General features: G+C 62.4%; 48 protein-coding genes and 1 other RNA gene (2 of these 49 only partly in view). 12 read left to right on the top strand and 37 right to left on the bottom strand.

Going from position 1 to position 57,671, the window contains the following annotated elements:
• The 15 genes from HX830_RS06980 to rsmI form a co-directional block, all read right to left on the bottom strand.
• On the bottom strand, positions 1 to 826 hold the 5' portion of the coding sequence (locus HX830_RS06980; RefSeq protein ID WP_152741171.1) for a cell division protein FtsQ/DivIB. 44 nt of this gene lie to the left of the window's left edge; the window shows 826 of its 870 coding nt (coding positions 1–826); its start codon is at positions 824 to 826; the stop codon falls past the left edge of the window.
• Positions 827 to 830: 4 nt separating this feature from the next.
• Positions 831 to 1,787: a D-alanine--D-alanine ligase gene (locus HX830_RS06975; RefSeq protein ID WP_177099480.1), complete on the bottom strand. Its 957-nt coding sequence runs from the start codon at positions 1,785 to 1,787 to the stop codon at positions 831 to 833.
• Complete coding sequence (murC, locus tag HX830_RS06970) at positions 1,784 to 3,238, bottom strand: UDP-N-acetylmuramate--L-alanine ligase (RefSeq protein WP_103494531.1); 1,455 nt, start codon at positions 3,236 to 3,238, stop codon at positions 1,784 to 1,786. Before murC ends, HX830_RS06975 begins: the two co-directional genes overlap by 4 nt.
• Positions 3,231 to 4,301, bottom strand: a complete 1,071-nt coding sequence (gene murG / locus HX830_RS06965; protein ID WP_100941303.1) for an undecaprenyldiphospho-muramoylpentapeptide beta-N-acetylglucosaminyltransferase — start codon at positions 4,299 to 4,301, stop codon at positions 3,231 to 3,233. The genes murC and murG overlap by 8 nt, the downstream gene beginning before the upstream one ends.
• Entirely contained in the window at positions 4,291 to 5,505 is a 1,215-nt protein-coding gene (gene ftsW / locus HX830_RS06960; RefSeq protein ID WP_177099478.1) for a putative lipid II flippase FtsW, read from the bottom strand. Before ftsW ends, murG begins: the two co-directional genes overlap by 11 nt.
• A complete protein-coding gene (murD, locus tag HX830_RS06955; RefSeq protein WP_177099476.1) occupies positions 5,502 to 6,848 on the bottom strand; it encodes a UDP-N-acetylmuramoyl-L-alanine--D-glutamate ligase in 1,347 nt (448 codons plus the stop codon). Before murD ends, ftsW begins: the two co-directional genes overlap by 4 nt.
• Positions 6,849 to 6,853: 5 nt before the next feature.
• The gene (gene mraY, locus HX830_RS06950) at positions 6,854 to 7,936 is read right to left on the bottom strand and encodes a phospho-N-acetylmuramoyl-pentapeptide-transferase (protein WP_152741173.1); all 1,083 of its coding nucleotides are present in this window, start codon (positions 7,934 to 7,936) and stop codon (positions 6,854 to 6,856) included.
• Positions 7,936 to 9,318, bottom strand: coding sequence for a UDP-N-acetylmuramoyl-tripeptide--D-alanyl-D-alanine ligase (locus HX830_RS06945; protein WP_177099474.1), 1,383 nt, complete (start codon positions 9,316 to 9,318; stop codon positions 7,936 to 7,938). Before HX830_RS06945 ends, mraY begins: the two co-directional genes overlap by 1 nt.
• Positions 9,311 to 10,774 carry a UDP-N-acetylmuramoyl-L-alanyl-D-glutamate--2,6-diaminopimelate ligase gene (locus tag HX830_RS06940; RefSeq protein WP_177099472.1) on the bottom strand — a complete coding sequence of 488 codons (1,464 nt, stop codon included), beginning with the start codon at positions 10,772 to 10,774 and terminating at the stop codon, positions 9,311 to 9,313. The genes HX830_RS06945 and HX830_RS06940 overlap by 8 nt, the downstream gene beginning before the upstream one ends.
• Positions 10,774 to 12,510 carry a peptidoglycan D,D-transpeptidase FtsI family protein gene (locus HX830_RS06935; RefSeq protein WP_177099622.1) on the bottom strand — a complete coding sequence of 579 codons (1,737 nt, stop codon included), beginning with the start codon at positions 12,508 to 12,510 and terminating at the stop codon, positions 10,774 to 10,776. Before HX830_RS06935 ends, HX830_RS06940 begins: the two co-directional genes overlap by 1 nt.
• Positions 12,510 to 12,803 carry a cell division protein FtsL gene (gene ftsL, locus HX830_RS06930; RefSeq protein ID WP_100941296.1) on the bottom strand — a complete coding sequence of 98 codons (294 nt, stop codon included), beginning with the start codon at positions 12,801 to 12,803 and terminating at the stop codon, positions 12,510 to 12,512. Before ftsL ends, HX830_RS06935 begins: the two co-directional genes overlap by 1 nt.
• On the bottom strand, positions 12,800 to 13,747 hold the full coding sequence (gene rsmH, locus HX830_RS06925; protein ID WP_370868312.1) for a 16S rRNA (cytosine(1402)-N(4))-methyltransferase RsmH: 948 nt from the start codon (positions 13,745 to 13,747) through the stop codon (positions 12,800 to 12,802). The genes ftsL and rsmH overlap by 4 nt, the downstream gene beginning before the upstream one ends.
• Positions 13,744 to 14,199 (bottom strand): division/cell wall cluster transcriptional repressor MraZ, encoded by a 456-nt coding sequence (gene mraZ / locus HX830_RS06920; RefSeq protein ID WP_100941295.1) that lies wholly within the window; start codon positions 14,197 to 14,199, stop codon positions 13,744 to 13,746. Before mraZ ends, rsmH begins: the two co-directional genes overlap by 4 nt.
• 310 nt (positions 14,200 to 14,509) lie before the next feature.
• Positions 14,510 to 14,863, bottom strand: an RNA gene (gene rnpB / locus HX830_RS06915) — RNase P RNA component class A.
• A gap of 132 nt (positions 14,864 to 14,995) precedes the next feature.
• On the bottom strand, positions 14,996 to 15,850 hold the full coding sequence (gene rsmI, locus HX830_RS06910; protein WP_177099470.1) for a 16S rRNA (cytidine(1402)-2'-O)-methyltransferase: 855 nt from the start codon (positions 15,848 to 15,850) through the stop codon (positions 14,996 to 14,998).
• Positions 15,851 to 16,086: 236 nt separating this feature from the next.
• Here rsmI and HX830_RS06905 point away from each other — a divergent pair, with 236 nt between their 5' ends.
• The 4 genes from HX830_RS06905 (at position 16,087) to HX830_RS06890 (ending at position 19,575) form a co-directional block, all read left to right on the top strand.
• Entirely contained in the window at positions 16,087 to 17,898 is a 1,812-nt protein-coding gene (locus HX830_RS06905) for a penicillin-binding protein activator (RefSeq protein ID WP_103494523.1), read from the top strand.
• On the top strand, positions 17,898 to 18,269 hold the full coding sequence (locus tag HX830_RS06900; protein ID WP_177099468.1) for a YraN family protein: 372 nt from the start codon (positions 17,898 to 17,900) through the stop codon (positions 18,267 to 18,269). Before HX830_RS06905 ends, HX830_RS06900 begins: the two co-directional genes overlap by 1 nt.
• A gap of 137 nt (positions 18,270 to 18,406) precedes the next feature.
• Positions 18,407 to 19,000 carry a phosphoheptose isomerase gene (locus HX830_RS06895; RefSeq protein WP_103494521.1) on the top strand — a complete coding sequence of 198 codons (594 nt, stop codon included), beginning with the start codon at positions 18,407 to 18,409 and terminating at the stop codon, positions 18,998 to 19,000.
• A complete protein-coding gene (locus tag HX830_RS06890; RefSeq protein WP_152741179.1) occupies positions 18,997 to 19,575 on the top strand; it encodes a BON domain-containing protein in 579 nt (192 codons plus the stop codon). Before HX830_RS06895 ends, HX830_RS06890 begins: the two co-directional genes overlap by 4 nt.
• Before the next feature lie 55 nt (positions 19,576 to 19,630).
• On the opposite strand, the gene HX830_RS06885 is transcribed toward HX830_RS06890, so the two are convergent.
• The 7 genes from HX830_RS06885 to rplM all read right to left on the bottom strand — a co-directional run bounded on the left by HX830_RS06885 (position 19,631) and on the right by rplM (position 24,556).
• Positions 19,631 to 20,044 (bottom strand): ClpXP protease specificity-enhancing factor, encoded by a 414-nt coding sequence (locus tag HX830_RS06885; protein WP_103494519.1) that lies wholly within the window; start codon positions 20,042 to 20,044, stop codon positions 19,631 to 19,633.
• An 11-nt stretch (positions 20,045 to 20,055) separates the two neighbouring features.
• Entirely contained in the window at positions 20,056 to 20,673 is a 618-nt protein-coding gene (locus tag HX830_RS06880; RefSeq protein WP_177099466.1) for a glutathione S-transferase N-terminal domain-containing protein, read from the bottom strand.
• Positions 20,674 to 20,858: 185 nt separating this feature from the next.
• Positions 20,859 to 21,638, bottom strand: coding sequence for a cytochrome c1 (locus HX830_RS06875; RefSeq protein ID WP_152741180.1), 780 nt, complete (start codon positions 21,636 to 21,638; stop codon positions 20,859 to 20,861).
• Positions 21,638 to 22,849, bottom strand: coding sequence for a cytochrome b (locus HX830_RS06870; protein WP_100941287.1), 1,212 nt, complete (start codon positions 22,847 to 22,849; stop codon positions 21,638 to 21,640). Before HX830_RS06870 ends, HX830_RS06875 begins: the two co-directional genes overlap by 1 nt.
• Positions 22,849 to 23,445 (bottom strand): ubiquinol-cytochrome c reductase iron-sulfur subunit, encoded by a 597-nt coding sequence (gene petA, locus HX830_RS06865; protein ID WP_152741181.1) that lies wholly within the window; start codon positions 23,443 to 23,445, stop codon positions 22,849 to 22,851. The genes HX830_RS06870 and petA overlap by 1 nt, the downstream gene beginning before the upstream one ends.
• A 275-nt stretch (positions 23,446 to 23,720) precedes the next feature.
• Positions 23,721 to 24,113 carry a 30S ribosomal protein S9 gene (gene rpsI, locus HX830_RS06860; RefSeq protein WP_103494515.1) on the bottom strand — a complete coding sequence of 131 codons (393 nt, stop codon included), beginning with the start codon at positions 24,111 to 24,113 and terminating at the stop codon, positions 23,721 to 23,723.
• Positions 24,114 to 24,127: 14 nt separating this feature from the next.
• Positions 24,128 to 24,556, bottom strand: coding sequence for a 50S ribosomal protein L13 (gene rplM / locus HX830_RS06855; RefSeq protein WP_060783310.1), 429 nt, complete (start codon positions 24,554 to 24,556; stop codon positions 24,128 to 24,130).
• A 245-nt stretch (positions 24,557 to 24,801) separates the two neighbouring features.
• On the opposite strand from rplM, the gene HX830_RS06850 reads away from it, so the two are divergent.
• Positions 24,802 to 25,842 carry an NADP(H)-dependent aldo-keto reductase gene (locus HX830_RS06850; protein WP_103494514.1) on the top strand — a complete coding sequence of 347 codons (1,041 nt, stop codon included), beginning with the start codon at positions 24,802 to 24,804 and terminating at the stop codon, positions 25,840 to 25,842.
• A gap of 129 nt (positions 25,843 to 25,971) precedes the next feature.
• Here HX830_RS06850 and HX830_RS06845 read toward each other — a convergent pair whose 3' ends face one another.
• The gene (locus HX830_RS06845; RefSeq protein ID WP_177099620.1) at positions 25,972 to 27,117 is read right to left on the bottom strand and encodes an acyl-CoA dehydrogenase family protein; all 1,146 of its coding nucleotides are present in this window, start codon (positions 27,115 to 27,117) and stop codon (positions 25,972 to 25,974) included.
• Between the two features lie 253 nt (positions 27,118 to 27,370).
• On the opposite strand from HX830_RS06845, the gene HX830_RS06840 reads away from it, so the two are divergent.
• The 5 genes from HX830_RS06840 (at position 27,371) to HX830_RS06820 (ending at position 33,619) form a co-directional block, all read left to right on the top strand.
• Positions 27,371 to 28,267 carry a GlxA family transcriptional regulator gene (locus HX830_RS06840; RefSeq protein ID WP_177099618.1) on the top strand — a complete coding sequence of 299 codons (897 nt, stop codon included), beginning with the start codon at positions 27,371 to 27,373 and terminating at the stop codon, positions 28,265 to 28,267.
• Positions 28,268 to 28,404: 137 nt separating this feature from the next.
• On the top strand, positions 28,405 to 30,384 hold the full coding sequence (locus HX830_RS06835) for a flavin monoamine oxidase family protein (RefSeq protein WP_177099464.1): 1,980 nt from the start codon (positions 28,405 to 28,407) through the stop codon (positions 30,382 to 30,384).
• 112 nt (positions 30,385 to 30,496) lie between these two features.
• On the top strand, positions 30,497 to 31,393 hold the full coding sequence (locus HX830_RS06830; protein ID WP_103494510.1) for a nitrilase family protein: 897 nt from the start codon (positions 30,497 to 30,499) through the stop codon (positions 31,391 to 31,393).
• 11 nt (positions 31,394 to 31,404) lie between these two features.
• Positions 31,405 to 32,550: a hypothetical protein gene (locus HX830_RS06825; RefSeq protein ID WP_177099462.1), complete on the top strand. Its 1,146-nt coding sequence runs from the start codon at positions 31,405 to 31,407 to the stop codon at positions 32,548 to 32,550.
• Between the two features lie 85 nt (positions 32,551 to 32,635).
• Positions 32,636 to 33,619, top strand: coding sequence for an asparaginase (locus HX830_RS06820; protein WP_177099460.1), 984 nt, complete (start codon positions 32,636 to 32,638; stop codon positions 33,617 to 33,619).
• A 131-nt stretch (positions 33,620 to 33,750) separates the two neighbouring features.
• Here HX830_RS06820 and HX830_RS06815 read toward each other — a convergent pair whose 3' ends face one another.
• Positions 33,751 to 34,737: a GlxA family transcriptional regulator gene (locus HX830_RS06815; RefSeq protein WP_256350416.1), complete on the bottom strand. Its 987-nt coding sequence runs from the start codon at positions 34,735 to 34,737 to the stop codon at positions 33,751 to 33,753.
• Positions 34,738 to 34,808: 71 nt separating this feature from the next.
• Here HX830_RS06815 and HX830_RS06810 point away from each other — a divergent pair, with 71 nt between their 5' ends.
• Positions 34,809 to 35,594, top strand: coding sequence for an MBL fold metallo-hydrolase (locus tag HX830_RS06810; RefSeq protein ID WP_177099458.1), 786 nt, complete (start codon positions 34,809 to 34,811; stop codon positions 35,592 to 35,594).
• Positions 35,595 to 35,637: 43 nt separating this feature from the next.
• Here HX830_RS06810 and zapE read toward each other — a convergent pair whose 3' ends face one another.
• The 3 genes from zapE to HX830_RS06795 all read right to left on the bottom strand — a co-directional run bounded on the left by zapE (position 35,638) and on the right by HX830_RS06795 (position 38,822).
• The gene (gene zapE, locus HX830_RS06805) at positions 35,638 to 36,732 is read right to left on the bottom strand and encodes a cell division protein ZapE (protein ID WP_103494505.1); all 1,095 of its coding nucleotides are present in this window, start codon (positions 36,730 to 36,732) and stop codon (positions 35,638 to 35,640) included.
• Positions 36,733 to 36,822: 90 nt separating this feature from the next.
• Positions 36,823 to 38,178, bottom strand: coding sequence for a tryptophan--tRNA ligase (locus tag HX830_RS06800; RefSeq protein ID WP_103494504.1), 1,356 nt, complete (start codon positions 38,176 to 38,178; stop codon positions 36,823 to 36,825).
• A gap of 14 nt (positions 38,179 to 38,192) precedes the next feature.
• Positions 38,193 to 38,822, bottom strand: a complete 630-nt coding sequence (locus HX830_RS06795; protein ID WP_103494604.1) for an alpha/beta hydrolase — start codon at positions 38,820 to 38,822, stop codon at positions 38,193 to 38,195.
• Positions 38,823 to 38,971: 149 nt separating this feature from the next.
• Between HX830_RS06795 and HX830_RS06790 the strand changes: the two genes are divergently transcribed.
• A complete protein-coding gene (locus HX830_RS06790) occupies positions 38,972 to 39,406 on the top strand; it encodes a YhcB family protein (protein WP_103494503.1) in 435 nt (144 codons plus the stop codon).
• 80 nt (positions 39,407 to 39,486) lie between these two features.
• On the opposite strand, the gene HX830_RS06785 is transcribed toward HX830_RS06790, so the two are convergent.
• From HX830_RS06785 to HX830_RS06740, 10 genes are all read right to left on the bottom strand, one after another.
• Complete coding sequence (locus HX830_RS06785; RefSeq protein WP_152741188.1) at positions 39,487 to 40,338, bottom strand: OmpA family protein; 852 nt, start codon at positions 40,336 to 40,338, stop codon at positions 39,487 to 39,489.
• A gap of 97 nt (positions 40,339 to 40,435) precedes the next feature.
• Complete coding sequence (locus HX830_RS06780; protein WP_177099456.1) at positions 40,436 to 41,080, bottom strand: MBL fold metallo-hydrolase; 645 nt, start codon at positions 41,078 to 41,080, stop codon at positions 40,436 to 40,438.
• Between the two features lie 44 nt (positions 41,081 to 41,124).
• Complete coding sequence (locus tag HX830_RS06775) at positions 41,125 to 42,414, bottom strand: MFS transporter (RefSeq protein WP_103494500.1); 1,290 nt, start codon at positions 42,412 to 42,414, stop codon at positions 41,125 to 41,127.
• Between the two features lie 42 nt (positions 42,415 to 42,456).
• On the bottom strand, positions 42,457 to 46,743 hold the full coding sequence (locus tag HX830_RS06770; RefSeq protein ID WP_256350428.1) for a hybrid sensor histidine kinase/response regulator: 4,287 nt from the start codon (positions 46,741 to 46,743) through the stop codon (positions 42,457 to 42,459).
• A 117-nt stretch (positions 46,744 to 46,860) separates the two neighbouring features.
• A complete protein-coding gene (locus HX830_RS06765; protein ID WP_103494499.1) occupies positions 46,861 to 48,555 on the bottom strand; it encodes a two-component system response regulator in 1,695 nt (564 codons plus the stop codon).
• A 202-nt stretch (positions 48,556 to 48,757) separates the two neighbouring features.
• Complete coding sequence (locus HX830_RS06760) at positions 48,758 to 51,505, bottom strand: LuxR C-terminal-related transcriptional regulator (protein ID WP_177099454.1); 2,748 nt, start codon at positions 51,503 to 51,505, stop codon at positions 48,758 to 48,760.
• Between the two features lie 337 nt (positions 51,506 to 51,842).
• Complete coding sequence (locus tag HX830_RS06755; protein WP_152741192.1) at positions 51,843 to 53,207, bottom strand: DUF1329 domain-containing protein; 1,365 nt, start codon at positions 53,205 to 53,207, stop codon at positions 51,843 to 51,845.
• A 30-nt stretch (positions 53,208 to 53,237) separates the two neighbouring features.
• Positions 53,238 to 55,097: a DUF1302 domain-containing protein gene (locus HX830_RS06750; RefSeq protein ID WP_177099452.1), complete on the bottom strand. Its 1,860-nt coding sequence runs from the start codon at positions 55,095 to 55,097 to the stop codon at positions 53,238 to 53,240.
• Positions 55,098 to 55,428: 331 nt separating this feature from the next.
• Complete coding sequence (locus HX830_RS06745) at positions 55,429 to 57,111, bottom strand: fatty acid--CoA ligase (RefSeq protein WP_103494495.1); 1,683 nt, start codon at positions 57,109 to 57,111, stop codon at positions 55,429 to 55,431.
• Between the two features lie 148 nt (positions 57,112 to 57,259).
• Positions 57,260 to 57,671, bottom strand: partial view of an MFS transporter gene (locus HX830_RS06740; RefSeq protein WP_177099450.1) — the 3' portion only. 773 nt of this gene lie beyond the right edge of the window; the window shows 412 of its 1,185 coding nt (coding positions 774–1,185); the start codon falls outside the window, past its right edge; its stop codon occupies positions 57,260 to 57,262.

The following is a 57,671-nucleotide window of genomic DNA, read 5'->3' as shown; positions in this document are numbered from 1 at the left end:
GTTCCCGCCATCCGACGGCCAGGCCGTTGGAATAACGCAGATCGATGCTGGCAATGTTCGTAATCTGTTCTTTCAGCGTTTTTTCATAAATGGCAATAAAACGGCGCATCTTCTCGACCAGATGATCGCGACCCAACAACAACTCGATCCCCGGCCCCGCGCTGCCCGCGCCGGTGGTCAGGAACCAGCTGCCGCGTTCACGCAGTTCCAGCCGGACAATCGAGAAACCCAGCGGGCGCAGCATCTGACTCAACACCTGATACTGCTGCATCACCTGTTGCTGGGCCCGTTGGGGACCGAACAACTGCGGCAGATGCTCGTAGTTCGCCAGTTCCCGTGGCGCGAACGCCTGGCCCTGGTTGTTCAACAACGCCCCGTCGCCCCAGCGGGCCACCGGCAATTGCTCTTCCAGGCGGATCACCACCTGGTCCGGCCACACACGCCGGACCTCGGCATGGGCGATCCACGGCATGGTTTCCAGCTCGGTGCGCATGCTCGCCAAGTCGATGGTGAAGAAGCTCGACGCGACGTACGGCGCGATCCGCTGCTGCACCGCCTGCTGGCTGATGTAGCTCAGGTCGCCCTGCACGTTGATCTTGCTGATCGGCCGATCGGCATAGGGCAACAGGCGCTGGGCACCTTCGTAGGTACCGAAACCCAGGGCCACCAGCAGCACCGGCCACATCAGGCGCTTGAAAATGCTGAAGTTGGCTTTCGGCAGGCGCACCGACATCGGCTCTTTAGCCACCATCCGGCTGGCACCCCGCGGCACCGGCTTGTTACGGCCGGGGGCGGGTGACTGATGACGAATCGATGCGCCGTGCATGGTCTTAACCTCGTACCTCGATGCTTGCCGCCAGGATCGCCAGCACCAACTGCTGGAAATCCAGGCCGGCGGCCCGCGCGGCCATGGGGACCAGACTGTGGTCGGTCATGCCCGGCGCGGTGTTGACTTCCAGGAACCAGAACTGCCCGTCGGCGTCCTGCATCACGTCGGCCCGGCCCCAACCGGCGATACCGAGCGCCTCGCAGGCCTTGGCCGTGAGGTCCATCAGTTCCTTTTCCTTGGTGCTATCGAGGCCGCAGGGAATCCGATACTGGGTATCGGAAGCCAGGTACTTGGCGTCGTAGTCGTAGAACGAATGCGGGGTGCCGAGGGCAATCGGCGGCAGGATCTGGTCGCGCAGGGTGGCGATGGTGAACTCCGGACCTTGAATCCACTGTTCAACCAATACTTGCGAATCGTAGGCGGCGGCGGCTTTCCAGGCGGCGATCAGATCGTCGGCGCAGGTCACTTTGGCCATCCCAATACTGGAGCCTTCATGAGCAGGTTTGACGATCAAAGGGAACCCCAGTTCCGCGCCGGCTGAAATACAGTCGGCCGCGGAACTCAACACGGCGTGACGCGGTGTCGGAATCCCCAGGCTGTGCCAGACCTGCTTGGTCCGCAGCTTGTCCATGGCCAGCGCCGAGGCGAGGATGCCGCTGCCGGTGTAGGGAATCCCCAGGCATTCGAGCAGGCCTTGCATGCTGCCGTCTTCACCGCCGCGACCGTGCAGAATGATAAAGGCGCGGTCGATCTTTTCATTGAGCAGGCGTTGCAGGAAATCGTCGCCCACATCGATACCGAAGGCGTCGACACCGGCGCTTTGCAGCGCTTCGAGCACCGCGTTGCCGGACTTCAGCGAGACCTCGCGCTCGGCGCTCTTGCCGCCGAACAGCACGGCGACGCGGCCGAAGGCTTTCGGCGGGACGGTCGAGAACAGGTTGGCGTAGGCAGCGGTCATTTCGACTTCTCCTGGCTGGCTACGGCAGTGGCGAACAGCGGGCTCTTGAGCAATTGCGGGGCGAGGCCACCGATATCGCCGGCGCCCTGGCAAAGCAGGATGTCACCGGGCAGCAACAGCGGCTTGACCAGCGGAGCCAGCTCGACACCACGCTCGATATAGATCGGGTCGAGCTGGCCGCGCTGGCGAATGCTGCGGCACAGCTGGCGGCTGTCCGCGCCCGGAATCGCTTCCTCCCCGGCCGGATAGACTTCCATCAACAGCAGGACATTGGCGTCGGCCAGCACCTGGACGAAATCGTCGTACAGGTCGCGGGTGCGGGTGTAGCGGTGCGGCTGATAGACCATCACCAGGCGGCGCTCCGGCCAGCCACCGCGGACAGCCTTGATCACCGCCGCGACTTCGGTCGGGTGGTGACCGTAGTCGTCCACCAGCATCACGCTGCCGCCGTCCACCGGCAGTTCGCCGTAGACCTGGAAGCGTCGACCGACGCCCTGGAAGCCCGACAGCCCCTGGACGATGGCTTCATCGCTGATGCCCTCGTCGCTGGCGATGGCGATGGTGGCCAGGGAGTTGAGCACGTTGTGGTTGCCCGGCATGTTCACCGACACGTTCAGCGGCTCGCGGTCGCGACGCAGCACGGTGAAGTGGGTCTGCATGCCGGCCTGGCGAATATTGATCGCACGCACGTCGGCGTCTTCGTGGACACCGTAGGTCACGGTCGGACGGGCGATCTGCGGAAGGATCTCGCGCACCACCGGATCGTCCAGGCAGACCACGGCCAGACCGTAGAACGGCAGGTTGTGGAGGAACTCGACGAAGGTCTTCTTCAGTTTGTTGAAGTCGCCTTCATAGGTGTCCATATGGTCGGCGTCGATGTTGGTGACCACGGCGACCAGCGGCTGCAGGTGCAGGAAGCTGGCGTCGCTTTCATCGGCTTCGGCGATCAGGTAGCGGCTGGTGCCGAGCTGGGCATTGGTGCCCGCGGCATTCAGTCGGCCACCGATGACAAAGGTCGGATCGAGGCCACCGGCGGCGAACACCGAGGCGATCAGGCTGGTGGTGGTGGTCTTGCCGTGGGTACCGGCGACGGCGATGCCGTGGCGATAGCGCATCAGCTCGGCCAGCATCTCGGCGCGCGGCACCACCGGAATGCGCCGCTCCAGGGCGGTGGCCACTTCCGGGTTGGACTTGTTCACGGCACTCGACACCACCAGCACATCGGCGTCGGCGGCGTTCTCGGCGCGGTGGCCGATAAAGATGTGGGCGCCGAAGGACTCCAGGCGCTCGGTCACCGGCGAGGTCTTCAGGTCGGAACCGGACACTTCATAGCCCAGGTTCAACAACACTTCGGCAATCCCGCACATGCCCACGCCGCCGATCCCGACGAAGTGGATACGACGGATACGGCGCATTTCCGGTTGCGGCATGGCTTTCTGATTCTCAACCATGGGCCACCTCCAGGCAGATCTCGACCACGGTGCGGGTGGCATCTGGCTTGGCCAGGCGGCGGGCAGTGCGCGCCATGCTGTTCAGTCGTTCCGGTTGCATCAAAACCTCTGTCAGGCGAGCCGCCAGGTCGGCGGCGCCAGTCGTTCTTTGCGGCAGCAGGAAGGCAGCGCCCTCCCCGGCCAGATATTCGGCATTGCGGGTCTGGTGATCGTCGATCGCATGGGGCAAGGGCACCAGCAACGAGGGCAGACCGGCGGCGGCCAGTTCACTGACGGTCAAGGCGCCGGCACGGCAGACCACCAGGTCGGCCCAGCCATAGGCTTGGGCCATGTCTTTGATAAACGGCGCCACTTGCGCCTCGACGCCGACCGCCTGGTAGCGTTCGGCGGTGATTTCGTCGTGATTGCGCCCGGCCTGGTGAAACACTTCCGGGCGGTACTCGGCCGGCACTTGCGCCAAAGCTTCGGGCAACAGCTTGTTCAACGGTTCGGCACCCAGGCTGCCGCCCAGGATCAGCAGGCGCGCGCGGCGTCCGGCGAGGTCCTGGCGCGGGGTTTCCAGGAACAGTTCGGTGCGCACCGGGTTACCGGTGGTCCGACGTTTGCCCGAGGCGCCGAAGGTATTCGGGAAAGCTTCGCAGACCCGGGTCGCCAAGGGCACCAGCAGCCGATTGGCGGTACCCGCCACGGCGTTCTGTTCATGAACGATCACCGGAATACCGGCCATCCGCGCGGCAACACCGCCGGGGCCGGTCACATAACCGCCAAAGCCCAGCACACAGACCGGCTTCAGTTCCCGCATGACCTTGCGTGCCTGCCACACCGCCTTGAGCAGGACGAACGGCGCCTTGAGCAGCGACAGTTTGCCCTTGCCCCGCAGGCCCGTGACCTGGATCAGGTGCAGCGGCAACCCGGCGCCCGGCACCAGTTCGTTCTCGATACCCCGCGGCGTGCCCAACCAGTGCACCTCGTAGCCGCGCGCCTGGAACTCCCGCGCGCAGGCCAGCGCCGGGAACACGTGTCCGCCGGTGCCACCGGCCATGATCAGCACTTTATCGGCCATGGGGTGACTCCTCGGCGAAGTCACTTTCATCGAACTCCATCTCTTCACTGCCCAGATGGGTTCGACTCTCCCACTCGATACGCAGCAACAAGCCGAGCTGGGCACAGCAAATCACCAACGAACTACCGCCGTAACTGAGGAACGGCAGGGTCAGGCCCTTGGTCGGCAGCAGGCCGACGTTCACGCCGATATTGATCAGGAATTGACCGATCCACAGAAAGGCCAGGCCGTAGGCCATATAGGCGGCAAAGAACTGCTTGGCCTTTTCCGCCCATAGGCCGATGTACATGGCCCGCACACTGACGAAAACAAACAGCGCGACCGTGAGCAGCGAACCCACCGCACCCAGCTCTTCAGCCAGTACGGAGAACACGAAGTCGGTGTGCGCTTCAGGCAGGTAGAACTGTTTCTGCACGCTGTTGCCCAGGCCCACGCCCAGCCATTCGCCACGACCGAAGGCGATCAGTGCCTGGGTCAGCTGGTAGCCGGAACCGAACTGGTCGGCCCAGGGGTCGGTAAAGGTGGTCAAACGCGCCATCCGGTAGGGTTGCGCCTTGATCAGCACCACCACCGCCACCACCGCGAGCATGACCATCAAGCCGAAGCGCAACAGCCCGACCCCGCCGAGGAACAGCATCGCCGCCGCCGCGCCCATCATCACCACGGTGGCACCGAAGTCCGGTTCCATCAGCAGCAGGCCGGCCATCGGCAGCAAGACGATGAAGGGCTTGAAGAAGCCCATCCAGCTTTCGCGGACTTCCTTCTGTCGCCGCACCAGGTAACCGGCGAGGTAGATCACCACGAAGACCTTGGCGATTTCCGAGGGCTGCACGTTAAAGAAGCTGAAGCCGATCCAGCGCATCGAACCGTTCACCTCGCGGCCGATGCCCGGTAGCAGCACCATGACCAGCAAGCCGAAAGCACCCACCAGCATCATGAAGCCCATCCGCTGCCAGGTGGCGATCGGCACCATCATGGTGGCAATGCAGGCACCCAAGCCGATGACCATGTAGATCAGATGGCGAATCATGTGGTACAGCGCGTTGCCCGACTGCACGGCGGCGACTTCCGAGGACGCCGAGGTGATCATGACCAGACCCAGCCCCAGCAGCCCCAGGGCGCCGGCCAGCATCGGGAAATCGACGTCGACGCCGTGTCCGCTGATAATCGGCGACGGATAGGGCTTGATGATATTGAAATTCATACCAACCCCTCCACGGCCTGGGCGAACAGGCGCCCGCGTTCTTCGTAGTTCTTGAACATGTCGAAACTGGCGCAGGCCGGCGACAGCAACACCGCATCACCCGGCTCGGCCAGCTCGGCACAGCGCTGTACGGCCTCGTTCAAGCTCTGCACGCGAATCAGCGGTACGGCGTCGCCCAGGGCCTGGGCCAGGAGTTCAGCATCGCGGCCGAGCAGGACCACCGCACGGCAGTGGCTCGCAACCGGGCCGCGCAGGCCGCTGAAGTCCGCGCCCTTGCCGTCGCCACCGGCAATCAGTACCAGCTTGCCGGCAATATCGGCCCCCAGGCCTTCGATGGCGGCCAGGGCCGCACCGACGTTGGTGGCCTTGGAGTCGTTGTAGTAGTTCACGCCGTTCAACTCACGGACCCACTGGCAGCGATGTTCGAGACCGGCGAAGGTCCGCAGGCTCGAGAGCATGGCGTCGAACGGCAGCCCGACCGCATGGCCCAGGGCCAGGGCCGCGAGGGCATTGGCCTGGTTGTGGGCGCCGCGAATCCGTAGTTCGCTTACTGGCATCAGGTTCTGGAATTCGAAGGCCAGGTACTTCTCGCCATTCTCTTCGCGCAGGCCGAAAGCCTTGAAGTCCGGTTTGCCGAGGCCAAAGGTCCAGCACGGCAGGCCTTCGCTCATCAGCGGCCGGGACAAGGCGTCCTGACGGTTGACCACCACCTGCCTGGCGCCACGGAAGATCCGGTGCTTGGCCAGGTGATAGGCCGGCAGGCCGCTGTAGCGGTCCATATGGTCTTCGCTGACATTCAGCACGGTGGCCACTTCGGCACCGAGGTGGTCGGTGGTTTCCAGCTGGAAGCTCGACAGTTCCATCACGTACAGCTCGACGTCGTCGCTGAGCAGGTCCAGCGCCGGGGTGCCGAGGTTGCCGCCGACAGCGACACGCTTGCCGGCCGCAGCAGCCATTTCGCCGACCAGGGTGGTGACGGTGCTTTTCGCATTGGAACCGCTGATGGCGACGATCGGCGCCTTCGCGTGACGCGCGAACAGCTCGATATCGCCGGACAATTTCACGCCACGGGCGGCCGCCGCTTGCAGGGCCGGAGTCGCCAGGGCCAGGCCGGGGCTCACGTAGAGCTCGTCGGCACGGCAGAGGAATTCGACGTCCAGCTCGCCACAACGCACTTCCACCTGCGGATAGTCACGGCGCAGCGTGGCCAGCTCCGGTGGATTTTCCCGCGTATCGGCCACGGCAAAGGCAATGCCCCGGTTCGCCAGGAAGCGAACCAGGGACATGCCGCTCTTGCCGAGGCCGACAACGATGCGGAAGTGGTCAGAAGCGATCAGTGACACGTGTTCTACCTCAGCTTCAGGGTGGCAAGGCCGACCAGCACCAGGATCACGGTGATAATCCAGAAACGGACGATCACCCGTGGTTCGGGCCAACCCTTGAGTTCAAAGTGGTGGTGAATCGGCGCCATGCGGAACACACGGCGGCCAGTCAATTTGAAGGAAGCGACCTGGATCACCACCGACAGGGTTTCCATCACGAACACACCGCCCATGATGAACAGGACGATTTCCTGGCGGACGATCACCGCAATGGTGCCCAGGGCCGCGCCCAGCGCCAGTGCGCCAACGTCGCCCATGAAAACCTGGGCCGGGTAGGTGTTGAACCAGAGGAAACCCAGGCCGGCACCGATCAGCGCGCCGCAGAACACAATCAGCTCGCCCGCGCCCGGGACATAGGGAATCAGCAGGTATTCGGCGAACTTCACGTTACCCGACAGGTAGCAGAAGATCCCCAGCGCGCCACCGACCATCACCGTCGGCATGATCGCCAGGCCGTCGAGGCCGTCGGTCAGGTTGACCGCGTTGCTCGAACCGACGATGACCAGGTAGGTCAGCACCATGAAGCCTGCACCCAGGGGAATGCTGACATCCTTGAGCATCGGTATCAGCAAGGTGGTCTCGACCGGGCTTTGCGCGGTCATGAACAGGAAGATCGCTGCACCCAGGCCGAACACCGATTGCCAGAAATATTTCCAGCGACTCGGAAGACCACGGGAGTTCTTCTCGATCACCTTGCGGTAATCGTCGACCCAGCCGATAGCACCGAACAGCAGGGTCACCAGAAGGACTACCCAGACATAGCGGTTATGCAGGTCAGCCCACAGCAGGGTGCTGATACCAATGGAGGACAAGATCAACACCCCGCCCATGGTCGGCGTACCCGACTTGGAGAGTTGAGTTTTTGGACCGTCATCGCGAATCGGCTGACCGATCTGCCGATTTTGAAGGGTCCGAATCATCCATGGGCCGAGAAACAGCGACAGAGACAGCGCAGTCAGTACCCCGAGAATCCCGCGCAGGGTCAGGTACTGAAAGACCGCAAAGCCTTTGTAGAACTGTTGCAGGTACTCCGCTAGCAGCAGCAGCATTAATGCTTCTCTCCCTTGTGTTCGTCAGAAGCGGGCCCACACAAAGCCGCCACGATGTTTTCCATCGCAGCGCTGCGCGAACCCTTGATCAAAATGGTGGTGTCCGTGTCTTGCTCGGCGCCCAGCGCCGCGATCAGATCGGCCTGGGTGGCGAAATGACGGGCGTGCGGGCCAAAGGCGTTGACGGCATGAACCATCATCGGTCCCACCGCATACAGCGCTGAAACCTTGTCGGCGGCATAAGCGCCTACTTCACGATGTCCTTGCTCCGCCCACTCGCCCAACTCGCCGATATCTCCGAGCACCAGAACGGTGCGGCCGGAAAAGCCGGCGAGTATATCAACGGCGGCCGCGATTGAGGCAGGGTTGGCGTTGTAGGTGTCGTCAATGACGCGAATGCCATTGATTGCTAATTGCGCCACCGCGCGCCCCTTGACCGGTTGTACCGCTTCCAGCCCGGCAACGATGCCCGGCAGGGAAACGCCGAGGGCATGGGCGGCGGCGGCGGCGGCCAGGGCATTGGCCACGTTGTGGGTGCCCAGCAGGTTCAGTTGCACCCGGGCACTGCCCAGGGGACTGTGCAAATCGAAACCCGGGCAGCCCCGTGGATCACGGGAAATCTGTGCGCCATGGAAATCGGCGGCGGTGTTTTCCAGGGCAAAGCTCAGGACTTTTCGACCGGCGGCACGGGCTTGCCAGATAGCGAAAGCCTTGTCGTCCAGGTTGAGGACGGCCACGCCATCGGCTTGCAGCCCTTCAATGATCTCGCCCTTGGCCTCGACGATTTTCTCGGGACCACCGAACTCGCCGACATGGGCGGTTCCGGCATTGTTCAAGATGGCCACATGGGGCTTGGTCATGGCGACGGTATAGGCAATTTCGCCTAGGCGCGAAGCCCCCAGCTCGATGACCGCCGCACTGTGTTCCGGGGCCAGCTCGAGCAGGGTCAGTGGCACGCCCAGTTCGTTGTTCAGGTTGCCGCGAGTGGCCAGGACCAGGCCACGGGTGCGCAGGATACTCGCGAGCAGCTCCTTGACCGTGGTCTTGCCGCTGGAGCCGGTAATGGCCGCCACCGGCCGGGTAAAGGCGGCGCGGTTCAGCGCGCCCAGTTGACCCAGGGCCAGACGGCAGTCGGCGACCAGCAACTGCGGCAGCTTGCTGCCGACCACTTCACGCTCGACCAGCGCCGCGACGGCGCCTTTGGCGGCGACATCCTCGAGATAATCATGACCGTCGAAACGCGGTCCGGTCAGCGCGACAAACAACTGGCCCGGCTGAATCGCCCGGCTGTCGATGCTCACGCCATTGAAGCTGGCATCGGCCGTCAACAGGCGTGCCGACAAGGCCTTCGCCACTTCGCTGAGTTTCATCGCCTCAAGCATGGCCGACCTCCCAGGCATCCAGGGCCTTGGTGGCTTCGACCAGGTCGGAGAAGGCATGGCGCTGGCCGTTGATTTCCTGATAGTCCTCATGACCTTTACCGGCCAGGACAATCACATCGTCGGCCGAGGCGCCGGCAATCAGTTCGGCGATGGCCAGACCGCGACCGGCGACAAAACGGACCTTGTCCGTGGCCACGAAGCCGGCACGGATATCGTCGAAGATCCGCGAAGGGTCTTCAGTACGTGGGTTGTCATCGGTGACCAGCGCCACATCGGCCAGACGCTCGACCACTTCGGCCATCAGCGGGCGCTTGCCGCGATCACGGTCGCCGCCGCAGCCGAACAGGCAGAGCAATTGACCCTTGGCGTGAGGGCGCAGGGCCAGCAGGACTTTTTCCAGGGCATCCGGGGTGTGGGCGTAGTCGACCACCACCAGTGGCCGGGCACCACCGCCCAGGCGCTGCATACGACCGGCCGGACCTTCGAGCTGCGGCAGTACGCGCAGGATCTCGTCCAGCGGGTAATCCAGGCCCAGCAAGGCACCGACCGCCGCCAGCAGATTGCTCAGGTTGAAGCGTCCGAGCAGCGCACCGCGCAAGTGATGCTCGCCTTGCGGCGTCACCAACGTGGCGCGCACGCCTTCGTCGCTGAATTGCGCATCGCGACAATAGAGGTAGGCGCTCGGGTCTTCCTGGCTATAGGTCAGCAGACGCGACTCATGCTTTTCCGCCGCCAGCTGGCGACCGAACTCATCGTCGATATTGATGACCCGGCAGCTCAGGTCGGCCCAGCCGAACAACTTGGCCTTGGCCGCACCATAGGCTTGCATGGTGCCGTGATAATCCAGGTGATCGCGGGACAGGTTGGTCAGCACGGCCACATCGAATGCCAGCGCGGTCACCCGGCCCTGATGCAAGCCGTGGGAAGACACTTCCATGGCCACGGCCCTGGCCCCGGCTTTCTTCAAGTCGGCCAGGCTCGCCTGCACGGCAATCGGGTCCGGCGTCGTCAGCATGCCGCTCTGCAGCGCGCCGTAAAAGCCCGTACCCAGGGTGCCAAGAATGCCGCAATGCTGGCCCAGCAAATCGAGGGCCTGGGCAATCAACTGGCTGACACTGGTCTTGCCATTGGTTCCGGTCACGCCCACCAGGTTCAGGTGGCGACTCGGATCACCGTAGAAACGCCCGGCGATATCGGACAGTTGCGCCGCCAGGCCCTTGACCGGGATCAGCGGCACATCGGTGATCGGCAGCACGGTGGCGCCTTCGACTTCATAGGCCACCGCCGCCGCGCCACGCTGCAAGGCGTCGGCAATATGGTTGCGACCGTCGACCTTGCCGCCCGGTATCGCCAGGAACAGGTCGCCGGCGCGGACTTTACGGCTGTCGAGGGCCAATTCGCGAATCAGCAGATCGCGACCGGCGTGGGCAAAAATCTTGTTCAAGCTCAGGGACATTAACCACGCCCTCCTTTTACCGGGGCAGGCGCGACAACGGCCTGCTGTTGGGGCGTTGTCGGCAAGTCGTCGGGGATGACGTTCATCAGGCGCAGGGTGCCGGACATGACTTTGCTGAAGACCGGTGCCGAGACCAGGCCACCGAAGTAACCGGCCTTGCTCGGTTCGTCGATCACCACCACGATGGCGTAGCGCGGATCGCTCATCGGGCCGAAACCGGCGAACAGCGAGCGGTAGGCGTTTTCTTCATAACCCTTGGTGCCGACCGAGGTCTTGCGCGCCGTACCGGACTTGCCGGCCACGTGATAGGCCGGCACTTTCGCGCGCCAGACACCCCGCGGCGCCTCGATCACTTGTTGCAACATACCTTGCATGGTCTTGGCGACATTTTCCGGGATAACCTGGGTACCCTCGGGAGCCTTGTCGGTCTTGATCAAGGTCAGCGGCACGATCTTGCCGTTGTTGGCCAGGGCCGAGAAGGCGTGCACCAGCTGGATCGCGGTCACCGACAGGCCGTAGCCGTAGGACAGGGTCGCGGTCTCGGCCTTGCGCCACTCGCGGTAGTTCGGCAGGTTGCCGACCCGCTCGCCGGGGAAGCCGAGGCCGGTGTCCTGGCCCAGGCCGACTTTCTGCATCACGCGGAAAATCGCTTCGCCGCCGATATCGAAGGCGACCTTGCTCATGCCGACGTTACTGGAGTTGATCAGGATGCCGGTCAGGTCGAGTACCGGGCCTTCGGTCTTGGACACGTCACGAATGGTGTACTTGCCCAACTGCAGGGTACCGGGGTAGACCTCGACCGTATCGCTGGGCTTCCAGCGGCCGGTTTCCAGGGCCGCGCTCATGGAGATCGGCTTCATGGTCGAACCCGGCTCGAACACGTCGATCATCGCGCGGTTGCGCATCATCGCCGGTTGCAGGTTGCGCCGGTTGTTGGGGTTGTAGGTCGGCTGGTTGACCATGGCGAGGATCTCGCCGGTCTTCACATCCATGATCACCAGGCTGCCGGCCTTGGCGCCGTTTTCCACCAGGGCGTTGCGCAACTCGCGGTTGGCCAGGTATTGCAGGCGCAGGTCAATGGACAACGCCAAGGGCTTGCCGGCCTTGGCGTTTTTGGTGACTTGGACATCCTTGATCAGCCGGCCGCGCCGGTCCTTGATCACCTGTCGCTTGCCGGGTACCCCGGCCAGCCACTCGTCGTAGGCCAGCTCCACCCCTTCGCGACCGTGGTCGTCGATGTCGGTAAAGCCGACCATATGGGCCGCCACTTCACCGGCCGGGTAGAACCGCCGGAACTCCTCGATGCCGTAGACGCCGGGAACCTTGAGGTCGAGCACGGACTGGCCCTGCTCCGGGGTCAGGCCACGGACCAGGTAGATGAATTCTTTATTGGCCTGCTGTTCCAGGCGTTCGGTCAGCAGCTTCGGGTCCTGCCCGAGCGCCATCGCCAACGCCGGCCAGCGATCCTTGGCCAGTTGCATTTCCTTGGCGTTGGCCCACAGCGTGGTCACCGGGGTACTGACGGCCAGGGGCTCGCCATTGCGATCGGTGATCAGGCCACGGTGCGCCGGAATCGGGATATGCCGCATGCTGCGCGCATCGCCCTGGCCGATCAGGAACGCCCGGTCGATGACCTGCAGGTCGACGATCTTCCAGCTGATATAGCCGACCATGATCGCCAGTGCGCCGAGGACCACGCGGAAGCGCCAGGGATAGAGCGCGCCTTCGAGTTTCATCATGGCGCCACCATCCTGACTTCGGATGGGCTGGGGATGCGCATCTTCAGTTGTTCGGTGGCCAGGGTTTCGATCCGGCTGTGGGCGGTCCAGGTGCTCTGCTCGAGAATCAGGCGACCCCATTCGGCCTGGGCCTTGTCACGCACGCTCAGCTCGTTGTACAGCGAGTTGAGCAGTTGACGGTTCCAGTGCGCGCTGTAGGCCACGCCGATGGCGGAAACCAGCACGGCGACAAACAGCAGGAACATGAAAAAGCTTCCGCCGGGAAGTGGCTTGGCGTAGAGCTTGCTCACCGCAGCTTCTCCGCGACACGCATGACGGCGCTGCGCGCACGTGGGTTGGCCTTGAGCTCGGCTTCCGAGGCGAACCGGGCCTTGCCATGCACTTTGATCCGCGGCTCGAAAGCCTGGTGGCGGACCGGCAGGTTACGCGGCAGGTTGTCGCTTTCGCCCTTGACCAGGCGGCGCATGAACAGTTTGACGATACGGTCTTCCAGCGAGTGGAAGCTGATGACCACCAGGCGGCCACCGACTTCCAGGGCGTCGAGCGCCGCTTCGAGGCCGGTTTCCAGGTCGCCCAGTTCGTTGTTGACGTGGATGCGCAGGCCCTGGAACGCGCGGGTCGCCGGATTCTTGCCCTTTTCCCAGGCCGGGTTGGCCACCTTCAGCACTTCGGCCAGGTCGGCGGTGCGCTCGAAGGGCTTGATCACACGACGCTCGACCACGGCCCGGGCCATACGACCGGAGAAACGTTCTTCGCCGTATTCCTTGAACACCCGGGCAATTTCTTCAGCCGGTGCGGTGGCGATGAACTCAGCCGCACTGATGCCACGGGACGGGTCCATGCGCATATCCAGCGGACCGTCGTTCATGAAACTGAAGCCCCGCTCCGGGTCGTCAAGCTGCGGCGAAGACACGCCAAGGTCCAGCAGGATGCCGTTGACCTTGCCGGCCATGTCACGCTCGACGATTTCCGAACCGAGCTCGGCAAAGCTGCGCTGCACAACGACAAAGCGGCCGTCTTCGGCCGCTAGCGCTTGCCCGGTGGCAATCGCCTGAGGATCCTTGTCGAATCCGAGGAGTCGGCCACCCGGCCCGAGCTTGCTGAGGATCAGCCGACTATGCCCGCCACGGCCGAAGGTGCCATCCAGATAGCAGCCATCAGGGCGTACGGCGAGAGCCTCGACGGCTTCGTCAAGCAGTACGGTGATGTGGTTAAAGCCGCTATCAATAGTCACAGGATCAGATCACGCAGTTCATCAGGCATCGCGCCCGGTTGTTGAATGGCCGCCAGGTCCGCTGCCGATACAGCGTTCCAGGCGTCCTCGTCCCACAGTTGAAACTTGTTCAGTTGGCCTACCAGCATCGCGTGCTTGTCCAGCTTCGCGTACTCACGCAGGCGCGGCGGCACCAGAAAACGGCCGCTGCCGTCGAGCTCGAGGTCGACGGCATTACCAATCAGCAAACGCTGCAGCCGGCGGTTCTCTTCCCGCAACGACGGCAACGCACGCAGCTTGGTTTCAATCAGTTCCCACTCGTCGAGCGGGTACACACACAAACAGGGGTCCACGGCATCAATGGTCACGATCAGTTGGCCGGAACTACGCGAAACGAGCTCGTCACGGTACCGGCTCGGCATAGCGAGACGGCCCTTTGCATCGAGACTGATAGCGTTGGCTCCGCGAAACACAGCTGCGTTTCTCCAAATATTAGCGTTTTACGTCAAAAAAACCCACTTCATGCCACTTTCCTCCACTTGCGCACACTATAGGAATGCGCCCACCACACCGTCAAGGCGCGGTCTTAAGGAAAAGCCTTACAGATCGGAGATTTAGGAGCATAAAAGGAGGTAATTCGACAATCGGGAGAGTGTTTCCGGAGACGAACTTCAACGCGCTGAGAAATTTGAGCGCGGAAGTTAAAGTGATTTGTGAAGAGTAAGATTTTTTCGGTATTACAAATGCGCTTCTGCCAGCGATTGCGTGCAGGGAGGGAAAGAGGTGGAGAGTCGATCTGTAAGCCGGGTTCTGTCGAGGACAGTCATTCCTCTACGATGGCCATCACTGGACATCTTTAGCAACCTACCCGGTTCCAGCGCGGGCCACGCCTTGGAACCCTATTTGGTCTTGCTCCGAGTGGGGTTTACCTAGCCACGAACTGTTGCCAGCCGTGCGGTGCGCTCTTACCGCACCTTTTCACCCTTACCGGCGCCGAAGCGCTTAGGCGGTTATTTTCTGTGGCACTTTCCGTAGGCTCACGCCTCCCAGGCATTACCTGGCACTCCGCCCTATGGAGCCCGGACTTTCCTCCCCCCCCTAATTTTCATAGGGGGCAGCGACTGTCCAATCGACTCTCCGCCGCGAAGGTTACCGGCACATGCCCTGAAGGACAAGCATTAAAGGCGTTTCGCCACAGGGTGCTGTCCCGGCAAACACCGCCAGGCCGGATCCCACACCCGGATCGGATCCAACCCACAGCAAAATCAGTCAGGCATTTTTCTGCCGATCCAGCGCCACCTGATACAGCAGGTTCTTGCGCACCCCGGTGATTTCCGCCGCCAGGGCCGCGGCGCGCTTGAGCGGCATTTCCTCGAGCAACAGGTCAAGAACACGCATGGCCTCACTGCCGACCGCGTCATCGTTTTCCGGTGCCGTCCAGCCGGCGACCAGCACCACGCACTCGCCACGCTGCTGATTGGCGTCCGCTTCGACAAAGCCGCGCAGCTCGCTCAGCGGCAAGCCCTTGAGGGTTTCGAAGGTCTTGGTCAGTTCACGGGCCAGCAGTGCCGGGCGCTCGGCGCCGAAAACCGTCTCCATGTCCTGCAGGCATTCAAGGATCCGATGCGGTGCCTCATAGAATATCAGCGTGCGCGGCTCTTCCTTGAGCAGCTCCAGGCGAGCCCGACGCCCCACCGCCTTGGCCGGCAGGAAACCTTCGAAAATGAACCGATCGGACGGCAGCCCCGCCGCCGAGAGCGCGGCGATCAATGCGCAAGCGCCGGGAACCGGCACTACACTGATACCTGCCGCCCGCGCCTGACGCACCAGGTGATAACCGGGATCGGAGATCAACGGCGTGCCCGCATCGGAGATCAGCGCCACGTCCTCGCCCGCCAGCAACTTGGCGATGAAACGGCTGCCTTCGTCACGTTCGTTGTGCTCGTGACAGGCCGCAAGCGGTGTCGTAATTCCGAAGTGCTGCAACAATCTGAGGGAGTGGCGGGTGTCTTCCGCGGCAATCAGCGACACGTCGCGCAACACCTTCATGGCCCGCGCACTGATGTCATCCAGGTTGCCAATGGGCGTCGCCACCACATAAAGCGAGCCGACAGCGGAATTCAAAGCACCTGGAGCAGTCAAAGCGCATACCTCGAGAAGAACGAAAACGCCATTGTAGCGCGTAGCCGCCCTGCCGATATGCTTCACAACGGCGAGCGCGGGCCCAAAAGGCGAGCGATTCGAGCGCCGTGACACGCTTTGTACGACCTAATTTGACCGTTTCACGCCAGTAACATCGCGCCCCGGCCAGTGCTTGGGTACAATTCCACGCTCATATGATCGAGTATCAGGAACACTACATGATCGCTTGCCTGCGGCTGTTCTCTGCCCTCTGCCTCGCTGCCTTGCTGGCGGCTTGCGCCAGCTCGCCCTCTTCCAGCCTTGGCGAACTCCCACGGACCCCGAATGCCAGCATCGAGCAACTGCTCGAGCAGGCGGCTTCCAGCAAGACGCCGGAACAAGCCGCCCTGCTGCGCCTGACCGCTGCCGACCTGGCCTATCGCCAGAAAGACAGCGGCCGCGCCTCGCAGATTCTCGCGCAGGTACCGCTGGATACCCTCAAGCCGGCACAGCAGGTGTACGCCAGTACCCTGGCGGCCGAACTGGCGATGACCCGCAACCAGCCCAAGGCGGCGCTGACCGCCTTGAGCCATCCGAGCCTGGAGCGCCTCAGCGAGCTGCCGGTGGACCAGCAGATTCGCACCCAGACCGTGCGCGCCCGGGCCCTTGAAGCCGACGGCCAGACCCTGGCCGCCGCTCGCGAGCGCATCTTCATCGCCCCGCTGCTCAGCGGCGATGCGGCGAAAAGCAATCACGAAGCCATCTGGGCACTGATCGCGGCCCTGCCGACCGACCAGCTGCAACCCACTGGCAACGACGATCTCAGCGGCTGGTTGAGCCTGGCGCTGGCGGTGAAATCGTCCGGCACCCTGGAACAACAGCAGGCGGCCATCGACACCTGGCGCGCGCAGAACCCCAAGCACCCGGCCGCCGTGCAATTGCCGCTGCCCCTGGTGAAACTCAAGGAACTGGCCAGCCAGCCGCTGAGCAAGATCGCCCTGCTGCTGCCGCAGGACGGCCCGCTGGCCTCGGTCGGCAAGGCCCTGCGTGAAGGCTTCATGGCCGCTCACTACCAGGCCCAACAGGCCGGCCAGAAACCGCCGGTCATCGAGTTCTACGACAGCTCGCGCCTCACCTCCCTCGACGACTTCTATCGCAAGGCCCAGGCCTCCGGCGTGCAGTTGGTGATCGGTCCGCTGGAGAAGCCGCTGGTCAAGCAGCTCAGCGCCCGTGCGCAATTGCCGATCACCACCCTGGCGCTGAACTACAGCGAAAGCGCGCAGAACCCGGCGCAGTTGTTCCAGTTCGGCCTCGCCGCCGAAGACGAAGCCCGCGAAGTGTCCCGTCGCGCCCGCGCCGACGGCCTGCACCGTGCCGCCGCCATGGTGCCGAAAGGCGAATGGGGTGATCGCGTGCTCAAGGCCTTCCGCCAGGATTGGGAAGCCAACGGCGGCACCGTGGTCGGTATCGAACGTGTCGATCAACCGGTCGCCCTGGCCCAGCAGATCGCCGACCTGTTCCAGCTGCGCCAGAGCGAAGGCCGCGCCAAGAGCCTGCAAAGCACGGTAGGCGGCCAGGTCGCCGCCCAACCGTCGCGTCGCCAGGACATCGAGTTCATCTTCCTCGCCGCGACACCGCAACAGGCGCAGCAGATCAAACCGACCCTGAACTTCCAGTACGCCGGTGATGTACCGGTGTATGCGACCTCCCACGTGTTCAGCGCCACCGGCGACCAGAACCAGTACAACGACATGAACGGCGTTCGTTTCTGCGAAACCCCTTGGCTGCTGGACGCCAACGACCCGCTGCGCAAACAGGTCACCGCGCAATGGCCACAAGCCAACGGCGCCCTCGGTCGCTTGTATGCCATGGGTGTCGACGCCTATCGCCTGGCGCCACGCCTGGGTCAACTCAAGGCCCTGCCCGACAGCCGTATCGAAGGTCTCTCCGGCAGCCTGAGCATGGATCCGGGACAACGGGTCGAACGCCAGCTGCCCTGGGCCCAGTTCGTCAGCGGTCAGGTCCAGCGCCTGCCGGATACGCCGCACTGATGGCACCCGCCGCCCACCTGGAACACGGCAAGGATGCCGAGCTCCTGGCGTTGCGGCACCTTGAACAACAGGGGCTGCGCCTGCTGGCGCAGAACTGGACATGCAAACGGGGCGAGCTTGATCTGGTCATGCTCGACGGCGATACAGTAGTATTCGTCGAAGTTCGTTACAGGAAAAACACCCAATGGGGTGGCGCACTGGGCAGCATCGATGCCCGCAAGCGCAAGAAGGTAATATTCGCCGCGCAGTATTTCCTGCAACGCGAGTCACGCTGGGCCCATTGCCCTTGCCGCTTCGACGTGGTGGCCATAGACGGCCCGGTCGAGGCGACACCCCAGTTGAACTGGCTACGGAATGCCTTCGACAGCTGATCCAGGCTGTCGACCCGGTTACTCTTTTCACCCACCGATTTTGCTCTTTGCTTTGCGGGCTGCACATTCTTGTGCCGGGCAGCTACCGGGAAAACCCGGTCCGCGCTCGACCAGCCGCCCTACTTAAGGTTACGTAGATGGACATGCAATCCCGAATTCGCCAGCTTTTCCAGGCCAGTATCGACACCAAGCAACAGGCGATGGACGTTCTTGCACCTCACATCGAGCAAGCCAGCCAGGTCATGGTCAATGCCCTGCTCAACGAAGGCAAAATGCTCTCCTGCGGCAACGGCGGCTCCGCCGGCGATGCCCAGCACTTTTCCTCGGAACTGCTCAACCGCTTCGAGCGCGAGCGACCGAGCCTGCCGGCCATTGCCCTGACCACCGACAGCTCGACCCTCACCTCGATCGCCAATGACTACAGCTACAACGAAATCTTCTCCAAGCAGATCCGCGCACTGGGCCAACCGGGCGACGTGCTGCTGGCGATTTCCACCAGCGGCAACTCCGCCAACATTATTCAGGCCATCCAGGCCGCACATGATCGCGAAATGGTTGTCGTAGCCTTGACGGGACGCGACGGCGGCGGCATGGCTTCCCTGCTGCTGCCCGAGGATGTCGAGATTCGCGTCCCGGCCAACGTCACCGCACGTATTCAGGAAGTCCACCTGCTGGCGATCCATTGCCTCTGCGATCTGATCGACAGCCAATTGTTCGGGAGTGAAGAATGACCATCAATCGCCTTAGCCTGCTGGCCTTGACCCTGTGCCTGGGCATCAGCGGCTGCAGTTCGGTACTGACCGCCACCCGCGACGAGCCGATCAACGACGATCGCGGAACCCGCACCCTGGGCAGCAAGATCGATGATTCGCTGATCGAGACCAAGGTCGCGGTCAACGTCGCCAAGGCCGATCCCGCCCTGGATAACGGCTCGCACATTGTCGTCACCAGCTATAACGGCATTGTCCTGCTGGCCGGCCAGACCCCACGCGAAGACCTCAAGGCCAAGGCCGAACAGGCCGCCGCCGCGGTTCAACGAGTGAAGAAGGTCAACAACGAGCTGCAGGTCATCGAACCGTCCTCGCTGCTGGCCCGCAGCAGCGACAACTGGCTGACCACCAAGATCAAGACCCAGATGCTGACCGATAACAGCATTCCCGGTTCGCGCATCAAGGTCGTCACCGAGAACGGCATCGTCTACCTGCTGGGCCTGGTGACCCAGGACGAAGGCGCCCGCGCCACCAACCTGGTGCAGAGCGTCGGCGGCGTGCAGAAGATCGTCAAGCTGTTCGAGTACATCGACTGATCCGCTGCCAGAATGCAGATGTAAAAAAGGCGCCTCATTCGAGGCGCCTTTTTTATTACTTCACCACCTTCAAGCTTGGCCGACCGCTAGGACGCGGCGGCTCGGAACCTGGCGGCGGACCGTCATCATCCGGCTCGACCCCATCGTCGCCCTCCAGGGGCGCTTCCAGCTCGAACACCATGCCCTGGCCGTTCTCCCGGGCGTAGATCCCGAGAATGGCGCTGATCGGCACGAAAAGCGTGTGCGGTACACCACCGAAACGCCCCTCGAAGCTGACCGCCTCGTTGTCCATGTGCAAGTGACGCACCGCGCTGGGCGAAACGTTCAAGACGATTTGCCCGTCGCTGGCAAAACCTTGCGGCACCTGGACCGAGGGATACTCGGAATTGACCAGTATGTGCGGCGTACAATCGTTATCCACTATCCATTCGTACAGAGCACGAACCAAATAAGGGCGACTGGAGTTCATAAAACGGCTCCTTAGCGCATATCGCGTTCGACACCAGACAAGCTTGCCTGGAAAGCCTCACGCGCAAACTGGCGCTCCATATAATCGAGCAACGGCTTTGCGGGCCGCGGCAATTCAATACCCATCATCGGCAGACGCCAGAGTATCGGTAATAGACAGCAGTCCACCAGACTTTGCTCATTACTCAGGAAAAATGGCTTGTCGGCAAACAACGGCGATGCCCCTGTCAGGCTCTCGCGCAATTCCTTACGCGCCTGCACCCGCGCCGGCTCCTTGCTGCGCGAATCCAGAATCACATCCACCAACGCACACCAGTCGCGCTGAATGCGATGGATCAGCAAACGGCTGTTGGCCCGCGCCACGGGATAAACCGGCAGCAGCGGTGGATGCGGATAACGCTCATCCAGGTATTCCATCACCACGGTCGACTCCCACAACGCCAGGTCACGATCGACCAGGGTGGGCAGGCTGCCGTAAGGGTTCACCTCGATCAGCTTCGGCGGTTGACGCCCCGCTTCCACGGTAATGATCTCGGCGCTGACACCCTTCTCCGCGAGCACGATGCGCACCCGGTGGGAATAGTGGTCGGCGGGGTCGGAGTAACAGGCCAACCGGTTGGTCACGCCCATGGCGGTCCTCCTCGCTTGTTGAAATTATTGAAAACGGAAAAACGAGCGCGCCCAAGACAAGCCTCCCGCAGCCCCAAAACAGAGCGAGGGTGAAACCGTTGCCGGCTCACCCCGCCCGTCCTTGCTGGCTACATCTTCAGAGGCACCCTTGGGCGCGCACGATTGACAGCTATGTTACAACGTTATCAATGCACATCCTTCCAGTATTCGCGCTTGAGCAGATAAGCGAACACGAAGAAGAAGGCCAGGTACAGCAAAACGTAGGTACCGATGCGCTGATGCTCCAGCTTCACCGGGTTGGCCGAGTAGGCCAGGAAGGTCACCAGATTCTTGACCTTCTCGTCGAATTGCTCTTCGTTCAAGGCACCGGTTTTCGGCACGATGGTCAACTGGTCGCACGCTTCATGGGTCAAAGGCGTACCGGTCAGCGGATCATACTGCTTCTTGCCCTCCTCGACGATTTGAACCTGCTTGCAACCGACGACCTGACGCCCCTGCAGGCCCACCAGCACGTTGGGCATGCCGACGTTCGGGAAGACCTTGTTGTTCACGCCCCAGGGACGCGCGGGGTCTTCGTAGAAGGATCGCAGGTAGCCATAGAGCCAGTCGGTGCCGCGTACGCGGGCCACCAGGGTCAGGTCGGGCGGTGCCGCGCCGAACCAGGCCTTGGCGTCGGCCGGCTGCATGCCGATGGTCATGTGGTCGCCGATCTTGGCACCAGTGAACACCAGGTTCTTGAGCATCAGGTCATGGGGAATCCCCAGGTCATCGGCGACACGTTCATAGCGCTGGAACTTGGCACTGTGGCAACCCATGCAATAGTTGGCAAAGGTCCGTGCACCATCCTGCATGGCCGCCTTGTCGGAAACATCGATGTTGACCTTTTCAAGATCAGGACCATGCTCGTCAGCGAAAGACAGGAGTGGCAGGGCCACAAGCATCAAGACTGCAAATAATTTTTTCATCAGCCAGTCACCCTTTCCGGTACCGGTTTGGTCTTCTCGAGCCGGGTATAGAACGGCATCAGAATGAAGTAGGCGAAGTACAGGACCGTGCAGATCCGCGACAGCAGCGTGCGCTCCGGCGTCGGCGGCATCACACCCAGCCAGCCGAGGGTAACGAAGGCGATGCAGAACACCCACAACCAGATCTTGCTCAGCCAACCCTTGTAGCGCATCGACTTCACGGGACTGCGGTCCAGCCACGGCAGGACGAACAGCACGGCGATCGACGCGCCCATGGCCATGACACCCATGAGCTTGTCCGGAACCGCCCGCAGGATCGCGTAGAACGGCGTGAAGTACCAGACCGGGGCAATGTGCTCGGGGGTCTTGAAGGCGTTGGCCACTTCGAAGTTGGGTTTTTCGAGGAAATAGCCGCCCATTTCCGGGAAGAAGAACACGATGGAGCAGAAGATGAACAGGAACACCACCACGCCGACGATATCCTTCACGGTGTAGTACGGGTGGAAGGCGATGCCGTCCAGCGGTACGCCGTTCTCGTCCTTGTGCTTCTTGATGTCGACGCCATCCGGGTTGTTCGAACCGACCTCGTGCAGCGCCAGTACGTGCAGCACCACCAGGCCGAGGATGACGATCGGCAGGGCCACCACGTGCAGGGCGAAGAAGCGGTTCAGGGTGATCCCGGAAATCAGGTAGTCACCACGAATCCACTGGGTCAGGTCGTTGCCGATGACCGGGATCGCACCAAACAGCGAGATGATCACCTGGGCACCCCAGTAGGACATCTGCCCCCACGGCAGCAGGTAGCCCATGAACGCCTCGGCCATCAGCGCCAGGTAGATCAGCATGCCGAACAGCCACACCAGCTCACGGGGTTTCTGGTACGAACCGTAGAGCAGGCCACGGAACATGTGCAGGTAGACCACGATAAAGAACGCCGAAGCGCCGGTGGAGTGCAGCAGGCGCAGGATCGAGCCGTACTCGACGTCACGCATGATGTATTCGACGGAGGCGAAGGCTTCTTCCGCCGAAGGGGTGTAGCTCATGGTCAGCCAGACACCGGTGACGATCTGATTGACCAGTACCAGCAGGGCCAGGGAGCCAAAAAAGTAGAAAAAGTTGAAGTTCTTCGGAGCGTAATACTTGCTGAGATGGTCTTCCCACATCTTGGTGGCGGGAAAGCGCGCATCGACCCAATCCATGAACTTGCTCATCACGCTTTCTCCATATCGACGCCAATCACAACAATCGTGTCGGACTCATAGGAATGCGGCGGAACTGGCAGGTTCAAAGGCGCGGGTTGCGACTTGTAGACTCGGCCAGCCAGATCGTAGTGAGAACCGTGGCAAGGGCAGAAATAGCCACCGACCCAGTCGGCGCCCAGATCGGCGGGCGCCACTTCCGGACGGAAGGTGGGTGAGCACCCCAGATGCGTGCAGATACCGATCAACAGCAGCAGCTCTGGCTTGATCGCGCGATTCTTGGGGTCGACATAGGTGGGTTGTACAGAAGCCTTGGACTCGGGGTCGGACAAGCGATCCTCGATCTTGGCCAGATTACCCAGAATCTCGGGGGTCCGATGGACGATAAAGACCGGTTGACCTCGCCACTCGGCAATCATCTGCTGTCCGGGTTCAATCTTGCTGATATTCACCTTCACGGGTGCCCCCGCGGCTTTCGCCTTGGCACTGGGAAACCATGACCCCACGAACGGGACCGCAGCCCCCACCGCTCCTGCAGCTCCTACCACGGATGTGGCTGCTACGAGGAAGCGACGCCGGCCTGCATTCACGCCGTCATTGCTACTCATTCAGTCCTCTCCCATCAGCTTTGTGGCCTGTTAAATCAGGCGTCTACTAAGTGAATTTTTGTACTTATAAATTTTGCCGAATGGTAATGAAAAGCCACACGTATGACAAGGTAATTACCAGCCCCACCCTGCCCCAAGCCTTGTAGTATAGGGGCTCTACGGATGTGGCAAGTTGTCACAGGAAAATATTTCGCCCATAAAAAAACCCGGTTTCGCGAGGAAACCGGGCTTTTTGTAGAACGTATGCTGAAACGTAGAGCCGGTACGGGACCGAATTAACGCTTCGAGTACTGCGGACGCTTACGCGCTTTACGCAGACCGACTTTCTTACGTTCAACTTCACGAGCATCGCGGGTTACGAAGCCGGCTTTGCGCAGAGCACCGCGCAGAGTCTCGTCGTAATCCATCAGAGCACGAGTGATACCGTGGCGGATTGCGCCAGCTTGACCACTTACACCACCACCGATGACAGTGACGTAGATATCGAATTTCTCGGTAGTCTCAGTCAGTTCCAACGGCTGGCGAACTACCATGCGGGCAGTTTCGCGACCGAAGAACGTGTCCAGGGTGCGGTTGTTGATGGAGATGTTACCAGTACCCGGACGCAGGAAAACGCGTGCGGTTGCGGTCTTGCGACGGCCAGTGCCGTAATTTTGAGTCGCCGACATAATGAACTATTCCGTTAAATCTTCAGTTCTTGGGGCTGCTGAGCAGTATGAGGGTGAACAGCGCCCGCATAGACTTTCAGCTTACGGTACATGTCGCGACCCAGCGGGTTCTTAGGCAGCATGCCTTTGACCGCGGTCTCGATCACGCGCTCAGGGGCTTTAGCGATCAGCTTTTCGAAGTTGATCGACTTGATGCCGCCCGGGAAACCGGAGTGGGAGTAGTACATTTTGTCGGTGGTTTTAGCACCGGTTACACGAATCTGCTCGGCATTGATCACAACGATGTAGTCACCGGTGTCGACGTGCGGAGTGTATTCGGCTTTGTGCTTGCCACGCAGGCGGCTCGCGATTTCGGTGGCCAGACGACCCAGGGTCTGACCAGCAGCGTCGACGATAAACCAGTCGCGCTTAACTGTTTCCGGTTTAGCAGTAAAAGTTTTCATTCTTTATAGCCTCAGGGGCCGCCTGTAAATAAGACGGCGGATCTTACTGAATAGTGCGTACTTTGACAAGGTCAAAGGCAGCCGGATACAGACGCTTTCGGGGGCTCGGGTCGGCGCGTCCGTTCAACGGCAAGATTCTTTGGCGGCGGCGCATCACTTCCACTGCATAAAGAGGTGCGTAATTATGCAGATTGCGAAAAAAATTTCAACCTGCTTTTATGATCGTTTCCCCACAGGAGCAGCCAATGGAATACCGTCAGCTAGGCCGGACCGATCTGAACGTGAGCGCAATTTGCCTGGGGACCATGACCTGGGGCGAGCAGAACACCCAGGATCAAGCCTTTGCCCAGATCGAACGGGCGAAAGGTGCCGGGATCAATTTCATCGACACCGCCGAGATGTACCCGGTGCCGCCCAAGGCCGAAACCTACGCCAGCACCGAGCGCATGATCGGCAACTGGTTCAAGCAGCGCGGCGACCGTGCCGACTGGATCCTGGCGAGCAAGATCGCCGGACCCGGCAATGGCATCGGCTATATCCGCGACGGCCAGCTCAAGCACAACCGCCAGCATATCGTCGAAGCCCTGGACGCCAGCCTCAAGCGCCTGCAGACCGACTGGATCGACCTCTACCAGTTGCACTGGCCGGAACGCAGCACCAATTTCTTCGGCCAACTGGGCTACAAGCACAAGGCCGACGAAGACTTCACGCCGATCGAGGAGATCCTCGAAGCGCTGGACGAACAGGTCAAGGCCGGCAAGATCCGCCATATCGGCCTGTCCAACGAAACCCCGTGGGGCACCATGAAATTCCTCCTCGAGGCCGAGCGCCGCGGCTGGCCGCGGGCGGTGTCGATCCAGAACCCCTACAACCTGCTCAACCGCAGCTTCGAAGTAGGCCTGGCGGAAGTCGCCCTGCGCGAACAGTGCGGCCTGCTGGCGTACTCGCCGATGGCCTTCGGTTTCCTCTCGGGCAAGTATGAAGGCGGCGCCCGGCCGGACAAGGCACGCCTGAGCCTGTACAGCCGCTTCAGCCGGTATTTCAACCCACAATCGGAAGCCGCGTGCAGCCGTTATGTCGCCCTGGCCCGTGAGCACGGCCTGGACCCGGCGCAGATGGCCCTGGCATTTGTCACCCAGCAACCGTTCGTCACCAGCAACATCATTGGCGCGACGACGCTGGAGCAGTTGGACAGCAACATTGCCAGCGCCGACCTGAAGCTGTCGGAGGAAGTGCTGGCGGGGATCGAGGCGATCCACAAGGATCATCCGAACCCGGCGCCGTAAGCCTACCGGTGTAGGAGCGAGCTTGCTCGCGATGGTAGTCGGAACACCGCGGGGTATCAGGTTTCCCGCGTCATCGTTGACGGCCATCGCGAGCAAGCTCGCTCCTACAGTGAGATTGAGGCGTGCCTGTCAAAGCGACCGGGCAATGATCTCCTTCATGATCTCGTTGGTCCCGGCATAGATGCGCTGCACCCGCGCATCCGCCCAGGCCCGGGCCACCGGGTATTCCCACATGAACCCGTAGCCGCCATGCAACTGCACGCACTCGTCGAGCACCTTGCATTGCAGGTCGGTGCCCCAGTACTTGGCCATCGCCGCCGTCGGCACATCGAGCTGGCCTTGCAGATGCAACTCCAGGCAGCGGTCGACAAACACTCGGCCGATCTGGATCTCGGTGGCCATTTCCGCCAGCTTGAAGCGCGTGTTCTGGAAGTCGGCAATGGATTTGCCGAAGGCCTTGCGCTCGCGGGTGTACTCCAGCGTCCATTGCAACGCCGCCTCGGCCGAGGCCAAACCGCCGATCGCCACCGTCAGGCGCTCCTGGGGCAGCTCCTGCATCAAATAGGCAAAACCCGCTCCGGCCTGCCCCAGCAGATTTTCCCGGGGCACCCGCACATCCTGGAAAAACAGCTCGGAAGTGTCCTGGGCCTTCATGCCGACCTTTTCCAGGCGCTTGCCCTTGGCGAACCCCGGCGTATCGGCCTCGACCAGGAACAGGCTGATCCCCTTGGCCCCGGCCTGGGGATCGGTCTTGGCGACGACGATCACCAGGTCGGCGAGAAAGCCGTTGGTAATAAAGGTCTTCGAGCCATTGAGCACATACTCGTCACCGTCCAGCACTGCCGTGGTCTTCACCCCTTGCAGGTCGGAGCCGGCCCCCGGCTCGGTCATCGCAATGGCCGTGACCATTTCGCCGGACACCAGCTTGGGCAGGTACTTGAGCTTCAGCGCCTCGCTGCCGTAATGCAGGATATAAGGCGCGACAATATCCGAATGCAATGAGAAACCGATGCCGCTCAGGCCCTGCCGGCTGATTTCCTCGATCACCACCGCGCTGTAGAGAAAATCCGCCGCCATGCCGCCGTAGGCCTCCGGCAGATGGGAACAGAGCATCCCCTGCGCCCCCGCCTTGTTCCACAACTCGCGGTCGATATAGCCGCGTTTCTCCCACTGCCCATGGAAGGGCGCCGCCTCCTGCTCGAGAAACTTGCGCACACTGCTGCGAAAGAGCTCGTGCTCGGAACTGAACAGGGTTCTGGGAATCATCGGGGGCACCTGCAAGGACACTGAGGCCAGGATTGGCCCATAGAGCCTATGCCAGTGTTTTGCCGGGTAACACTGGACACATGCGACAAAAAATAAGACGATCCAGCCGTCTGTTGACCACTTTCCCCTATAAGAACTTTCCGCTAATAAGAACAATGGAATTATGGCTAATCCACTCTCCACGCCCTTGCGGCGCGTCAGCATCCTGGCTATCGACCGGGTATTCGCTTCCACCCTTATGCAAGCCAAGGATTTCTTCCACCTGGCCAGCCTGCGCTACGGCAAACAGCTCGGCCATGGACTCACCAAGGCCTTCGAGACCCGCCTGGTCAGCCCCGACGGCAAGCCGGTGTGCAGCTTCAGCGATGTGATCCTGCCGGTGGACGGCGGCCTGGAAAATGCCGATGTGATCATCCTGCCAGCGTTCTGGGACGACTTCGAAACCCTCTGCCGGCGCTACCCCCAGGTCATGCCCTGGCTGCGCGAGCAGCATGCCCGCGGCGCCGTGCTCTGCGGCGAGGCCACCGGGGTGTTCTGGCTGGCCGAAGCCGGCCTGCTCGATGGCAAGGAAGCGACCACCTACTGGCGCTTCTTCAACGCCTTCAGCGAACGCTACCCCAATGTCCAGCTGAACCAGGACAAGCACCTGACCGACGCCGACAACCTCTACTGCGCCGGCGGCACCACCTCGGCCTGCGACCTCTATATCTACCTGATCGAACGCTTCTGCGGAGCCAACGTCGCCCAGGCCGTGGCCCGCGATATCCTCTATGAAGTCCAGCGCAGCTACGCCCCGGGGCGTATCGGCTTCGGCGGCCAGAAGCTGCACCAGGACGTGATCATCCTGCAGATCCAGCAATGGCTCGAAGAGCATTTCGCCGACAAGTTCCGCTTCGAGGATGTCGCCCGGGAACACGGCATGAGCATTCGCAACTTCATGCGCCGCTTCCAGACCGCCACCGGCGACAAGCCGTTGCACTACCTGCAACGCTTGCGCATCGAGACCGCCAAGGGCCTGCTCTCGGGCACCCGTAAAAGCATCAAGACCATCAGCTATGAAGTCGGCTATGACGATGCCAGCTTCTTTGCCCGACTGTTCCGCCAGCACACCGAACTGTCTCCCAACCAGTATCGCCAGCAGTTCCAGCAAGCGGCGTGAAGCCCGTGCGCCGTTTTCGACACTAAACGAAAGCGGCGCGCAACCTTGCATAATTAATTACCACAGCGCCCTGCCCTCGCCTTCGTAGACTCGCTCCGGCAATCACTACCGATTGCCACTGACAAGGAGCGTCGTACATGCCTATTGGATTGGCCCAACAGCAGCCCTCATTCCCTACACCGACGGTGGAACCCCAGCGCGCCTGGCGCGCCCGTTTCCCCAACCCGCCGGACCTGTGCTTCGACTACCGCCGGTTGGTCGAGCAACCCGGCGGCGTCGCCCGCGCCACGGACCGCGCCCACCGGATCTGCATCATCGGCGCCGGCGTCACCGGCCTCAGCGCGGCTCACGAGCTGCTGCGCTGCGGCTTCACGGACATCACCCTGCTCGAACAGTCCCGGCGCATCGGCGGCCGGCACCTGACCGTGATCGACAAAAGCCAGCCCGCCACCACCGGTTCCACCCCCTTCGAAATGGGCGCGATGCGCTTGCCGTACTTCAACCGCGAGGGCGAGGCACCGCTGCAAGGGCGCTCCGTGCTCGCGCACTACACCGAGCAGTTCAACCTGCGCCTTTCGGATTTTGCCAACCCTGGCAGCGCCCAGGTCAGGAGCACCGGGATTTTCCTCCGCGAGGGCCTGCTGGAGGCGCAGGAAACCCCGCGGATGCTGATCTGGGACAACCGCGACGGGCAGACCCCGCCACCGGGAAAACTGCTGAAACAGGTCCACGAAAAATGGCGCCTGTTCGCCGAGCGCATGACCCGCCAGGTCGAGGCCCACTACGCCAGCGACGGCTGGGAAGACCTCTGGGCGGCGATTGTCCAGCGTTATGAGAGCCTGTCGTTTCGCAACCTGGTCACGCTGCCGGCCATCAGTCACTGGCATGCGGACGACCCGGGCAATTTCGGCGGCGTCGGCATGAGCGCCGAAGAGTCGGCGATCTTCTATGCCATCGGCATCGGCGACGGCAGCTGGGGCGCGTTCTATGACGCCTGCAGCCTGTACCCGATCCGCACCGCGATCTTTGGTTTCAGCCATCGCCTGCAATTGATGCACGGCCGCGTCGATGAGCACGGCAATCCGCTGCCGTCGCCGCATCTGCAGGCCGGCACGCTGCTCGACTGCAACGGCCTGGCCTTCGATGCCCCGCGCTACCTGGGTGTCGCCGCCCTGGACGAATGCCTGTTGTTCATGCCGGTCGAAGGGCGTGGCCTGTCCTTCTACGAACATTGCCGACAGCGCGGTGCCGGGTTCGCCACCCAGGCCCAGGTCAACGGCCTGAGCAAACTGCCCAACCAGCAGATTCGCGTCGACTACGCCTGGCAATGGGACGATCCGCAACGCCGCGAGCTGCGCAGCGAGGTATTCGACTCGGTGATTCTCACCCTGCCGTCCTGGTTGATCGAAACCACCGTCGAGCTCAAGGGTTTCGACGAGCGGATGCTGCCGTTCCACATCCGCAGCGCCTACAAGACCGCCCACTGGGAAACCAGCTGCAAGGTGTTTGCGCCGCTGAAAAAAAGCTTTTTCACCGAGCCCCACGGCATCCCCCAGGCACTGGTCACCGACAGCCTGATCCACGACATGTACACCTATAGCTACAACGACACCTATCCGTATGACTGCATCCTGCTGAGTTACACCTGGGAGGACGATGCAACCAAACTTGCGCTGTTTTCGGACCAGGAGCTGGTGGAAAAATGCGTCGGCGAACTGGATCGGATCCTGCTGCACGCGAGCAATATCAATCAGCGGATCTCACCCTATATCGATACGCAAAGGGCCGCGGTGCATCGCTGGATGAGTGATCGTAATGCCCTGGGAGCCGCCAAGCTCTATCGCCCTGGCACCTATTACGAAGCCATCGACCTGATGAACTACAACCGCCACTACTCCGCCCGCTCCGGGCTCTACCTGTGCGGCGAATCCTTTTCGGTCGACGCCGGCTGGACCGAGCCCTGCCTGCGGGGCGCCCTCGATGCCACGATCCATCTGTGCCAACGCACCGGTGCAATATTCAATGGAGGTTTCAGCTTGAAGCACTACCCCGAATACAGCGGGCGACCACCCGCCAACAACCCACCAACGGCGTTCAGTATTCCCAGGGCGGTCTAGGAAATACCCGACTGACTTACCGGAGGGCCACCGACATACACCACTCATTGAATGGCTTCTCATAGGCTCATCAACCCATTCGGGTTGAATAACAAGAATGAGAGCACCTCAAATGAATGAATCTCGCCCCGCTGTCAGTCCCGTACGCGTTGCCGTCGTGCAGTTCGATCCCCAGGCTGGTGTTGCCCACACCCCGTATAACCTGGACCGCAGCCTTGCGCTGGCGGGCCAGGCGGTGCGCGGCGGCGCCAACCTGATCGTGCTGCCGGAACTGGCCAACACTGGCTACAGCTTCCAGAACCGCCAGGAAGCCTTCCTCCACGCCGAAGCTGTACCGCAAGGTCCCAGCGTGCAGGCCTGGGTAAATTTCGCACAAGAGCATCGGATTTACCTGGCGGCCGGCGTCGCCGAATGTGACGGAGTGCAGCTGTTCGACACCGCGGTGCTGGTGGGCCCGGACGGGTTTATCGGCAAGTACCGCAAGGCGCATTTATGGAACGAGGAGAAGCTCTGGTTCACCCCGGGGGACCTGGGCTTTCCGGTTTTCGACACACCCATCGGGCGGATCGGCCTGCTGATCTGCTGGGATATCTGGTTTCCCGAAGTACCACGCCTGTTGAGCCAGCAGGGCGCGGATATCATCTGCAGCCTGAACAACTGGGTCTGGACCCCGCCGCCGCTGTTCGACGAGACCGGCAAATGCATGGCCTCGTACCTGACCATCACCGCGGCCCACGTCAATAACGTGTTTATCGCCGCGGCCAATCGCGTCGGCAGCGATCGCGGCGAGCGCTTCCTCGGCTGCTCGCTGATCGCCGGGACCAACGGCTGGCCCCTCAGCGAGGTAGCCTCGCCCATCGATGAGGCCGTGCTGTTTGCCGATATCGATCTGGTCAGCGCCCGCAGCGCGCCGATCTGGAACAGCCTGAACGACCTGCCCAGGGACCGCCGGACCGACCTCTACGACGGTATGCTCGGCTACCTCCGCCATCCTTCCCTGCCGCGCTGAAGGAGGTCGGGATGAACACTGTCTCCAACCCGAGCCGGCTCGTCGGCCTGCTCGGCCTGGGCCTGATCCTGCTGGTCTGGCTGAGCCTGCCCTTCGGCGGGTCCGGCTACCTGCATATGATGGACAACCTGCCCGCCCCCGGTGCCTGGCTGCGCTGGGTGCTCGGCGATATCAGCGAAATGGCTTTCTACAAACATGAGCTAGCTTCGTTGGGCCTGCTGGCCGGTGCCGGCCTGGCCCATTGGGCCCATCGCCGGGGCAAGGCCTGGCAGGGCTTTGCCATCTGCTATGGCAGCGGCCTGTGGCCCTGGCTGATCGGCAGTTCGCTGCTGGGCCTGCTGCTGAGCAACCTGCTGTGGGGCTGGAGCGTGCCGCGTTATGGCTGGCAACCGACCTTCGCCGCCTTTGTCTCCGTTCCCGCAGCCACCGTGCTGCTGTTTGGCCCGGGGATGCGGATCGCCGTCAGTGGTGCGGTCATGGGGGCGCTACTGGTCACGCCGTTATGCTTGCTGCTGGTCAACTTTGTCTGCAATCCGTTGAACCTGCCGGCGGTGATCGGCAATGTGCTGGGGATGGCTCTCGGCAGCGTGATGGCCTTTACCCTGTGTCGGCGTTGGCCGGCGCTGGTGAAACCGGAACCGGCGATGGTCACCGCACCAGCGCCTGTGCCGAAAGCCAGTAATCACGGGCTGGTCTGGGGCATGCGCCGGGTACTCGCCGACTTTTCCGAAGCGCCGTTCTTCGGTAACGAATGGGCGAGCCTGGGATTGCTGTTGGGGGTATTGCTGGCCTACGGGCTCAACCCCGCCGGGCCAGCCTACGGCTCGGACCTGCTGCTGCCGATACTCGCGGCCCAGGCCCTGGCGTCGGCCATCGGTGTGATGGTCTGGCGACAGCAATGGATTACGCGGGGCTGGTACCCGACCTATATCCCGATTGTCTCCGTCGCCCCGGCCGCCGTACTGATCCATGGCGGCGGAACACTGGTGGTGATCGCCAGCGCCCTGCTCGGCGCCTTGATCGCACCGCCGCTGGCCGTCGTCCTGTCGCGGCGGGTCCCGGGGCATATGCACCCGTATATCGGCAATGTGCTGTCGATGGCGCTCAGCACGGCACTGATCGTGCCGCTGCTCGGCGGGCTGCTCAGGCTGGTCTGAATCGAACAGCGCTTTTCCCTCCACCCGGCGGTACTCTGGTGCCGCCGGCATCGCCTCTTCCCGACCTTTTATCAGCGAGAGTTCCATGTCCTTGCCTCAACTTTCCATCGCCGCCCTGGGCGGCACTGTCAGCATGCAAGCCGCCCGCCCGGACCAGGGCGTGGTGCCCAGCGTCAACGGCCAGGCCCTGCTGGAGCGGGTGCCGCTGCTGGCGACTCTGGCCCGGACCCACGTCGAGACCCTGAGCCTGCAACCCAGCGCCTCGCTGGACTTCGACTTTCTGCTCGGTGTCCTCGACTGGGCCAGGCATCAAGTCGAACAAGGCGCCAGCGGCGTGGTGGTCACCCAGGGCACCGACACCTTGGAGGAGACCGCGTTCTTTTTCGAACTGCTCTGGGATCGCGAGGAGCCGCTGGTGCTGACCGGGGCGATGCGCTCAGCCGCCGAGATCAGCGCCGATGGTCCGGCGAACCTGCTGCATGCGGGCTTGGTTGCCCTGTCGAGCACCAGTCGCGGGCGTGGCGTGCAGGTGGTGATCAATGGCCAGGTCCACGGCGCGAGCCGTGTGCGCAAGAGCGATGCCCTGGCACTGGAAGCCTTCAGCTCACCGGTGTTCGGCCCCAATGGTCTGATCATCGAAAATGCCGTGCGTTATCTGCACACTCCTGCGCCGAGAAAAATTTTGCCGTTGCCGGTTCGCAGTCGGCAGCGGATCGCTCTGCTCGAAGCGACACTGTCAGCCGATACGCTGATGTTGGAGAAGCTGCCGGAGTTGGGCTACGACGGTCTGGTGATCGCCGGTTTCGGTGCCGGTCATGTCAGTGAAGCTTGGGCCAAGGCGATCACGTCATTGGCGTTGAAGATCCCGGTGGTGATCGGTACACGTACCGGGGCCGGTTCAACGGCGAGTCACTCCTATGGCTTTGCCGGCAGCGAAATTGACCTGATCCAGCGTGGAGCGCAGATGGCGGGGTTTCTGTGTCCACGCAAGGCGCGGATTCTGTTGTGGCTGCTGATCGGCTGCCAGCGAAGCAGCGAGCTGCCGGAGTACCTGCGGCATTTCGGATAAGCCCTGTAGAAGTCAAGACCGCCAAAAGCTTCGCGGGCAAGCCCTGCTCCTACAGGTCCATGCCGTACAAAAAATCTGTGTCCGACGCTGAGCTTGGCTTGTCGGGACGCCGCATCGCAGCGAAGAGGCCCTCAACGCAGCCCAAACTGCTGCCGGTACTCAAGCGGGGTCAAGTCGGTCAGTTCCTTGAACATCCGCCGCAAATTCGAATCACTGCTGAACCCCAAATCAGCACTGATGGTATTGACCGCCGTGGACGTCAGCATCAGCCGCTCACTGACCTGGTTGAGCTTGATACACCGCGCATAGGCCGCCACGGCAACACCGGTTTCCGCACTCACCCTGCGTGCCAAAGTGCGCGGGGACAAACCCAACTGCTCCGCCAACCGCTGCACGGTGATCTGCTCCGCCGGCGATTGTTCAACGCACCGGTGCAACTGCCGCAACAACGAACTCGACTGCTCGATCAGGCTCATCGCCGCAAAGGCCGGATGCGCCTGGACCGGACGCGCCAACACCATCAATTTGGCCAGGTCGTGAAACAGCTCCTGACCGATCGCCCGCTCGATCAACGCCTGCGCAATCGGCAAATAGCCCGTCACCCCGCAAGCCGTCGCAGTCGACGGATTGATCACCCAGTGACGCTGGCTCTGCCAGTCCACCTTGGGATAACGCTGAGCCATGGCACCCGCCAACCACCAGGTCACAGTCGCGGCCTGCCCCTCCAGCCGTCCGCTCGCGGCGATGAGGCAGACACCCGTGCAATAACTCCACAACTGCACCCGCTTCGAACAAGCCGCCAAGGCCAACACCAAAGCGTTGTTATCGCTCACGACCTTCTCGACCTGCCGGGAAGACTCGGCCCAGAAGCCGGCAATCAGCAGCGCATCAACGTCCGTCTCCGACAAGGCCTGGGACACCTGCAACGACACACCACCGGCACACGCCACCGGGCCTGCCTGCAAGGCGACAAACACGGTTTCGAAGAGCGTCTGCGAAGCGCGACGGTTGGCGGCATACAAAAGATCGGCAAAGGCCAGCAGCCCCGACGGTATGCAACCCGGGTACAGCAGCAATCCAATTCGAAGAGGCCGGCTCATGGCAGAAACTGAATCCATTATGTCCAATCCCGCCATTCTGCGTGACCGCCCGGTCGAACACAATGCAACCTCTTCCCAGAGGTATGAGCATGCACATCCATCAGCTACGCAATGCGACGATTATCCTGGAGTTCGGCCGCCATCGTATTCTGGTCGACCCGATGCTCGCGCGTAAAAACGCCCTGCCATCGTTACGCGTATTTCGCGCCAGGAATCGCAACCCGCTGGTCGAATTGCCGGTATCGGCCACGGAGGCACTCCAGTCGGTCACCCATTGCCTGATCACCCATTGCCAGAAAGGCCACTTCGATCACCTCGATCGCGCCGCGAAAAAATGGCTGCGCGACACCGGCACACCGGTGATCTGCACGCCCCACGACGCGGCCTATCTGGCCACCCACGACCTGAACGTGCAGCCGCTGCCCAGTGATCACGAACACCCCAGCCCCTTCCTCGATGGTCAGATCCGTACGATTCGCTGCACCCACGGCCAGGGACTGGTGGGCAAGCTGATGGAACACGGGGTGGGTTATCTGATTGAAATGCCCGGCGAGCCCAGTCTCTACCTGAGCGGCGATACCCTGCTCACCCCGACCGTCAAGGCGTTCGTCGCCGAGCATCGGCCACAGTTATCCGTCGTGCCGGCGGGCGGCGCGCGTTTCGATCTGGGCGGGGACATCATCATGGGCATTGAAGAGGTGATCGAGTTCACCCAGCGGTCAGCGGGCCTGGTGATCGCCAATCACCTGGAAGCCCTCAGCCACTGCCCGGTGAAACGCCGCTCGCTGGCCGACGCGGCGCAGTTGGCCGGCGTCGAAGCCCGCTTGCTGATTCCCAGGGATGGAGAGGTCTTGGCCTTCCCCACCGCCGGGTAACCCCGAATACTGCGCGGCTCGTGGGCCGCGCCGGGGATGGCGGTTAAGGCTTGTGCGCCCGCGACAGGAACTCGTGGGACTGCATTTCCAGCAAACGGCTCAAGGTGCGCTGGAACTCGAAGTTCAAGCGCCCGCCGGTGTAGAGATCCTTGAGCTCCACTTCCGCCGAGATGATCAGCTTGACGTTGCGGTCGTAGAATTCGTCGACCATGTTGATGAATCGACGGGCGATATCATCGGTGGTGACGCTCATCTGCTCGACACCGCTGAGCAACACGGCATGGAAGATCTTGCCCAGTTCGATGTAGTCGTTCTGGCTGCGCGGGCCGTCGCACAGTTCGCGGAAGTCGAACCAGGCCACGTCGTCGCAGGTACGGATCGCGCGGATCTCGCGATTCTCAATCATCAGTACGTCGTTCTCGACGGCCTGGGTGCATTCCGGCGTCAGCGCGCGGAAGCTCTTGCGCAGGCTTTCCTGGGCCGCTTCGTTCAGCGGAAAGTGGAACAGCTCGGCCTGCTCCAGGTGCCGCAGGCGATAGTCGACGCCGCTGTCGACGTTGACGATCTCGGTGTTCTGCTTGATCAGGGCGATCGCCGGCAGGAAGCGCGCGCGTTGCAGGCCGTCCTTGTACAAACCGTCCGGCACGATGTTCGAGGTGGCCACCAGGGTCACGCCGTTCCTGAACAGCTCTTCCATCAAGGTGCCGAGAATCATCGCGTCGGTGATATCGGAAACGAAGAACTCGTCGAAACAGATCACCCGGGTCTCGGCGGCAAAGCGCTTGGCGATCAGGGTCAGCGGGTTTTTCTCGCCGGTCAGGGTCTTCATTTCTTCGTGCACCCGCTTCATGAAGCGGTGGAAGTGCGTGCGGGTCTTTTCCTTGAACGGCAGCGCTTCGAAGAAGGTGTCCACCAGGTAGGTCTTGCCGCGACCGACGCCGCCCCAGAAATACAGGCCCTTGACCGGCGCCTGGTCTTTCTTGCCGAACAGTTTGCCGAGCAGGCCCGGCTTGTTCTGCGAGGCCGCGATCAGGTCGTCGTACAGGCGCTGCAAATGGCGCACTGCCGTTTCCTGGGCCGCGTCGTGAAAGAACTCGGGGCGTTTCAGATCAGCTTGATATCGTTCTAGGGGCGTCATAATTTCGTTAGCAAGGTAACAAAAACGGGCCGTCACTTTAGCGACGGCCCGTGGGAATGGCAATCAACCCTTGGTCGGGAAGGCCTCGAATCAATCCTGTGCCGGGGTCAACGCGACCCGCAACGCCTCGATGGCCGCGTCACGCGACACTTCGTCGGCGAACTCGGCGCTGTCGGCCACGCACTCGCCTTCCAGCCAGACGCTGAAACGCCCGGCCTCGCTGCGAATATCCAGGGCCTGGCCGGCTTGCAATTGCTTGGTCACCGCACCGGCGGCCTTGCCATCGGCAAAGTGCCGCGACAGCAGCAGTTGTTCGCCATCGGCGGCCAGCAGGCGGAAACGGAAACTGCCGTCGTCTTCCCGGAAGCTGACAAAACGCGCAGCCTTGGCGGCTTTCTTCTTGCTGCTCGCGGCCACCTGGGTCTGGTTGACGAAGGAGCGCAGGCCCACCGCCTCGCGCAGTTCGCCGAGGAACGGGGTGGCGACGCTACGGGCTTTCTTCGCCCCGGCCTGGAGAATGTCTTCCAGGTCCGACGGACGGGTGATCAGCTCGTGATAACGCTCGCGGGCCTCGCCCAGATCGTTGTCCAGCAGGGTGAACAGGCGGCTCTTGGCTTCGCCCCAACCGAGGCCCGCCAGCAGCTCGCCACGGAATTCGGCAGCCTGCGCCGGGGTCGAAAACGCCTGGAACAGGGTGAACAGGTGCGAATTGTCCGGGTCCTTGGCTTCGCCCGGCGCGCGGGAGTCGGTGACGATCCGCGAGATCGCCTCCTTCATGTCCTTGGCGCTGCTGAACAACGGGATGGTGTTGTCGTAGCTCTTGGACATTTTCCGGCCGTCGAGGCCCGGCAGCGTGGCGACGCTTTCCTCGATCAGTGCTTCGGGCATGACGAAGAATTCCTTGCCCTGGCCGAACAGGTGGTTGAAGCGCTGGCCGATGTCGCGGGCCATTTCCACGTGCTGGATCTGGTCGCGACCGACCGGCACCTGGTGGGCGTTGAACATCAGGATGTCGGCGGCCATCAGCACCGGGTAGCTATACAGGCCCATGGTGATCCCGGCATCCGGGTCTTCGCCGCCTTCGACGTTCTTGTCCACCGAGGCCTTGTAGGCATGGGCGCGGTTGAGCAGGCCCTTGGCGGCGACACAGGTCAGCAGCCAGGTCAGCTCGGGGATTTCCGGGATATCCGACTGACGATAGAAGGTCACGCGGTCCACATCCAGGCCACCGGCCAGCCAGGTCGCGGCGATTTCCAGGCGCGAGCGCTGGATGCGCAGCGGGTCATCGCACTTGATCAGGGCGTGGTAGTCGGCCAGGAAGTAGAACGAATCGGCGTTGCTGTCGCGGCTGGCGAGGATCGCCGGGCGGATCGCGCCGGCGTAGTTGCCCAGGTGCGGCGTGCCCGTGGTGGTGATACCGGTAAGGATGCGCGTACGTGTGGTCATGGAGGGTCGCTTGTTCAATTCGAGAGGCGCGGCAGGATCAGATCCTTGAGATCGGTCAGCTTGCCGTGGAAAAAGTGTCCGCATTCTGCCACTTTCAGCAGCTCATGGGGACGTTCCAGCGCGGCGGACCAATCATAGACAAGCTGCGGATCGATGACTTCGTCGGTTTCCGGCTGGATCAGGGTCAGCGGACAGTTTTCCGGCAGACGGTCGACCGCCTGCAAACGCATGACCGCCGCGGCCACCAGGAACAGGTGCTGCAAGGTCTGGCCCTGGGCTTCCAGGCGACCGCCGAGGCTCGCCGCGACAAAACCGCCGAAGGAAAAACCGAACAGGGTCAGGGGCAAACCCGGGTGCCGTTCGAGCAGCCATTGCGCGGCGGCCTGGGCGTCATCGACTTCGCCGTGGCCCATATCGTGGCTGCCGGCACTGGCGCCGACGCCGCGATAGTTGAAGCGCAAAGTGATCAGGCCGGCATCGCGCGCCGTGCGCTGCAGGGTCGAGACGACCTTGTTGAGCATCGTGCCGCCCTGCACTGGATTGGGGTGGCAGATCAACGCCAGGCCCCGTGGTTCGGGGATATCCAGGTACAAGGCTTCCAGTTGGCCGACAGGGCCATCGATCAATACAGGGGTTTCACGCATCAGCAAGGAAGGAACTCCGTGACCTCTCAAGGGGTCGACTCGTCTAGCTAAAAGTCTGTGCCTGACATGACTGCGACCTTAAGATCGCGGTATACAGCGCAGGTCCGAGCCGTTAACGTAAAGCAAAGCCGTTTATAGAGGAAGGACTCGTGGAACACTCGCTCTTAGTTTGGTTGTTGCCGACTCTTGCCCTGGTTGCCGGTGTCGCCATTGGTTTCCTGGTCGCCCGTCTGGTCCCGAGTGCCGCTCCAAGCAGCACGCAGCGCCAGTTGGACGATATCCAGGAACGTTTCGACAGTTATCAGAACGAAGTGGTCACCCACTTCAACAGCACCGCGAACCTGGTGAAAAAACTCACCCAGAGCTACCAGGAAGTGCAAGACCATCTCGCCGAGGGTGCCAACCGCCTGGCCCTCGACGAACAGACCCGCCAACGCCTGCTCGCCGCCCTGCACGCCGATGCGGTACAGAGCCCTCGGGAACGCCTGACGCCACCGCGCAGCCAGGAGCCGCCACGCGACTACGCCCCCAAGGCGCCCAATGCGCCCGGCATGCTGGATGAGCACTACGGCCTGAAAAAATAAGCTGGTTTCCAGCGCTATTAAAAAGCCCGCCCGATCAGTGATCGGGCGGGCTTTTTTACACCTGGGGTTCAGTCAGGCAATCAAGGGTATTGCTGCACCGGCTGACCGTACTGCTGACCCTGCTGGTATTGCGGCTGACCTTGTTGCTGGTACTGTTGGCCCTGCTGCTGGTACTGCGGCTGGCCTTGTGGCGGATACGGCTGAACTTGAGGTTGGCCCTGAGGCTGACCGTAGTTCTGGCCGGGAATCGCCTTCAGGTTGACCTCCACCCGACGGTTCTGCGCCCGACCGTTGACATCGGCGTTGCTGGCCACCGGATTATCCGGGCCGGCACCGCGAGCAGAAAGATTGGCCCCGCTGACACCCTGGGAGGTCAGGTAGTTGGCAACGCTCTGGGCGCGGCGCTGGGACAGGTCCATATTCAACTGGCGACTGCCGGTGCTGTCGGTGTAGCCGACGATTTCGATCTGATTCTGGCTGAACTCCTTGAGGGAGTTGGCCAGGTTGTTCAGTGGCTGATAGAAGCTGCTGGCGATCGCATCGGAGTTGGTTGCGAAGGTAATGCTGCCGGGCATGATCAACTTGATCTGATCACCCTGGCGCTGCACCTGGACGCCAGTGTTGGCCATACTCTCGCGCAGTTTCTTTTCCTGCTGGTCGGCGTAGTAGCCGTAACCGGCACCCGCCAGGCCAGCCAGGGCACCACCGATCAGCGCTCCCTTGCCATGGTTCTTGTGGTCGATCAGCGCACCGGCCGCGGCCCCGGCCAGCACGCCAATGCCGCCGTACTTGGCGGTGTTGCTCATGCCCCCTGAGCTTTGTTGCTGCTGTGCCTGTCCCTGGCTGTCATACGGGTTTGGGTTTTGCGATGCACAGCCGGACACGAGGGCGACGGCGGTAGCGACGATAATCAAGCGACGCGAGGTGAACATGAATCAGGCTCCTACTCATTTAAGGTGCAACAGTCGATGACAATAGACTCCTGCTGGCCTTGGAACATGACGAATGGTAAAAATTCCATGAAACTTTTCAGCCGCGCACAAAAGGGTTCTCACGCATCTCCTCGCCCAGGTGGGTGTCGGGGCCGTGCCCGGTGACCACCGTCGCCTCTTCGTCCAGGGTATACAGACGCTGCTTGATCGAACGCACGATCGTGGCCTGGTCGCCGCCCCACAGATCCGTGCGCCCAATCCCGCGACGAAACAGCGTGTCACCGGCAATCAACAGTTTGGCGTCGGCAAACCAGAAGCTCATGGAGCCCGGGGTATGCCCCGGCGTATGCAGGGCCACCCCGCAGCCGCAGGCCAATTCCTCATCATCCGCCAGCCACTGGTCCGGTGACGGCACCGGTACGTAAGGCACGCCGAACAGGTTGCATTGCATTTCCAGGTTGTCCCAGAGGAACTGGTCTTCCTTGTGCAGGTGCAGGGTCGCGCCGGTTTTTTCCTTGAGTTGGCCGGAGGCCAGGAAGTGATCCAGATGCGCGTGGGTATGGATGATGCTGACCAGTTTCAGCCCATGGGCTTCGAGCCGGGCGAGAATCAGTTCCGGGTTGCCGCCCGGGTCGACGACAATGGCCTTTTTTGTGATCGGATCGCCGATCAGCGTGCAGTTGCACTGCAAGGGGCCGACGGGGAAGGTTTCGCGAATCAGGCTAGGTTTTGCAGCGTCCATAGGTGTTCACTGTGAAGTTAGTAGGGTTTGATTCAGCCCGGGGTTCATTCCTGCTGCTGGGGACAATACTGTGTCTGGCTTAATTCATCGCTGTTCACGCCGGCACGGCCACTGCCCTTGGGCACGAGCAACACCAACACACCAGCGATAACTTCTAGAATCCCACTCCCGACGATGACACTGCCCGGTTCGAAGCGCGCATAAAGCGCCGCGCCGCACGCGCCGGCAATCAGGATCGAGGCCCCCATCGCGGCAAAACGCAGCCTGGCCAGACCGGCGATCTCGCTCTGCCTGAAGGTGGTTTGAATCAGCAGGATAAACGAGATATCGATCACCGGACCGCCAAGGGCCGCCAGGCCGGCGCCGAACATCATGCCGGCCAGGACGTGCTCCGCCGGCAGGTACAGCACCGCCGCGCCAATGATCGCAATGCCCAGGCCATTGAGCACCGAACCGAAGCTGAAACCACCATACAGGCGACGGATCTGCAGGTTGCCGACGACAAAAATGCCGATCAGGTTGCCCGCGCCATAAGCCCCCATGATCAGGCCGTAGACAGCAAAGCCGTGGAAGCCAAAGCCCTGGATATCATACTTGACCACCGCCAGCGCCATGCCGATGGACATCCCCAGGCTCCAGGCGACGTTGCCCAACCCGGCACACACATACACCACCTGCATCCGCCGCCGGCCGACCAGGCTGCGCCAACCGGCGGCAAACGCGGCGCGCCGGCTGATCATTTTGGCCGGTTGACGCGGCAGGGCCTTGCCCAGCTTCATCAGCGCCCAGGCCGAGATCAGGAACGTCAGGCTGTTGAGGGTAAACAGCTGCTCCAGCGGAATCAGCAGGGTGATGGCCGCCGCCAGCATCGGCCCGATCACCCGCGCCACCCGGAGGATCACGTCGAACAGCGCGTTGACCGCCTGCAACTGCCCCGGCGCCGCGACTATCCGAGGGAGGCTGGCGCGCAACGCCGGTTCGAACAGGGAGTTGACGATCATCATCAGCATGACCGGTATCGCCAGGGTCCACAGGCTCATAAAGCCCAACGCCCAGGCCAGCATCGGTATCAGGGCAAACCCGGCGCGCACCAGATCGGCGCCGATCATCGTGCGTCGATGGTCCCAGCGCTCGGCCCAGATCCCGCCCAGCAACGCTCCCGCCAATGCGGCCGTGCCGCGCAAGGCACCGAGCCAACTGGCATCGCTGCCCGCGACCTGCACCGCCATCCAGGCAACAGCAATCGCGAACAACTCATCACCGATGGCCGAGAGCGCCAGCCCTCCCCACAGCAAGGCCACCGGTCGCTGCAGTAAAGGTCTAAACAGTTTCATCAAGCATGCGAGTCCAATCCCTCTCCAAACCAGGACCAAGGCTCAAGAGAACGGCCCCGAAGCCACCTCCCTGGGCGAATCCCCTCGATACCCGGTGCCAAACGCCGTCTGCAACTGCTCGACACTGCGCACCAGCAGTTCCTTGAGTTCCGGCAACCATTGCGGGTCCTCCAGCACCCGCAGCACCGCCGCCGCATCACCATACATCAGCTCGCGTTCAAGGGCACTGGCACGCTGCGACAAGGCCCGCGCACCGACAGTGCCGGAACTGCCCTTGATCGCATGCAGCACCGCCGCCACCGCCGGCCCGTCACGGTCCTGCAGGTGTGTCGGAAGCAACGCCAGGTGTTTTTCCAGCTCCGCGCCAAAGGTGTAAAGGACGGTGCAGATCAGTTCGAGATTGCCACCGAAGCGGCTCATGATCGAATCCCGTGGTTCGATCACCGACTCCGTCGAATACTGGCGCACCTCACTCATCATCAACGGCTGAGGCGCCTCGCGCCCGGTCTGGACGCGCAACTTCAGCACCAGTTGTTCAAGGTCGATGGGTTTGCTCACATGATCGTTCATGCCCGCCGCCATACAGGCCTCACGGTCGCTGCTGGAGGCGTTGGCGGTCATCGCCAGGATCGGCAACAGGGCAAAATGCGGGTGGCGACGAATCCGCCGCGTCGCTTCCAGGCCATCGATGTCCGGCATCTGGATATCCATCAGCACCGCATCGAACGGCGTCGACGCCGACATCACCTGGCTGACGCCCTCCAACCCACCTTCCGCCAGGATGACCTGGGCACCTTCGCCCCTCAGCAACTCGTCGGCGACCTGACGGTTGAGGGCGTTGTCTTCCACCACCAGCAAGCGCAAGCCGGCCAGGCGCCGGGGCCTGACCGGCCCGGGCAAGGCCTCGGGTAGCGGCTCGCTGGTGCTGAAGGCACGTTGGACCGCATCGGCCAACTGCCGCGGCGTCACCGGTTTGGTGAGAAAGCCCACAAAGGGCGCATCGCCTTCGTGGTGTACATCCGCCAGGACCTCACGCCCGTAGGCGGTAATCATGATCACCATCGGTGGCGGCGCGGCCCGTTCCTGCAAGCTGATCAAGCGGGCGGCGCTGAGGCCGTCCATATCCGGCATGCGCCAGTCCATCAGCACCACATCGTAGGGTTCGCCGCGTAATTGCGCTGCGCGCACGGCCTCGACCGCCGCCGTGCCACCGCTCACCGTGTCGGCGGTCCAACCCAGGGAGCGCACGGTACGCAGCAGCAGCTCACAGGCCATGGAGTTGTCGTCGGCCACCAGCAGGCGCATCGTCGAATCGACACCGGGACAGGACAGCCGCAGGGCCTCCTCGCGGGCCACATCCAGGCTGATATCGAACCAGAACCGGCTACCGACCCCCACCTCGCTCTCGACCAATAACTCACCGCCCATCAGGCCGACCAGGCGCTTGCAGATCACCAGGCCCAGCCCGGTGCCGCCGAAACGGCGGCTGGTCGAAGCTTCCGCCTGGGCGAAACCGTCAAACACCCGCTGCAGTTGTTCGGCACTGATACCGATGCCGGTATCGCACACCTCGACCCGAACCCTCACCGAGCCCGGCAGGCGCTTCAACTGTCGGATACTGACCACCACCTGGCCCTGCTGGGTGAACTTCAGGGCGTTGCCGGCCAGATTGATCAGCACCTGCTGCAAGCGCAGGCTGTCGCCCACCAGGCTGCCGGGCAGGTCGGAGTCCAGGTCGAACATCACCTCGACTTCCTTGCTGCCCTGGTTACCCGCGAGCACCACCGCCAGGTCGCGCATCAGCGGTTCGAGCTCGAAGGGGTGGGGGTCCAGGCGCAGTTTGCCGGCCTCGATCTTGGAGTAGTCAAGGATGTCGTTGAGCAGCCCGAGCAGTGATCTGGCCGCCGTCTGGGCCTTGACCACGTAGTCGCGCTGGCGGGCCTTGAGGTCGGTGTGCTGGACCAACTGCAACATCCCCAGCACCGCGTTCATCGGCGTGCGGATTTCATGGCTCATATTGGCCAGGAAGAACGACTTGGCCGCACTGGCGCTGTCGGCCTGGTTCTTGGCCCGCAGCAGATAGGACTCCAACTCGCGCTGGGCGGTGATATCGCGGTTGATACCGGTGACCCGCAGGGCTTGCCCCTGGGCATCACGCTCGACCTGGGCGCCGGCCTGAATGAAACGTATCCGGCCGTCCGGCGCCTGCACGCGGAAGATCGGGTCATACACGCCCTCCCCGGCGACGGCGGCCGCCAACTGCGCGGCGGCGGCCTCGACGTCCTCGGGGTGAACCCGCTCGTACCAGTGCGCATAGTTCAAGCCGTTATCACGCAGGGTCAGCGGCTGGCTGTAGAACTCGAACATCCGGTCGTTCCATTGCAAGCCATTGTCCGCCAGGGTCCAGGTCCAGATACCCAACTCGGCCACATCGGCGGCCATCAACAATTGATCCCGGATCACCCGGCTCGCTTGCAGACTCAACTCAAGCTGATGCTCGGCGGCCTTGCGCTGGGTGATATCGACGGCGATGCCCAGGTAACCGATCAATTGCCCTTCGTCGTCGCGCAGGGACGTCACCACCAGGCTGACCGGCACATGGGAGCCATCCTTGCGCACATAGGTCCACTCGCGGGTCTCCGAGTGTTCGAACTCCGGCTTGTGGGTAAAGACCCTGAAACCTTCGATGACCTGCCCATACTCAATGCTGAGCTCAGCCCCACGGCGGGTGACTTCCTGTTCGACATGAAGGAGTGCCGGCGTGGTCTTGCCCAGCAACTCTTCGGCGCGATAACCGAGCATATGCTCGGCGCCTTCGTTGAACACACTGATCACATCGTCCAGATCGGTGGCGATGATCGACACCTCGGAGGCCGAACGCAGCACACTGCTGAACAGCAGATTGATCCGCCGCAACTCCGAGGTGCGTGCCGCCACCTGCTCTTCGAGGCTGGAGTTGAGTTCGAGAATCCGCGCCTCGGCGGCCTTCTGCGCGCTGATGTCGCGAAGAATCTTGGAAACACCGACCACCCGACCGTGTTCGTCGCAGATGGGGGAAACATTGACCGACACATGGATATTGCAACCGTCCTTGCGCCGCCGCAGGGTATCGAAGTTGGTAATCGTCTCGCCGAGTGCGATACGCGCCAGGATATCGACCTCTTCCGGAGCCAGCTCGGGCGGTACGATCAGCTTCACCAGCGGCAGGCCCACCGCCTCCTGCGCGGTATAACCCAACAGCTTCTGCGCCCCCTTGTTCCAACTGGTCACCACACCTTGCAGAGTCTTTCCGATGATCGCGTCCGCCGAGCCCTCGACGATCGAGGCCAGCCGCGCCTGCTCGGTGATCACCTGCAGACGACGCTGGGAGCTGATCCCGGCAATGGCCGCGAGCGCGGCCAGTAGCAAGGTCGCCAGGACACCGAGGAAAAACACCACCGTTGGCGACACCAGGTGCAGGCGCTGGGCGAACAGCGGCAACGCCTCCAACTGGACCTGCCAGCGCCGACCGAAGATGTCGCGCTCCAGGGTTTGGGTCATCAACCCCACCGGCTGCGCCCCCGCCGCATAGCTCGTCTGGTAGAACTGCTGCTCCTTCCCCGGCACGGTAATGTCCGTGAGCCGCAGGTTCACGGCCTCGCTTTCCGGTAACAAACCGCCCAGCACACTCTCGATCAGCAAAGGTGCGTAGCCCCAGCCCACCACCGCCGCCTCGCGCTCCGCCTCGGTGGGCGGGACGATACCGTCCTTGTAGATCGGCAACAGGATCAGGAACGACTGTTCCGGGCTGCCCAACGCCTGTACCAGCGTGATCGGCGATGTGATGCGCGCGCTTGCGCTACGTGCAGCCCCCCGGGCTGCCTCGGCCCGGTCGGCCTCCGAGGCGATGTCCAGGCCGAAGGCCGCCGACTGGTCGGCGTTCGGCTCCAGGTACTGGATCACATAGAGGTCGCCGTCATGAGGCGCAAACTGGCGAATAGTGAAGTCCGGTGCACCATCGGCCCGGGCCCGGCGCACAAACGCATCCAGTTCCTGAACCGGTACCCGGCGGATAAAGCCGAACCCGCGGGCCCCGGGAAACTCCTTGGGCACGTCACGCATCTGGCTATAGCGGTGGAAAATCTCCCGCGTCATGCCATCCACGCCGGCGGTGATCATCGCGCCACGGGTACCGCGCAAGCCGTACTGGTAAAGCTGCAGCCGGGTCAACACCGACTGCACCGCACTTTCGGCCTCGGCGTCGAGGGCTTCGCGGGTACGTTGCTCATTGCTATTGTGCAGGATCAGGCATCCCACGACCGTCGCCACCAGCCCAAGGGCCAGGATCATCGCGACACGCCCATTCAGGGCAGACAGGCTAGCTCGTTTCAACACTGGGGCTCCCTTGAGCAGTGCGGCGATCCCGAGGGTCGGGATATCGATCGGCGGCAACTGGCCCCACGGCCCTCATGCCGTTCGTGGCCATGAAGACAGGAAGGCGCATATCTGGGTAAACGGAATTGGTCGGCAATACAGATAGCCCTGCATGATCCGGCAACCCCGTTCCAGCAGGAGGGCGGCCTGTTGCGGGGTCTCCACGCCTTCGGCCACCAGTTCAAGGCCCAGTGCCTGCCCCAACTTGATGATCGCCTCGACAATGGCCAGGTCGCTCTTGTCGGTGAGCATGTCGCGTACAAAGCTCTGGTCGATCTTCAACACATCGATGGGAAACCGCTTGAGATAGGCCAGGCTCGAATACCCCGTGCCGAAATCGTCGATGGCCACATGCACGCCCAATTCCTTGAGCGCCACCAGGGTTTCGCGGGCGTTGTCGATGTCCCGGGCCAGGACCCCTTCGGTGATTTCCAGCTCCAGCCAGCGCGGCTCCAGGCCCGAGTCGAGGAGGATGCCCTTGACCATGCCGAGGAACGACTCTTCGCGAAACTGCACGGCGCTGATGTTCACACTGACGCAGATCGGATAGCCCAGCTCGTGGAGTTTGCAGGTGTCCTTGCAGGCCTGGAGCAGTACGTATTTGCCGATGGGGATGATCAGCCCGGTTTCTTCGGCCAGCGGAATGAAGTCCGCCGGCGAGACCAGGTTGCCGTCGCCGTTGCGCCAGCGGATCAGTGCCTCCATGCCGACCACGCACTGGTCCTGGGCATCGACCTTGGCCTGGTAGAACACCTCGAACACCCCCTCCTCGATGGCCGCGCGCATATGCCGTTCAAGCAAGTGGCGGGCACGCATGCCGCTTTCGATACCGGGAGAAAAAAACAGGTAGCGGTTACGCCCCGCCAGCTTGGCCTGATACATCGCGGCGTCGGCATGTCGGTAGAGCGATTCGAGATCATCGCTGTCTTCCGGGAACACCCCGATGCCGATACTGGCGCTCAGGTCGTAGCGCGTGCCCTGCAATGAAAACGGGCTGGAAATGGCCGCCAGCACCTGCTCGGCGAAATCGCCCACCGCCTCGAAACCGTCCACCTCCGAGAGCAGGATGATGAACTCGTCGCCGCCTTGGCGACTGAGGGTATCCATGCCGCGCAGGAGCATCGACAGGCGCGTCGCCACATATTTGAGCATCTGGTCGCCAACCGAATGGCCCATGGAGTCGTTGATAGCCTTGAAATTGTCCAGGTCCAGCAACAACATCGCCAGCCGCCCGTGATCGCGCCGGGCCATTTTCAGCGCCTGCTCGGCACGATCCTGCAACAGCATGCGATTGGGCAAGCCGGTAAGGGCGTCATGGTTGGCCAGGCGCTTGGCTTCGTTGCGCAGGGTGATATGAGCGTTGATATGCGCCCTGGCCACCGGGATATTCAGGGGTTTCTGGATAAAATCGATACCGCCGTAGCCCAAGGCCTGGAGCTCGTAATCGGCCTGGGCATGGGAGGTAACGAAAATCACCGCGGCGTCGGACAGCTTGGGATCGGCCTTCAGCGCCTTGCAGACCTCAAAGCCGTTCATGCCGGGCATCTCGATATCCAGCAGGACCACATCGGGACGGCATTGGCGTGCCACTCGCAGCGCTTCCTCGCCACTGGTGGCGACATGCACCTGGGCCAGGTCCCGCACCGACTCGCGGAGAATCATCGCTTCGGTCGCCTGGTCGTCAACGATCAGGACAACCGGAGAGGGACTAAATGTGGACTCGCGCATTCCTTGCTCCCAGGCAATTCCTTTGTAATTCATGACCAAAGAGCGCTGACGTGGCGCCGTTCCTCCCCCCTCGTCAGCCTTCAGTCGTTCAAGGCGTTGAAAGTGAGTGCTGACGTCTATTGGTTATAGCTGACGCAAGGCACATAGCCACCCCGTCGAAGCTTCTTCGACGGCTCGTGGGGCGAACGGTAGGCCGAAGCGCTCAGCGCGATTCGCCCAGCAACCCCAGCTCCTGTGCCCGCGCCACGGCCTGGGTCCGCCGCTCGACCCCCAATTTGCTGTTGATATGGCTGGCATGGGTTTTCACTGTGTGCAGGGAAATGAACAACTGGTCGCTGATCTCCTGGTTCGAACAACCCTGGGCGATCAAGTGCAGGACCGCCAGCTCACGGGTACTCAGACTCTCGACCGGCTGCGCCAGTTCCCCCGCTTCACGCACCGTCGGAGCCGGCAGCAGCGCCAGCAGGCTTTGTCGCAGCGGCGTGTCGGGGCCGTGTAACAGTTGCTCGCGCATCCATTCCGGATGCGCCTTCACCAGGGCCTGGAACGGCAACAGCGCGCCGCCCGTGGTGGCCTCCACCGCGCGGGCGAACAGCGGCCGGGCTTCGGCCTCCCGCGCCGTCGCCAGCAACACCAGCACCCACTGGTTCCAGGCCATCACGCTGAGCAATTGGCCGCCGCTGGCCTGGCCCTGCTCCACCAGCTTAGCCAACCGCTGCTGCGCGGCCGCCGGTTTGTCGCGCAAGGCTTCAAGCAACGCCTGCTGCAACTGGATATGCAGGGGCAGTTGCAGATGGAACTCCGGTGCCGCCGCCGGTTGATCGCCGTTATAGGTCTGTTCCAGACGCCCCAGCCAGACTTCGGCCAGGTCGATACGGCCCTGGGCCAGCCACAGTTGGCATTTCATCAGGGTGATCATTGCCAGGTAGTAGATCGGCGGCACGTCCCAGATATGCATCAAGCGCTCGGCCTCGGCCAGTTCGGCAAAGGCCTTGGCGAACTCGCCATTGCGCCCGTCCTGGCTGGCAATCACGCAATGCCCGACCAATACGCTGATATCCCGGCAGGCCCGCGCCTCGTGAAGGCCGGCAAGCAGGCGAATGCGCCCGGCTTCGGGTTGCAGGCGCAGGGTCAGCAGATACCCCTCGTACAGCGTCAACCGGGCACGGGCGGCGTACAACCGCTGGGCGGATAACCCCTCGAGGCGCCGCAAGCCCTGGCGGACCTCATCCAGCGCGCGCAGCACCTCGCCACGGGCCTGGAGTACCCGCGCCCGGTCGTAATGGGCCAAGGCCTCGAACAAGGGGTTACCGACCCGCTGGGCCAGCTCCAGGGACTCACGATTCAGGCCACGGGCGCGCCACAGGTCGCCATCGGCAATCGCCAGGTTGGACAGGGTCGACAGGCACACCAGGCGCTGGCCGTAACGTTTATGCGGCAGGCTGAGCAAGGCTTCGCCGCAATAGGCCTGGGTCTTTTGGCGATCGCCCCGACCACGGGCGATGATCCCGCTCAGGGCCAGCCATTGCGCAAGCATGGACTTCTGCGCCGTGGCCGAAGGTGCGGGCAGGAAGCGGCTCAGATGGCTGGCCAGCTCTTCGGCCGCGTCCAGTTGGCAGGCCAACCCCAAGGCCCAGGCATAGAGCACGATCAGCCGCGGCGTGCTGACCAGCAGGCGATCGGGCAAGTCGGTTTTCCAGCGCAGCAGCATGCCGACGTTCTGCTCGGCCAGCAGTTGTTCTTCCGAGAGGTTCTGCACCAGGTTGGCCGCCACATCCAGATGCCCGGCGCGCAGTGCCTGTTCCACCGCTTCATCGAAAAGGCCCTGGGTGCTGAACCAGCGGCAGGCCCGCAGGTGCAGGCTGGCGGCGGGGACCAGGGCATTGCTCGGCGGGCGGCTGCGCAGCAGGTCGGAAAACAGGTGGTGATAACGGAACCAATGGCCGTGCTCGTCCAGCGGTACCAGGAACACCTGGTGTGATTGCAGATAGCTGAGGATCTGCGCACTGTCGTGGGATTCGCGAATCCCGTCGCACAGTTCGCTGCAAAAGCGCTCCTGGGGCGCGGTGTCGTAGAGAAAGGCCTGGACCTCGGGCGGCAGGCAATCGATCACCTCCTCCAGCAGGTAGTCGCGAATCAGCCCGGTCCCCCCTTGCAGGACCTGGGGCAACGCCATGTCGCTGCTGGCCTGGGCGGCAGCCAGCAGCCAGAAGCGCAGGCCGGCCACCCAGCCCTCGCTGCGTTCGATCAGGTTGTTCAGCGCTTCGCCACGCAAGGAACTGCTGTGGCGCTCGAACAGGTCCAGGGATTCGTCGTGGGTCAGGCGCAGGTCCTGCTCGTTCAATTCCAGCAGTTGCCGCGACAACCGCAGGCGCGCCAGGTGCCACTCCGGCCGCTGCCGACTGGTGACCAGCACCAGCAGGCCGGCGGGCAGGTGATTGAGAAAGAACTGCAGGCAACGATCCAGCACCGGGCCCTGGGCCAGATGGTAGTCATCGAGCACCAGCAACAGCGGCGTGGTGCTGGACAGGTGCAAGGCCAGTTCGTCGAGCAGGCCGTCCAGCCATTCCTCGAAGGCGAAGGGTTGATGGCGCTGGCGCATTTTCAACAGGCCCAGCGCCTGGCTGCCGACGCCTGGGAAGTAATGTTGCAGGCCGTCGAGCAGGCGCTCAAGGAAACGCCCCGGATCGTTGTCCCGCGGGCTGAGCCCCAGCCACAGGCTTTGCCAATGCCCGGGCAGGCCCTGGCAGAACTCCACCGCCAGCGAACTCTTGCCGAAGCCGGCCGGGGCACTGATCAGCAGCAGGCGGCCGTGTAACCCGGCGCCGAGGCGTTCGCACAGGCGCGGCCGCAATACATAGCCGTCCGGCAGTGGCGGACGGTAGAAGCGTCCTTCCAGGGCAGGTATGGCCGGGCCCACGGGACCTTGCACACGGGACAGATCAGTCATGGCCGGCTCTTGTTGAAGGGCTGTTATCGGCAGGCAGATGTCCGCAGACTAGCGGTAAAAAGCGCCGTAATGAAGGCTTATTGTCGTAATTTTGTCGAAAAGCATCGAATCTGAAATATTTAGCCACACATATCCCGCGAGCAAAAAAACGCCCCGAATCAGCCGGGGCGTTTCAACGCAGGATGCGGCCTGCGCTTGTAACGGTTGCCTGTGAGAGCGATGCCTATTTGAGAGCCGAACTTGTTTAGGGGCAGAGCTTTTGTGGGAGCGGTGCTTGCCCGCGAAGCTTTTAGCAACTTTAAGGGCCCCTTCGCGGGCAAGCACCGCTCCCACAGTTTCAGCGAACGCCGTCCTGGCGCAGGGCGGCCGGGGTGAAGTCACTGGTGGTGGCGGTGAAGCCGAAGTCATACGCCTGCTTCTCTTCGTTCTTCATGCCCAGCGCCAGGTAGCGGCCGGACTGCAGGTCGTAGAGGGTTTCCAGGGCGTACCAAGGCACCTGCTTGTCGTAGTAGTTCTCGGCATGGGCTTCGGCGACACGCCAGAGCTGACCGCGACCGTCGTAGTGGTCGATCACCGCCGCCTGCCAGGTGTCTTCGTCGATATAGAAGTCACGCTTGGCATAGATGTGCCGCTGGCCTTCCTTCAAGGTCGCGACCACGTGCCAGACGCGGCGCAGCTCGTAGCGCGCCAGGTCCTGGTTGATATGCCCGGCCTTGATGATGTCGGCGTACTTCAGTTGCGGCGAATCGAGCTTGTAGCTGTCGGAAGCGATGTACATCTCCTTCTTGCCTTCGAGCTTCCAGTCGTAGCGGTCCGGCGCGCCGTTGTACATGTCCAGGTTGTCGGAGGTGCGCAGGCCGTCGGCGGCAGTACCCGGACCGTCATAGGAGACTTGCGGGGCCCGGCGCACACGGCGCTGGCCGGCGTTGTAGACCCAGGCCGAACGCGGTTCCTTGACCTGGTCGAGGGTTTCGTGGACCAGCAGCACGCCACCGGCCAGGCGCGCCGGCGCGGTCACTTTCTGCTTGAAGTAGAAGAGGATATTGCCCGGGTTGGCCGGATCGTAGTCCTTCATCTTGTCGCGGAAGACGAACTGGTCCTGGAAATACACCAGGCTGTACGAACCGTTGGCCTGGGGCGTGGCCTGGGTCACCAGGCGGGTCACGCTGCCGCCGCGATAGCGGGTGATATGGTTCCAGATCACTTCCACACCGCTTTTCGGGATAGGGAACGGCACCGCGGTCTTGAAGTTTTCCAGGCCGTTGCCGCCGCTGACCAGGTTGGTCCTGGTGGCGTTTTCCTTGATCGCGGCAAACACATCATCCGGTACGGTGGCGCCGCGATGGGACGGGTAGACCGGCATCTTGAAGGTCTCCGGGTAACGCTTGAACATCGCGTATTGCCCCGGGGCCAGCTTGTCCTTGTACTGCTCGACGTTCTGCGCGGTGATGATGAACAGCGGTTTTTCATTGGCGTAGGGGTCTGAGAGGAAACCCTTGCTGTCGACCGTGCCGATGGTCTTGGCCATCGGCGTCCAGGCCGGGATGGTGCCGGCTGCGTTGCCGGCCTTTTCCGCGCCCATCGGGGTCAGGCTCGCGCCCAGTTTCGCAGCCTCGTCGGCGGACACCGCCGCCATTACGCCGGTGGCCAGCAACGACAATCCCAACACACCGACCTGAAGCAGATTCTTGGTGATTTTCATCTTGTTGTTATTCCTTCAAGTGCAACGGTCTTAGAAGTTCATGCCAACGCTCAGGGCCACGAAGTCACGGTCATCCACCGTGCTGTAGTCGCCGCCGAAGAAGTTGGTGTAGTTCAGGCTCGCGGTGTAGGTGTTCTGGTACTCGGCATCGAGGCCCAGGCTGACCGCCTTGCGCCCTTGTTCGAAGTTGCCGCCAGGGCCCGGCGAGTAGCCTTTCACGTCATGGGACCAGGCCACGTTGGGCTTGAGGTTCACCCCGGCGAAGACATCCGGGTATTCCCAGATGGCCCGGGCGCGATAACCCCAGGAGGTGGCGGTGGTGAAGCCATCGTTGTTGCAGTTGGTGCTGCGGTTGCTGGCATCCGCGCCGGGACCCGCGCCAGCGATGGTGCTGCCATTGAGGGTTGGGCAAAAACCATTGGGCAAGGTGCCCGGCCCATAGACCGGATCCCGGCCGTAGCGAACCTTGTCGCGGCTTTCCAGACCGCCCACATAGGTGATCCCCGCTTCACCGACGAGGGTCAGGCGACTGGCCCCCATGACCTGGTCGAAGAAATGCGTGAAGGTGGTCTGGAACTGGGTGATTTCCTTGCGGTTATAGCCATTGATCGTCTGACCCGGCGAGCCCTTGAGGATCGAGGCATTCCCCAGGCCCGGCAATGGCGTGACACCGGCATAGAGGATATCGGTGGAGCTGATCTGCACCGGCGCATTCGGCCGGTAGCTCAACTCACCGCTCCAGGCCGTGCCGGTGGGCAAGGTGGTGGAGAAGCTCAAGCCATACAGGCGGATATTGTCCGGGTACTCCATGAAGTAGCTGGAGTTGCCGGCCACCACCAAGGGGGCCGCGGCACCGAAACCCGGAGCAGCATTGAAAACCGCCTGGGAGGCGCCCTTGGCACTGAAGATCGGCGCGCGACTGTGGTAGTTCATGAAATAGGCGCCGAACTCGGTGTCCAGCGGCTCGAAGTTGTAATGCATGGCCAAGCCGAACTGACCGCCGCTGCTGGGATCCTGGTCGGGCGTGCGCCGAACCAACACACCCTCGCCGTTGATATCGACACCAAACGGCCGTAGGCCCGCTTGCTGGGCCGGACTGATCGTGGCGGTCGAATTCAACACCCGCAGGTTGTTGTTACAGCCATGGGAGGAAATATCCGACTGCGAGAAGAAGGTGCCGCAGTTGTCGGTGACCGTCGCATCCCAGCCGATCTGGTAGAAGCCTTCCGCCGAGAGGTTATCGGTGAGGCTCTGGTTCATGTAGAACATGTTGACCGGAATCAGGCCTTCCTTGATTTCGGCCCCCGGACGACGGAACGCGGACACATCGATCGGGTTGATCGCATTGATGCCGCCACCGATAAAGGTACTTTCACCCCAGCTCACCACCTGCTTGCCCAGGCGCACCGTGCCCGGCAGCTCGGCAATGCTGTAGTTGTGATAGACGAAGGCATCGAGGATTTCCGCGCCGGAAGAGCGGGCACCTTCCTGGCGACCGTCGTTGCTGACGTTCTTGAAGTCGAGGTCCTGGTTCTGCAAGGCAAAGTCGTACCAGTACTTGCCACGCACGAACACGCCGGTATCGCCGTATTTCAATTCAAGGTCATGCACGCCCTTGAAGATCTTCGAAAAAGTGTCCCCGGCCTTGAAGTTCTGGTGCCCGTCATCGGAGGTCTGCGACAACCCCGCGCCGCCATTGTTGACGCCGATCAGGTTTCTGTTGGGATTCTGCGTCGACCAACTGGCCCCCAGGGACAGGGACGAGTCGAAGCTGCCTTCGATTTCACCGACATTGAAGCTGACGCCAAAGGCGGGACCGGCGAGCGTAGAAGCGAGGCTGACGGCCAAGGGCAGTTTCGCCCGGCGCCAGAACGGGTTTAGCGCGATCATCGACATACTCCATGTGCTTTATTGTTTTGGCAGTGAGTACCTTCAGGAACGCCTCGGACGAAAGGGAAGCAGACACTCCCAACCCTCGCCCGAAGTGGCGGCTTATCGCTGGCCCGCCCCACTCCTGAAAATCCGTCAGCGGACTATATCCAGCAGGTGGTACCGCTTGATCCCTCTAAAGTGTGATTTGCACCCTGAGATCACTGCACAAACAATGCGTTCGCCAAGCCGCTGAAAAGCGGCGGGCAAGAATGACTGAAAATTCGGATTCGACAAGCCAAGCACTTGCCTGGTGGGGCTGCCACGCCCTTTCGGGCGTGGTGGGGACACCTCAAAGGGTCGAGAGGAAGCTGCTGTTGCTGGCCTGCCATTGGACGATATCAATACGGATGCGCTTCTTGTCCAGTTTACCGACGCTGGTCTTGGGAATTTCCGTAACAAGGGCGATCTGACTCGGAATCGCCCACTTGCTCAAGTGCCCCTGCTCGACGAAGGGCTTGAGGTGTTCCTTGAGCTCCCGGGCACCGATTTCATGGCCTTCACGCAAGACCAGCAGGGCAAACGGACGCTCGCCCCATTGCGGATCGGCAATGCCCACCACCGCGACTTCACGTACCGACGGATGACGACTGACCAGGTCTTCCAGGGCCAGGGAGGAGATCCACTCGCCGCCGGTCTTGATCACGTCCTTGATCCGATCGCGGATATCGATCACCCCCAGGCTGTCGAGGGTCGCCACGTCGCCGGTGTGCAGCCAGCCGCCGGCCCAGAGCTCGGCGCCCTTCTGCGGTTCGTTGTAATACCCCTCGGTCAGCCAGGGTGCGCGCAGCACCAGTTCGCCCTGGGTCTCGCCGTCCGCCGGGAGGAAGTTGCCGTCCTCGTCGACAATCGCCGCCTCCACCAACGGCCCGGGTACACCGGCCTTGATCCGGTAGGTGGTGCGTTCGTCCTCGCTGCCGGCCATCAATTCTTCGCTCAGGTGGGCACAGGACACCAGCGGGCCGGTCTCCGACATGCCATAGGCGGCGGTCAGTTGAATGCCCCTGCTCTTGGCGGTCTCATACAGCGTGCGGTTCAACGCACTGCCGCCGATCACCATCTTCCAGCCCTTGAAGTCGGTGCCCTGGGCCGCCTTGGCGTTGAGCACCATCTGCAGGATGGTCGGCACGCAGTGGGAGAACGTGACCTTTTCCTTGCGCCACAGCTCCACCAGCAGCTCAGGGTCGTAGCGGCCGGGATAGACCTGCTTGAGCCCGAGCATGGTCGCCACATAGGGCAGGCCCCAGGCGTGCACGTGGAACATCGGGGTGATCGGCATATAGACGTCGTTGGTACCCAGCAGGCGCACGCTGTCGATACTGCCCATGATGGTCGCCACGCCCATGGTGTGCAGCACCAGTTGGCGATGGGTGAAGTACACGCCTTTCGGATTGCCGGTGGTCCCGGTGGTGTAGAAGGTGGTGGCGACCGAGTTCTCGTCGAAATCCTCGAAGTCGTAGACCGGGCTCGCCGCCGCCAGCAGTTGCTCGTATTCGCCCACCAGGTTCGGCAACTCGGCGCTCTTGTCCTCGGTGTCGGTGAGCAGCAGGGTCTTGTCCACCGTGGTCAGTTGCCCGGCGATCGCCTGGTACAGGCCGACGAACTCGCTGTTGACCAGCACGAAGCGGTCCTCGGCGTGGTTCATGGTGTAGAGGATCTGCTCGGGCGAGAGACGCACGTTGATGGTGTGGATCACCGCGCCGATCATCGGGATGGCGAACATGCATTCCAGGTAGCGATGGCTGTCCCAGTCCATCACCGCGACGGTGTCGCCGGCCTTGACCCCCGCCGCCGTCAGTACATTGGCCAGGCGGGCGACGCGCTCGCTCAAGGTCGGATAGCTGTAGCGCAGCTTGTCGCGATAGACGATCTCGCGGGTTTTCTCGTAGCGGCTGCCGGACATCAGCAAGCGCTTGATCAACAGGGGGTATTGATAAGCCCCTTCGGCGGGCGGAATGATACGAGTCTGCAACATGGAGCTTCCTTGGTCTGTCTGCACGGTCGAAGCTAAAGATAGGCACTCTAGAGCCACCGCGCATCCACTAAATCACCCAAAGGAATGATTTGCAGACGAACGTGAGTGCTAGCTCACAGCCAGCACCCACGGAAACCTTCGCCAAGGCTCAGGCCGGCTGTCCGGCGGGCTGCTGGGCCGGGGTGCGCGGAAACACCAGCGCGGCGACAAAGGTCAGTGCGGCAAAGCCCGCGAGGATCAGGTACAGACCGGCAAAACCCTGGCGCGGTTCGACAAAGGCGATCAATGGAATGGCCGTCGCGCTGGCCCCGAACGACAGGCAGTAGCGCAAGGCAAAGACCCGCGATTGCCACTGCGGCGCGACAAAATTGGCGACCATCGCATCATTCACCGTCACCTGGCCGAACACCACGAACATCAGCGCCGCGCCCAGGACCATCACCAACAGGCCGTCGACGTAGGCCAGGCCGAACAGCAAGGGTGCCTGGCACAGGGTCAGCACCACGAACGGCCACTTCAGGCTCATGCGGTCGAGCATCCGCCCGATGCTCAACTGCGCC

The sequence above is a fragment of the Pseudomonas gingeri genome (genome assembly GCF_013385425.1).
In the GTDB taxonomy this organism is placed as follows: Bacteria; Pseudomonadota; Gammaproteobacteria; order Pseudomonadales; family Pseudomonadaceae; genus Aquipseudomonas; species Aquipseudomonas gingeri_D.
Note: the sequence above shows the minus strand (reverse complement) of the source record. Positions and strands in the feature narration are given on the sequence as shown.

What these genes read in the sequence shown, in the direction of transcription:
- HX830_RS06975 (WP_177099480.1), bottom strand. Translation starts at nt 1,787, where the DNA reads ATGACCGCTGCCTACGCCAACCTGTTCTCGACCGTCCCGCCGAAAGCC.
- murC (WP_103494531.1), bottom strand. Translation starts at nt 3,238, where the DNA reads ATGGTTGAGAATCAGAAAGCCATGCCGCAACCGGAAATGCGCCGTATC.
- murG (WP_100941303.1), bottom strand. Translation starts at nt 4,301, where the DNA reads ATGGCCGATAAAGTGCTGATCATGGCCGGTGGCACCGGCGGACACGTG.
- ftsW (WP_177099478.1), bottom strand. Translation starts at nt 5,505, where the DNA reads ATGAATTTCAATATCATCAAGCCCTATCCGTCGCCGATTATCAGCGGA.
- mraY (WP_152741173.1), bottom strand. Translation starts at nt 7,936, where the DNA reads ATGCTGCTGCTGCTAGCGGAGTACCTGCAACAGTTCTACAAAGGCTTT.
- HX830_RS06945 (WP_177099474.1), bottom strand. Translation starts at nt 9,318, where the DNA reads ATGCTTGAGGCGATGAAACTCAGCGAAGTGGCGAAGGCCTTGTCGGCA.
- HX830_RS06940 (WP_177099472.1), bottom strand. Translation starts at nt 10,774, where the DNA reads ATGTCCCTGAGCTTGAACAAGATTTTTGCCCACGCCGGTCGCGATCTG.
- HX830_RS06935 (WP_177099622.1), bottom strand. Translation starts at nt 12,510, where the DNA reads ATGAAACTCGAAGGCGCGCTCTATCCCTGGCGCTTCCGCGTGGTCCTC.
- HX830_RS06905 (WP_103494523.1), top strand. Translation starts at nt 16,087, where the DNA reads ATGATCGCTTGCCTGCGGCTGTTCTCTGCCCTCTGCCTCGCTGCCTTG.
- HX830_RS06900 (WP_177099468.1), top strand. Translation starts at nt 17,898, where the DNA reads ATGGCACCCGCCGCCCACCTGGAACACGGCAAGGATGCCGAGCTCCTG.
- HX830_RS06895 (WP_103494521.1), top strand. Translation starts at nt 18,407, where the DNA reads ATGGACATGCAATCCCGAATTCGCCAGCTTTTCCAGGCCAGTATCGAC.
- HX830_RS06890 (WP_152741179.1), top strand. Translation starts at nt 18,997, where the DNA reads ATGACCATCAATCGCCTTAGCCTGCTGGCCTTGACCCTGTGCCTGGGC.
- HX830_RS06885 (WP_103494519.1), bottom strand. Translation starts at nt 20,044, where the DNA reads ATGAACTCCAGTCGCCCTTATTTGGTTCGTGCTCTGTACGAATGGATA.
- HX830_RS06880 (WP_177099466.1), bottom strand. Translation starts at nt 20,673, where the DNA reads ATGGGCGTGACCAACCGGTTGGCCTGTTACTCCGACCCCGCCGACCAC.
- HX830_RS06875 (WP_152741180.1), bottom strand. Translation starts at nt 21,638, where the DNA reads ATGAAAAAATTATTTGCAGTCTTGATGCTTGTGGCCCTGCCACTCCTG.
- HX830_RS06870 (WP_100941287.1), bottom strand. Translation starts at nt 22,849, where the DNA reads ATGAGCAAGTTCATGGATTGGGTCGATGCGCGCTTTCCCGCCACCAAG.
- petA (WP_152741181.1), bottom strand. Translation starts at nt 23,445, where the DNA reads ATGAGTAGCAATGACGGCGTGAATGCAGGCCGGCGTCGCTTCCTCGTA.
- rpsI (WP_103494515.1), bottom strand. Translation starts at nt 24,113, where the DNA reads ATGTCGGCGACTCAAAATTACGGCACTGGCCGTCGCAAGACCGCAACC.
- rplM (WP_060783310.1), bottom strand. Translation starts at nt 24,556, where the DNA reads ATGAAAACTTTTACTGCTAAACCGGAAACAGTTAAGCGCGACTGGTTT.
- HX830_RS06850 (WP_103494514.1), top strand. Translation starts at nt 24,802, where the DNA reads ATGGAATACCGTCAGCTAGGCCGGACCGATCTGAACGTGAGCGCAATT.
- HX830_RS06835 (WP_177099464.1), top strand. Translation starts at nt 28,405, where the DNA reads ATGCCTATTGGATTGGCCCAACAGCAGCCCTCATTCCCTACACCGACG.
- HX830_RS06830 (WP_103494510.1), top strand. Translation starts at nt 30,497, where the DNA reads ATGAATGAATCTCGCCCCGCTGTCAGTCCCGTACGCGTTGCCGTCGTG.
- HX830_RS06825 (WP_177099462.1), top strand. Translation starts at nt 31,405, where the DNA reads ATGAACACTGTCTCCAACCCGAGCCGGCTCGTCGGCCTGCTCGGCCTG.
- HX830_RS06820 (WP_177099460.1), top strand. Translation starts at nt 32,636, where the DNA reads ATGTCCTTGCCTCAACTTTCCATCGCCGCCCTGGGCGGCACTGTCAGC.
- HX830_RS06815 (WP_256350416.1), bottom strand. Translation starts at nt 34,737, where the DNA reads ATGGATTCAGTTTCTGCCATGAGCCGGCCTCTTCGAATTGGATTGCTG.
- HX830_RS06810 (WP_177099458.1), top strand. Translation starts at nt 34,809, where the DNA reads ATGCACATCCATCAGCTACGCAATGCGACGATTATCCTGGAGTTCGGC.
- zapE (WP_103494505.1), bottom strand. Translation starts at nt 36,732, where the DNA reads ATGACGCCCCTAGAACGATATCAAGCTGATCTGAAACGCCCCGAGTTC.
- HX830_RS06800 (WP_103494504.1), bottom strand. Translation starts at nt 38,178, where the DNA reads ATGACCACACGTACGCGCATCCTTACCGGTATCACCACCACGGGCACG.
- HX830_RS06795 (WP_103494604.1), bottom strand. Translation starts at nt 38,822, where the DNA reads ATGCGTGAAACCCCTGTATTGATCGATGGCCCTGTCGGCCAACTGGAA.
- HX830_RS06785 (WP_152741188.1), bottom strand. Translation starts at nt 40,338, where the DNA reads ATGTTCACCTCGCGTCGCTTGATTATCGTCGCTACCGCCGTCGCCCTC.
- HX830_RS06780 (WP_177099456.1), bottom strand. Translation starts at nt 41,080, where the DNA reads ATGGACGCTGCAAAACCTAGCCTGATTCGCGAAACCTTCCCCGTCGGC.
- HX830_RS06775 (WP_103494500.1), bottom strand. Translation starts at nt 42,414, where the DNA reads ATGAAACTGTTTAGACCTTTACTGCAGCGACCGGTGGCCTTGCTGTGG.
- HX830_RS06770 (WP_256350428.1), bottom strand. Translation starts at nt 46,743, where the DNA reads ATGATCCTGGCCCTTGGGCTGGTGGCGACGGTCGTGGGATGCCTGATC.
- HX830_RS06765 (WP_103494499.1), bottom strand. Translation starts at nt 48,555, where the DNA reads ATGCGCGAGTCCACATTTAGTCCCTCTCCGGTTGTCCTGATCGTTGAC.
- HX830_RS06760 (WP_177099454.1), bottom strand. Translation starts at nt 51,505, where the DNA reads ATGACTGATCTGTCCCGTGTGCAAGGTCCCGTGGGCCCGGCCATACCT.
- HX830_RS06755 (WP_152741192.1), bottom strand. Translation starts at nt 53,207, where the DNA reads ATGAAAATCACCAAGAATCTGCTTCAGGTCGGTGTGTTGGGATTGTCG.
- HX830_RS06750 (WP_177099452.1), bottom strand. Translation starts at nt 55,097, where the DNA reads ATGATCGCGCTAAACCCGTTCTGGCGCCGGGCGAAACTGCCCTTGGCC.
- HX830_RS06745 (WP_103494495.1), bottom strand. Translation starts at nt 57,111, where the DNA reads ATGTTGCAGACTCGTATCATTCCGCCCGCCGAAGGGGCTTATCAATAC.